Raw genomic sequence first — 54,845 nt, 5'->3', positions numbered from 1 at the left:
CGTCACAAGCTTGGATGGTCATCTCCTCAATCAGGCGAATGACGAGGCGTATCGCAAAAATGGAATTTTGAGTCGGGCTCTAACAGGCCGCACAAGAAAACAGAACTACCCCGTGGTTGCATGATTATGTTGTGGTTGTGCTTTTGCCGGCACAATTGACTTGGCACGTGTGGCGTGCCACCTCTCCACGGTGCCATTGCTTCGTCAGGTGGCGGCGTCCGGTGGCACTGGGAGAAGGATGTGAATACGATCAATGCAACTGGCTTGGAAAAGCCACGGCAAATGCTGGGCAGGCGTTTGCGTTCAGAAATGTGGGCCGCACTCAAGCTTGGCTGGCCCCTGATCCTGACCAATATTTCGCAGGCAGCCCTGACGACGACCGACGTCATCCTGATCGGCAGGCTTGGCGCAGATACACTTGCTGCCGCCCTGCTTGCGATCAGCTTCTATCATTCGATGATGATCTTCTCCATGGGGCTGGTCTCGGCTGTCATGCCGATGATCGCGATCGAGCTGGGCAAGAACCGCTTTTCCGTGCGCGATGTCCGCCGCACGGTGCGACAGGGGTTCTGGGCCGCCGTCATGGTGAGTCTGCCCATGTGGCTGTTGCTCTGGCATGCGGAAGATGTCTTCCTGCTGTTTGGACAGCGGCCGGATATTGCGGCCCATGCCGCGCAATTCATGCGCACGCTGCAATGGGCACTTCTGCCTTATCTTTGCTATATTGTGCTGCGCTCATTCTTCGCCGCAATGGAGCGACCCTTATGGACGCTTCTGGTCGCACTCATATCCATTGTGTTCAATGTGTTTGCAGCCTGGAGCCTGATTTTTGGCCATCTTGGTCTGCCGCGGCTTGAGCTGATGGGGGCAGGTATTGCCACGACGCTTTCAAGCCTCATGATGTTCCTTGGCCTGGCATTTGTCCTGTACAAGAACCGGAAATTCCGCCGCTATCACCTGTTTGGCCGCTTCTGGCGACCCGATTGGGCGCGGCTTGCCGAACTCTGGCGCATCGGCCTGCCAATGGCCTTCACCTTTGTGTTCGAAACCTCGATCTTCTATGCCGCCGTGCTGATGATGGGCCGCATCAGCCCGACCGCCATGGCCGCTCATGCGGTGGCGATACAGATTGCCTCACTCAGTTTCATGGTGCCGCTTGGCTTTGGTCAGGTAGCAACGGTGCGCGTGGGGCGCGCCTTTGGTGCGGCCAGAAGCGATGCAATCAGCCTTGCCGGATGGAGCGCCTATATGCTCGGTGTTGGTTTCATGGGTATCATGGGGCTTCTCATGGTCACCGTGCCAAGGCTTTTCATCGGCGCCTTTCTCAACCTTGACGATCCGGCCAATGATGCCGTGGTGGAACTTGCCGTCACCTTCCTTGCCTGTGCGGCACTGTTCCAGATTGTCGATGGCGCACAGGCGGTTGCCGCCGGCATGCTGCGCGGCCTGCGTGATACGCGCATCCCCATGTATCTCGCTCTTTTTGGCTATTGGGGCATTGGCCTGCCGCTTGGCGCCCTGCTTGCCTTTCCGCTCGGCATGGAAGGGGTTGGCATCTGGCTTGGCCTTGCTGCGGGGCTGGCAGCTGTTGCAACATTGATGACCTATCGCTGGATCAGGCACATCAGACATGTCGCAGCCGGGATGGCGTCAGGCGAGCCGGTAATTTACGGCTGATATTCACGGCCCGGGACGGCAAGAGGGTCTGCACATGAAAAAGCCGCAAGGGGCGCGCCCCTTGCGGCTTTCATGCAATAGAGCAATTCGGATTTTCGCTGAAACGCTGACTTGCCCTAACATTTTGTTTTCGCATTTCCGGACGGAAAACCGGTTTCCACTTTTCCTGGACTGCCCGGGGACCGGCTGGTTACTTGGTCAGCGCCGTGACACGGTCAAGGGCTGCGCCAAAACCATTGAGCGAAACCTTGAAATTGACCGGCTGGGCAGGGTTCAGCGCAGTTGCGGCAACATTGAGCGTGGTGCCGGCTTTCAGGGCTGCTGTCTGCTTGGCGTCAAAGCTGACGGGTGCAAGGCAGCCCTGTGGCAGGCAGGTGGAGAAGGCCAGGGAAGGGCCGCTCGCATCGTCGATTTTCAGCTGTGCCCCCTTGGCAAGGTCAAGGCCGAACGGCATCAGCAGAACGCCTTCTACCTTGCCGCCCGCAACATTGCGCAGTTCAACGGTCAGAACGCGCTGTCCCTCTTTCGTGCCCTGTACCTGCTGCAAGGCGCAAACAGTGGCGTCCTTCTGCGACTGGCAGGATACGGTCCAGTCCTGAAACGTCTCCTGCAATGAGCTTGCGCCACCCGGCAGCGGCGCGGCCTGTGCCCCAAACACCGTCAGCGCGGAAACGATGAACGAAAGACCATACACGCTTTGTTTCTTCATGTAATATCCCTAGCATAAATGTCGATGGTTGCAGTTGGACTGAAGTACAGTTACAGGATTTCAAACATAATTGCAGCAGATTTTCAATATAAAAAATTTTTTTTATATTGAAAATCTGCGAGAATCTTTGTGATTAATATTTAATAGCTGATATTTATTTATATAAAAAATAACATTTTAAAATTTCTTATCTGTATGTATGCATGTAATGGGTACATATTTATTTTAATTTTATTATATTTTATTTAAAATTAATAAAATAAGATGGTCTTTTTGCCGCAGCGCGGGGTGTGGATGCTGCTTCCCGGTGTGCGATATATTGTTGCTTGTGTTCTGCCGGTGGCGACATGAATATTGCTGGAGCTGCTTATGAAATTCTGGCAAAACCAGCATCAGGACGCGTCCGACAGCCTTTGTGAAAGGCGGCAGGAGACTGGCATGAACCTTCGATACCAGATTGTTGCACTGGCGATCATTCCGCTGATTGTCGCCATTTTGGCGGTGACTGCCTTCATCACCTGGCAGTCGACCAATCTTGTGCGCAGCTCCATTGCCACTTTCGAAAACAACATGCTGAAGGCCAAGGAGACCGAACTTCTCAATCTCACCAATCTGGCGTTGTCGGCCATACAGGATGTCTACGACAAGGCCGGGCCGGATGATGATGTCGCCAAGGACAAGGTCCGGCAAATTCTTTCCACACTCGATTATGGCCGCGATGGCTATTTTTTTGTCTATGATTATGGCGGCAACAATATTGTGCATCCGCGCCAGTCTTTTCGCCTTGGCCGCAACTGGCTCGATCTGGTTGATCCGGATGGTGATCATGTCATCGCCAATCTGATCGCCAAGGCAAAGGAAGGCGGTGGTCTGCACCGCTATAAATGGGAAAAGCCCTCGACAAGGCAGGTGGCGGACAAATTATCCTTCGCGGTTGGTCTGGACAAATGGCAGTGGATGCTGGGAACGGGCGTCTATCTCGATGATGTCTATGCCCAGACGGCCGCCGCCAATGCCGATCTGAAAGACAATATCCGCAATACGTTCCTGATTGTCAGCATGATTGCCGTACCGGCGGTCATGCTGGTTTTTGCCACCTGCATGGTGCTCAATCTGCGCGAAAGGCGCCTGGCCGACAGCAAGCTGAAGGAATTGGCGCAGCGCATCATCGATACGCAGGAGGAAGAGCGTAGCAGACTTGCGCGGGAACTGCATGACGGCATCTCGCAGGATCTGGTTGGTGTGCGTTATGCCATAGACCTGGCAAGCCGTCAGGTGCAATCAGGCTCGGACGGGGCGCCAAAGGCGATCGCCCGCGCTTCGGATGCGCTCAATGGCGCGATCAAGGAGGTGCGTCGGCTCTCCCATGATCTTCGTCCCCCAATTCTTGACGATCTTGGCTTGACGGTTGCGCTCAAGGCATTATGCGAACATTTCTCTGAGCGCACCGGCATAGAGACGCATTTCGAGGCAGGTTCATTCAAGGAAGCGATCAAGCCGGAGCCGAGCACGGCACTTTACCGTGTGGCACAGGAAGCGCTCACCAATATTGAGCGCCATGCTGGGGCGAGCCATGTCAGCATCAGCCTGCAGGGCCATAAGGGACTGGTAACGATGACGATTGTGGATGATGGTTGCGGCTTTGCCGAACGCGACATCAAGGCGCCGATGCTCGGTCTTGGCCTGCGCAACATGCAGGAGCGCATGGCGCATTTTGGCGGGGTTCTGATTGTTGAAACGGGTAGCGGTGGCACTGCCCTGACAGCGCGCCTGCCAGTATCTGCAACCATGGATCAGGACAAATTGCCGGAGGCAGTATGACACGCGATGGCAAAATCCGCGTTATGCTGGTCGACAATCACCAGATGGTGCTCGACGGCTTGCGGGCAGTGCTTGAAACCTATGATGAAATCGAGGTCGTGGCCGCTTCTTCAACGGCACGTGCCGCGCTGGAACTGGCGCCTTCCGTGCGCCCGGACATCGTGCTGATGGATATCAACATGCCCCATCTCAACGGCATTGATTGCATTGAACGCATGAAGCGGCAGGTGCCGTCGGCACGCATCCTGATGCTGTCCATGCATGACAGCCGGGAATATATCTCAACCTCGATCATGCGCGGCGCTTCAGGCTATATCCTGAAGGATGTCTCAACGGCTGAGATTGTAACAGCCATCCAGACCGTGGCGCAGGGCGGCACCTATTTTTCCTCTGGCGTCTCGGAGGCGCTGCTTGATGGCGGAGAGAAAAAGGCGCGCAATCTTTCCGCGCGGGAAAATGATGTGCTGGTCATGGTGGCAGATGGCAACAGCAACCGTGAAATTGCCGCCCGGCTCAATATTTCCGAGGCAACCGTGGAGACCCATCGCAAGAACATCAAGCGCAAGCTCGGCATTGCCACGACGGCGGGACTCACCCGTTACGCAATCGAAAACCAGTTGCACCTTTCCGATCAATGATTGATAATTTTGTTTGCGTTTTGCGCAATAAGATTTCGCAAACCCATTAGCGGCTTGTGACATCTACCCAGTATTGGGTAGCTGAATTGTCCTTATTTATTGCAGTCTTGCAGCCTGACCTTGCCACGCATATTCTTTTGCGCGAGGTGAGGAGGAACACCGGAAACTGTTTGGAAGGGAGGAGCGATGGCAGTTTTGCTGGCTTTGTCGCGTGCTATCGACGCAGCCAATAGTTTTATTGGTAAAGCAATATCCTGGTTCATTCTCGTGGCGGTGCTGATCAGTGCCGTCAATGCGGTGACAAGAAAGCTCTTCAGTCTCAGTTCCAATGCCTGGCTTGAGGCGCAGTGGTATCTGTTCTCTGCCGTGTTTCTGATTGCGGCTGGCTATACGCTGCTCAACAATGAACATGTCAAGGTGGACCTGCTTTACAGCCGCTATTCGCGCCGCACCCAGCTCTGGGTTGAAATTCTAGGCACGATTTTCTTCCTGATGCCGTTCTGCCTCATCACGATCTATCTTTCCTGGCCGGTGTTCGAGGCCAAATTCGCCAGCGGTGAGACGTCCAACAATACGGGCGGTCTGGTTCTGTGGCCGGTCTGGCTGATGATCCCGATCGGCTTTGGCCTGCTCGCCTTGCAGGGTGTCTCCGAAATCATCAAGCGCATCGCCATTCTTCAGGGGCGCATACCGGACAAGGTGGCCGGAGAAGACGCGGAAGCTGAAGCGCTCTGAGGGAGATGGTCATGCTTGCATTATTCACGGAAAATCTTGCGCCGCTGATGTTCCTGTCGCTGATTGTCGTGCTTCTGCTCGGCTATCCGGTGGCTTTTGGTCTGGCCTTTGTCGGCTTCGTCTATGGCTTTATCGGCATTGAACTGGGCCTTCTTCCGGCCAATCTGTTCGGCGCAATTCCCGACCGCATTTTCGGGCAGATGTCGAATGAAACACTGCTTGCCATTCCGTTCTTCACCTTCATGGGACTGATCCTGGAACGAAGTGGCATGGCGGAAGACCTGCTTGATACGATCGGCCAGCTATTTGGTCCGGTTCGTGGCGGTCTTGCCTTCGCCGTGATCATCGTCGGTGCGCTTCTGGCCGCAACCACAGGCGTTGTGGCGGCATCGGTCATTTCGATGGGCCTCATTTCGCTGCCGATCATGCTGCGCTATGGTTATGACCGCAGGGTTGCATCCGGCACCATAGCGGCTTCCGGCACGTTGGCCCAGATCATCCCGCCAAGCCTTGTTCTCATCGTTCTGGCCGATCAGCTCGGCCGTTCGGTGGGCGACATGTATAAGGGCGCGCTCGTGCCTGGCCTGCTTCTGGTCGGCATCTATATGGCCTTCATCATTGTCATGGCGATCCTGCGCCCCAACAGCGTGCCGGCGCTGCCACCCCAGGCCCGTTTGCTCAAGGGATGGAAACTGGCGCAGCGTGTCGTCATCTCGCTTGTGCCGCCGCTGGTGCTGATCTTCCTCGTGCTGGGCACGATCTTCATCGGCCTTGCAACGCCGACCGAAGGTGGCGCCATGGGGGCGGTGGGTGCGCTGGTCCTGGCGCTTCTCAACCGCCGCCTGAATATGAACATGATGAAATCGGCACTCTATGCCACGGCAAAGCTGTCGTCCTTTGTCATCTTCATCCTGCTTGGCGCGCGCGTTTTCTCGCTCACCTTCTATGGCGTCAACGGCCATTTGTGGGTTGAGCATCTGATGACATCGGTTCCGGGCGGCGAGATAGGCTTCCTGATCGTTGCCAACCTGCTGGTATTCTTCCTGGCCTTCTTCCTCGATTATTTCGAGCTGGCCTTCATCATCATTCCGCTTCTGGCACCCGTTGCTGATTCACTCGGCATCGACCTGATCTGGTTCGGCGTGATGTTGGCGATGAACATGCAGACATCCTTCATGCATCCGCCATTTGGCTTCTCGCTGTTCTATCTGCGTTCGGTCGCACCGTCGCGCGCCTATCGGGACAAGGTCACGGGCGAAACCATCCAGCCGGTCACTTCGGGCCAGATCTATCTGGGTTCGATCCCGTTCCTGCTGATCCAGCTTGTCATGGTTGCAGTCATCATCACGTTCCCTGGCCTGGTTACGCATTACAAGGGCAACCGTATTCAGGCCGATCCGGCTTCGATCCAGATCAATGTGCCAATGCCGGGTGCGGACGAAACCAATCCGTTTGGCACCGTTCCGGCACCGTTTGGCGCACCATCGGCTGAACCGTCAGCCGATCCGCTGCCCGCACCATCATTCGGCGTAACTCCGCCGCCAAGCTTCGGACAAGATACGCCACAACCGGAAAAGCCAGCACAATGAGTAAAGGTTTGCTGCTCAAAATCTGGCCAATGAAACAACAACAGTCTTGAGGAGGGAAAACATGAAACAGGATCTGAACCGTCGTAAGTTTTTGACCAAAAGTGCAGCCCTCGGTGTTGGCGCTGCCGCCGCTGGTGCAACCACACTGGCAACGCCAGCCATTGCCCAGAGCCTGCCACAGCTTCGCTGGCGCTTGACCTCTGGCTTCCCGAACAATCTGGATACCATCTATGGCGGTGCGGTCTACATGGCTGACAAGCTCAACAAGATCACCAATGGCCGTTTCCAGATCCAGGTTTTCCAGGCCGGTGAACTGGTTCCCGGTCCGCAGGCCATTGACGCCGTCCAGAACAAGACGGTCGAAATCGCCCATACCTGCGGCTACTATTTTACCGGCAAGAACCCGACCTTCGCCATCGGTACCGCCCTGCCATTCGGCCTCAATACCCGTCTGCAGAATGCATGGCTCTATCATGGCGGCGGCAACCAGCTTTATAATGAATTCCTGTCGGATTATGGCATTGTCGGCATTGTTGGCGGCAATACGGCAGCCCAGATGGGCGGCTGGTTCCGCAAGGAAATCAAGGGTCTTGATGACCTCAAGGGCCTGAAGATGCGTATTGCCGGCGTTGCAGGTGAAGTCATGTCGCGCCTTGGTGTGGTTCCGCAGCAGCTTCCGGGCGCTGAAATCTATCCGGCGCTCGAACGCGGCACGATCGATGCGGCTGAATGGGTCGGCCCATATGACGATGAAAAGCTCGGCTTCTACCAGATCGCGCCTTACTATTATTATCCGGCCTTCTGGGAAGGTGGCGCTGCCGTCCACTTCTTCGTCAACAAGGAGCTTTATGAAGGCCTGCCGGAAGACTACAAGGTTGCGCTCAACACGGCTGCCGAAGCTGCAACGCAGAACATGATCGCCTCTTACGACGTGAAGAACACCGCAGCCATCCGCTCGCTGGTTGGCAAGGGCATCAAGCTGCAGCCAATGCCGCGTGAAATTCTGGATGCCGCTTACAAGGCTGCTTTTGAACTCTATGAAGAGTACAACCAGAGCAACCCGGCCTGGGCCAAGATCTATCCGCAGTGGAAGAAGTTCCGCAGTGAAGCCTTTGAGTGGTTCCGCGTGGCTGAATTCACCTATGACAGCTATGTCTATGCGGCACAGGCCGCTGGCAAGTAAGCAGAAAGCGACAAAGGCCGGAAATTCCGGCCTTTTCCTGTCCGGGGTTGCACTGAAGCTCTCCCGTCAGGAAGGCAGGCGCAATGCTCCGGAGCCGGTTTCTTCTCCCGTATTGTTGCGGAAACGCATCCGCCTTGGGGTGTTCGAGAGCAGTTCCAGGAAAAGTGGGGACCGGTTTTCCGTCCGGAACTGCGACCAGCAATCAAGCAGTTCCAGGAAAAGTGGGGACCGGTTTTCCGTCTGGAGCTGCGGAAGAACAAGGGGGTGCGCGCAATTCAGCCTTCCCGTGAAAATCTGAATTGCTCTAGCGCGGCAGTTTCATGTGCCGGTTGACATCCTTGTAAAGCAGATAGCGGAACGGGCCTGGCCCCCCGGCATAGCAGGCCTGCGGGCAGAAGGCGCGCAGCCACATGAAGTCGCCTGCTTCAACCTCCACCCAGTCCTGGTTCAAGCGATAGACGGCCTTGCCCTCCAGTACATATAGACCATGTTCCATGACATGGGTTTCGGCAAAGGGAATGACCCCACCCGGCTGCAGGGTAACGATGGTCACATGCATGTCATGGCGCAGATCGGCTGGATCAACGAAACGGGTTGTCGCCCAGACGCCATTGGTGTCCGGCATGGGCGAGGGGAGGATATCCTTTTCATTGAGGAAGAGCGGCTCTGGAACGCCAAGTCCTTCAACAAACTGATAGATTTTTCTGATCCAGTGAAAGCGGGCGGTTTGGTCTGAATTGTTTTTAAGGCTCCAGCCGCTGGCGGGCGGCAGATAGGCATAGCCGCCCTCATCAAGGACATGATCCACGCCGCCAAGCGTGACGGTGATCTCGCCTTCCACCACGAACAGGACACCTTCTGCCCCGGCATCATCTTCCGGGCGTGTACTGCCGCCACCGGGCCCGACTTCCATGATATATTGCGAGAAGGTCTCGGCAAAACCGCTCATCGGCCGCGCAATCACCCAAAGCCGTGTCTTGTCCCAGAACGGCAGATAGCTCGTCACAATGTCGCTGAATGTGCCTTTCGGGATCACCGCATAGGCTTCAGTGAACATGGCGCGGTCGGTCAGCAATTGCGTTTGTGGCGGCAGACCGCCGGTTGGGGCGTAATAGTTCCGGCTCATCGTTGTTCCGTGGTCAGCAGGTCTTTCCAAAGGGGAAAGCGGTTCCGGGAAAAGGTCTGGCATGCAGGCATCGATCAGACCCCGTCTGGCAGAATGTCCTTCAGGCGCAACAGGGCGATGCGCTCCACCTGCGCCTGGGCTGTTTCGAATTCCGTCTCGGCATCATTGTCGAGACGGCGCCTGAAAATGTTGAGGATTTCTGTGCTGTTGCGGCCACGCACGGCAATGATGAACGGAAAGCCGAATTTCTCGACATAGGCTTCGTTCAGCTTGGTAAAGGCGCTTTTCTGTTCATCGGTCAGCGCATCAAGCCCGGCGGACGCTTGTTCGGCGGTTGATTCGGGCGTGAGCCGTCTGGCTGCGGCAAGTTTTCCGGCAAGATCAGGATGGGCGCGCAACACGCCAAGCCGCTCTGCGCGCGACGCAGCACGGAAAACCCTGGTCATTGCCTGCGCCAGACCGGATGCCGTATCCTGCTGTTCTGTCAGGCCGGCATCATAGGCGCGCTCGGCAATCCAGGGGGAGTGTTCAAAGATACCGCCATAACGGGCGACAAACTCTGCCTTGCTGGCGCGTGAGGGTACGACATCGGCCTTGCGCGGCTTGTGATGTTCATGCCAGTGGCGGGCAATGTCGATGCGCTTGGCAATCCACACCTTGTCATGGGAGAGCACATAATCAAGGAAACGCTCCAGTGCGGCAGCACGCCCCGGCCGCCCGACGAGACGGCAATGCAGGCCCACCGACATCATCTTTGGCGCGCCCTCCGCCCCTTCGCGATAAAGCACATCGAATGTGTCCTTGAGATAGGAGAAAAACTGGTCTCCTGAATTGAAGCCCTGTGCGGTGGCAAAACGCATGTCATTGGCATCGAGCGTATAGGGCACGATCAGATGCGGCCCCTTCGGCCCCTCGACCCAATAGGGCAGTTCGTCGGCATAGGAATCGGCCGAATAGACAAAACCACCTTCCTCCATCACCAGTTTCAGCGTGTTGATGGATGGCTTGCCCTGATAAATGCCAAGCGGGCGCGATCCGGTGATTTCAGTGTGCAGCCGCACTGCCTCGCTTATATGTTCGCGCTCAATCTCTTCAGGAACGTCCTTGTATTCCCACCAGCGAAGCCCGTGGCTGGCAATTTCCCAGTCAGCCTCCTTCATGGCGGCGACCGCTTCGGGGTTGCGCGCCATGGCAAGGGTCACGCCATAGACCGTAACCGGCATGTTGCGTCGCGTGAACATGCGCCACAGCCGCCAGAAGCCTGACCGCGCGCCATATTCATAGATCGATTCCATGTTGAGATTGCGCTGGCCGGGCCAGGGCTGGGCCCCTACGATTTCCGACAGCAGGCATTCAGAAGCCGGGTCGCCATCCAGAATGCAAGCTTCGCCGCCTTCCTCATAATTGATGACGAATTGCACCGCGATATTGGCCCCGCCCGGCCAGTTCGGATCTGGCGTATTACGGCCATAACCGATGAGATTGCGCGGATAAGACATGCGCTCTCCCTCCCCCAAAGTGCAGCCAGTTATCATTTTATATAAATTGCCACCAAATACATAGTCGCACCATTATCTGGCAGCATCACACCCTCATAGCGCATGTATCGCAGGGTGGCTTCCATGAAATATTTGAAAGAGCTCCAATATTTCGGGGCTTTTCTCGCGGCTGCATTCGGGAAATACTCCCGGCTGGGGAGAATTCCGAGCTTTTGGTCGGGATATGCAGCAGGGAGGAGAATGCATGAGGCAAGGCCTCAGGAGCAGGATTCAGTTTCTGTTGAATGATGAACTGGTTGAGCTGGACAAGGTTCAGCCGGGCGACAGCCTGCTTGATTATCTGCGCCTGTCACGCCGTCTGCGCGGTACCAAGGAAGGCTGTGCCGAGGGTGATTGCGGTGCCTGCACCGTGCTGGTGGGCAAGCTTTGCGGCGATGAACTGGTTTATGAAAGCGTCAATGCCTGCATCCGTTTTGTCGGATCGCTCGATGGTTGCCATGTCGTGACGATCGAGCATCTGAAAGGGGCAGATGGCGGCCTGCATCCGGTGCAGGCGGCCATGGTGGACCTTCACGGCTCGCAATGTGGTTTTTGTACACCGGGCTTTGTCATGTCGCTTTACGGGCTGTGGATGCGCGACCCGAAGCCTTCCGATGCAGCCATTGAAAAGGCCTTGCAGGGCAATCTTTGCCGGTGCACCGGCTATGAAGCCATCATGCGCGCTGCACGCGCCATATCCGATTATGGCAACCGGGCCGGTGATCCACTTCTTGCCGAGCGCGAGACCGTGCGGCAAAGGCTTCTCAAGCTGCGCGATGGCGCACGCGTTGAAATCGGCACGGGCAAGGATCGCCTGATCATTCCGGCAAGCCTTGATGACTTTGCCGACCTGCTCATGGCTGAGCCAAAGGCCACCATTGTCGCCGGCTCCACCGATGTGGGGCTGTGGGTGACAAAAATGATGCGCGATATTGCGCCGGCCATTTTCATCGGTCAGATCGAGGCATTGCGCACCATCCGTCTCGAGGGCAATGCCTTGCGCATCGGTGCAGGCGTGACCTATACGCAAGCCTTTGAAAAGATTAAACAACATATTCCACGACTGGCCGGCCTCATCAACCGCATTGGCGGTGAGCAGGTGCGCAATATGGGAACGATCGGCGGCAATATTGCCAATGGTTCGCCCATTGGTGACATGCCGCCACCCCTGATTGCGCTTGGCGCAACGCTGACATTGCGCAAGGGGGCTGAGCGGCGCAGCATGGCCTTGCAGGATTATTTTCTCGCCTATGGCAAACAGGATCGCCAGCCAGGTGAGTTCGTTGAATATATTGATGTGCCGCTGCCAAAGGCAGATGATCATTTTGCCGTCTACAAGGTCTCCAAGCGCTGGGACGAGGACATCACCGCCGTGCTTGGTGCGTTCAATCTCACACTGGATGGCAATGGCCATGTCGCGTCCATTCGCATTGCCTATGGCGGCATGGCTGCAACGCCAAAACGGGCAATGGCGGTTGAGGCAGTCTTGTTGGGCAAGCCGTGGAATGAGGCGACCATTGAGGCGGCAGTTGCAGCCTATGCGCAGGATTATCAGCCGTTGAGCGATATGCGCGCTTCGGCGGCCTATCGCCTGCTTGTGGCGCAGAACCTGTTGCGCCGTTTCTTTGCCGAGACAACCGGCGAGGCGCAGACAGGCATTGTGCGCGCGGCAGTGGCGTGAGGAGGTGCTGATGCATAAATCTGTCATCACCAGTGGCGCGCGCGGCAATGCCCGCATTCGCGGCGGTGTTGCCACAAGCCAGAAACATGATTCCGCCCACAAGCATGTCACGGGCACGGCCAGTTATATTGACGACATGCCGGAGCCGGAAGGCACGCTGCATTTAGGCGTGGGCTTTGCAACCGTGGCGCATGGCATCATCAAGTCGCTGGATTTGTCGGCCGTGCGCACTGCCCCCGGCGTGGTTGATGTGCTGACCTGGAAGGATGTGCCGGGGGAAAATGACATCTCACCCTCCGGCATGCACGATGATCCTATCTTTGCAGTCGACAGGGTACAGTTTCATGGTCAGCCGGTTTTTGCCGTTGTTGCCAAAACTCGCGATCAGGCGCGGCGTGCGGCACGGCTGGCAAAGATCGAATATGAGGAACTGCCGGGCATTTTCTCGATCGACAATCTCGATCCCGCAACGGCAAGACAGGTCACCACACCGCTGACGCTGAAACGTGGCGATGCCCGTGCGGCGATTGATGCCGCGCCGCGCCGCCTCAAGGGCCGGGTGAAGATTGGCGGTCAGGATCATTTCTATCTCGAAGGCCAGGTCTCGCTCGCAATCCCCGGCGAGGATGATGATATTCTCATCTATTGTTCCACGCAGGGGCCAAGCGAAACCCAGCATCTCATTGCCCATGTGTTGGGTGTGCCAAGCCATGCGGTGACGGTGGAAGTGCGCCGTATGGGCGGCGGTTTTGGCGGCAAGGAAACGCAGGCCAATCAATGGGCGGCCATGGCTGCAATTGCGGCAAAAAAGCAGAAACGGGCAGTCAAAATACGGCTGGACCGTGACGAAGACATGACATCAACAGGGAAAAGACATGACTTCATCGTCGATTACGAAGTCGGCTTTGACGATGAGGGCCATATTCTGGGTGTCGATTTTCTCTATGTGCTGAATGCCGGTTTTTCAGCTGATTTGTCTGGCCCGGTTGGTGACCGTGCGCTTTTCCATTGCGACAATGCCTATTTCTATCCTGCTGTACAGGCGAGATCCGCGCCGCTTTATACCAATACGGTGTCCAATACGGCTTTCCGTGGCTTTGGCGGCCCGCAGGGTATGGTTGGTGCAGAGCGGGTGATTGAGGAAGTGGCCTTTGCCACCGGCAAGGATCCGCTCGAAATCCGCAAGCTTAATTTCTATGACCCGATGGGGACGGATAACGGACGCAACATCACGCCCTATCACCAGAAGGTCGAAGACTGCATCATTCAGCGCATTGTTGCAGAACTGGAACAAAGCGCCAATTATGCCGCAAGGCGGGCGGAAATCCGGGCATTCAATGCAAAAAGCCGCTATGTCAAACGTGGCATTGCGCTGACACCGGTAAAATTCGGCATTTCCTTCACCAAGACAGAATCCAATCAGGCCGGCGCGCTGGTGCATGTCTATGGCGATGGTTCGGTACATCTGAATCATGGCGGAACGGAAATGGGGCAGGGGCTGCACATGAAGGTGGCGCAGGTCGTGGCCGAGGAATTCCAGATCGACATAGACTGCATCAAGATCACCGCAACCACCACCGGCAAGGTGCCCAATACCTCGCCGACGGCTGCCTCGTCCGGGGCTGACCTCAACGGCATGGCCGCACAGGATGCCGCGCGCCAGATCAAAAGGCGGCTGATCCGCTTTGCAGCGGAACAGTATCAGGTACCGGAAGACCAGATTGTCTTTTTGCCGAACCGAGTGCGTGTGGATAATCAGGAAATCAGTTTTGGTGAGCTGGTCAAACAGGCCTATATCGGCCGTGTGCAATTGTCGGCGGCAGGATTTTACAAGACGCCGAAGATCCATTGGGATCGCTCTAAGGGCCGCGGTCACGCATTCTATTATTTCGCCTATGGTGCGGCCTGCGCGGAAGTTTCCGTCGATGTGCTCACTGGCGAATATCAGGTGGAGCGGGCCGATATTCTGCATGATGCCGGACGGTCGCTCAATCCGGCCATTGATCTTGGACAGGTCGAGGGCGGTTTCGTGCAGGGCATGGGCTGGCTGACGACGGAAGAACTGGTCTGGGACGACAAGGGCAGGCTGCGCACCCATGCACCGTCTACCTACAAGATCCCGCTTGCCTCTGACCGGCCAAAAATCTTCAACGTGGCGCTGACCGACTGGTCGGAAGCCTATGAGCCGACGATCCACCGCTCGAAAGCCGTGGGTGAGCCGCCTTTTCCACTGGCAATCTCGGTTCTGCATGCGCTGTCGGATGCCGTTGCCAGCGTGGCGGATTACAGGATCTGCCCGCGTCTGGATGCGCCGGCAACGCCGGAGCGCGTGCTGATGGTGATGGAACGGCTACGCCGGCAGCGGGGTTGAACCATGCCGCTTGCTGGCGATGATATTCAGGCCTTTCTGCGACAGCATCCCCAGTCGGTGCTGGTCGAGGTTGTGGCGGTTCAGGGCTCTGCCCCCCGCGATGTCGGCACATGGATGCTGGTTGCGCGCGACAGGATCTTTCGCACCATTGGCGGCGGCCAGCTTGAATTTCTGGCGATTGACCATGCGCGCACAATGCTTGCCGGCGAAGTGGCGGGCGAAATGACCATTCTACTGGGCCCGGAAATCGGCCAGTGCTGTGGCGGCAAGGTGCGCCTGCAATTCAGCCATGTCGATGCGGAGAAAGCCGCGGCTTTGGCCGCGCGGATTGAACGTGAAATTGCAGCGCGTCCATGTGTTTATGTGTTTGGCGCCGGACATGTCGGCAATGCGCTGGCGAAGGCGCTGTCCCTGACGCCCATGCGCACCATACTGGTCGATACGCGCGAAGCAGAACTTGCGGCAGCAGAAATCGATGGCATCGATAAACATCATGTCGCCATGCCGGAAAATGTGGTGCGCCATGCGCCTGCCAACAGTAGCTTCATCGTGCTGACGCATGATCATGCGCTGGATTTTCTGATTGCCGCCGAAGCCTTGCGGCGAGGTGACGCGGCTTATGTCGGCATGATCGGTTCAAAGACCAAACGCGCAACCTTCAGACACTGGCTGCAACGCGAAATGGGGCTGGAACTGCCCGAGCATTTTGCCTGCCCCGTGGGAAGCGCGGTGGTGAAGGATAAACGGCCGGAGATCATTGCCGCTCTGGCCACGGCGGAGATCATCTCTGCGGTGTGCCGTTTTCAGTAAAAGCGGTGTCAGCCTGTCATTTTGAATCAAAACACTTTTCCATTCCGGTACGGGCTTGGCGGATGTCTGGCGATGGTTGGTTTCACCGGAATTTTCCGGGAGGGAAGACACCTGCAATTTGCCGTAAACCGTGCCGTGCTGATAAGAGATGAGCGGGAAAGAAGTCTTGTCCCTGACCGGAACGGCAAGCAGGCCGGTCGCCTGATCGGCTGGTTGTCCTTTTCCGGCACGATCGAGGAATAGGTGATGCGATAAAGCTTCACGTCATTGGTGGCTGGTGTGTAATCGACCTTGATGTCGAAAAATTCCGGCGCAGCCCCGGTTAGGATCGAATTGAGCTTGTCGCCATCCCATTCATCAATCAGCTCGTAGGAAACATCATCGGCGACGGTCGTTTCAGCGCGTGCATTGGACAGCAATGTCAATCCCGCCATGCCGAGAAGAAAACGGATGAATGCTCATCGTGCGGCTAATGGCATGATCACATAGCCCTCTGTGAAATCATTGAATTCACTTCCAATTTAAGCAACGCGCATCCGGATGAAAAGCTGCATTCCGGCTACGCGGCAAGGATGTCGCGGATCATTTTCTGGCAGCGCTCGGCCATGAAATCGATGATGAGACGCACCTTTGGATCCTGCAGCCGCTTGTGCGGATAAAGGGCGGCAAGCTGGATCGGCTCTGGCGGGAAGTCCTGCAGGATCGGCACAAGGCGTCCCTGTCTGATGAATTCCTGCACCTCGAAGCGCGGCTTGTTGATGATGCCGCGGCCAGCCAGCGCCCATTCGGTCAGCACATCGCCATCGTCGGAATCAAACGGGCCGCTCACCTCGATCTTGCGCGGGCCGTCGGGGGTCTGCAGCATCCAGTAATAGTCCTTGGAGCCGGGAAAGCGCAGCAGCAGGCAATCATGCTTGTCGCTGATCAGATCATCCGGCGTTTCCGGCACGCCGCGTCGGGCAAGATAGTCCGGTGCGGCACAGATCACGCGCTCACAGGTCATGATGCCGCGCATGTGAAGATTGGAATTTTCCAGTATTCCCAGTTTGAAGGCGACATCAACGCCTTCGTTGAGAATGTCGATCTCATGGTCTGACAGGCGCAGCCGCACCTCGATATCGGGATATTGATCGTGAAATTCCGGAATACCGGAAGCGATCATGCGCCGGCCAAGCCCCAGAGGGGCGGTGATGCGCAAGGATCCGCGTGGGCTTTTGGAAAGTTCAGCCACTGCCGCTTCTGCTTCGTCCACGGCTTCAAGTATTTTCAACGCCCCATTGTAGAATACGCGCCCATGCTCGGTCGGGATAAGTTTGCGTGTGGTGCGATTGAACAGGCGCACGCCAAGATGTTTTTCCAGTTCCTTGATCCGGTTGCTCGCAACAGCAGGTGAAGCGCGCTGGTCTCGGCCAGCCGCCGACAAATTCCCAAGTTCGACAACGCGCACGAATACACGCAGATTATCGAGATATGACATGCAGGCAGCCCATTATTGTTAAGCTTTTTTTGAAACTGATCGTTGTGAAGCCAAGTTTATTCTTGCCTGAAGGTTTGGCACATATTGAGGGAGTGGACAATGGGGAGGGAAAATGACGAATAAATGGGGAGGAGGCGCTGATGTATGACTTGGCCGTGGCTTGGGACTGGCTGGGCTTTGCAGCGCGATGGCTGCATGTTGTGACCGCAATCGCGTGGATCGGGTCGTCATTCTATTTCATAGCGCTCGATCTTGGTCTGCGTCAGCGTAACGGTCTTCCTGCCGGTGTTCATGGTGAAGAATGGCAGGTGCATGGCGGTGGCTTTTATCACATCCAGAAATATCTGGTCGCACCACCCGAAATGCCGGATCATCTGACCTGGTTCAAATGGGAATCCTATGCCACCTGGCTGTCTGGCTTTGCGTTGCTTTGCATCGTCTATTATGCTGGCGCTGATCTTTATCTGATCGACCCCAATGTGCTCGATATTTCGCGCCCGGTCGCCATCCTCATTTCCATTGCCTCGCTTGCCTTTGGCTGGCTTGTCTATAATGCGATCTGCAATCTCATGCTGGGCAAGAGCGACACGTTGCTGATGGTGCTGCTCTATTGCGTGCTGGTCGCGGTTGCCTGGGGCTATACGCATCTGTTCACCGGCCGCGCGGCATTCCTGCATCTTGGCGCCTTCACTGCGACAATCATGTCGGCCAATGTGTTCATGATCATCATTCCCAATCAGAAGATCGTGGTGGCCGACCTCATTGCTGGCCGCAAGCCTGATCCGAAATATGGCAAGATCGCCAAGCAGCGCTCGACGCATAACAATTATCTGACACTGCCGGTTCTGTTCCTGATGTTGTCAAACCATTATCCTCTGGCCTTTGGCACGGAGTATAATTGGGTCATTGCATCGCTGGTGTTCCTGATGGGCGTTACCATCCGCCACTGGTTCAATACGCGCCATGCCCGCAAGGGCAATCCGACCTGGACATGGCTTGTCACTGTTCTTCTCTTCATCATCATCATGTGGCTTTCGACCGTACCGAAAGTGCTGACGGGGGAGGCTGACGACACGAGGATTTCCGCCTTGCAACAAAGCTTCATCGCCAATCCACATTTCGACAAGGTGCGCGATACGGTGCTTGGGCGCTGCGCCATGTGCCATGCCGCAGAACCGGGCTGGGAGGGCATCATCGTGCCGCCCAAGGGTGTAGAGCTTGACACTGATCGCGCTATTGCGTCCCATGCGCGCGAGATCTATCTGCAGGCTGGGCGTTCCCATGCCATGCCGCCGGCCAATGTCACCGGCGTGACGGAGGAAGAACGCAGGCTGCTTGCCGCATGGTATGAATCCGCAATTGCATCGAACAGTTCAGAGAGCAAGGCGCAATGAAAAAGCTTCTTATCCGTGGTCGTGTTTTGTCATTCAGGGACGAACCTGCAAGCGCGGATGACCATGAAGCTTATTGCTATTATGAAGACGGCGCGGTGCTGGTTGAGGGCGGCCTGATCAGACAGTCTGGCGCTTATGCGGATGTCGTGGCGGCGGCTGGAAGTGATTTTGAAACGGTGGATCATCGCCCGCATCTGATCATGCCGGGTTTCATTGATACGCATATCCATTATCCGCAGACTCAAGTGGTCGCCTCCTATGCCGCCAATCTCCTGGAATGGCTCAATACCTATACCTTTGTCGCTGAACAGAAATTTGCCGATGAACAGCATGCGCAGTTCATTACGGAACGCTTTCTGGACGAGCTGATTCGCCACGGCACCACCACGGCGGTGGCCTATTGTTCGGTGCATCCGCAAAGTGCGGATGCCTATTTCCGTGCGTCGCAGTATCGCGGCATGCGCATGTTGGGCGGCAAGGTGATGATGGATCGCAATGCCCCGCCAGCGCTCTGCGATACGGCACAGTCTGGCTATGACGACAGCAAGGCGCTGATTGCGCGCTGGCATGGCGTGGACAGGCTCGAATATGTGATCACGCCGCGCTTTGCCATCACCTCAACGCCTGCCCAGATGGAGGCAAGCGGTGCGCTTGCGGCAGAATTTCCTGATATGTGCATCCAGACACATCTGTCGGAAAATCACGACGAAATCGCCTTTACCAAACAGCTTTATCCGGATGCGCCGGATTATCTCGGCATTTATGAACATTATGGCCTGCTTGGAAACAGAACCCTGCTTGGCCATTCCATTCACCTGGAGGCGCGCGAAGTGGCGGTCATGGCGGAAACAGGCGCAATTGCGGTTTTCTGTCCGACCTCGAATCTTTTCCTCGGCTCCGGCCTGTTTGACCGCGACCGGCTGAAGGCGAACGGCGTGCGCATGGCGGTGGCGACCGATATTGGCGGCGGCACCAGTTTTTCCATGCTGCGCACGTTGGATGAGGGCTACAAGGTGCTGCAATTGCGCGGCCAGCGCATGAACCCGTTCCAGTCTTTCTACATGATGACGCTAGGCAATGCCCGCGCCCTGTCGCTGGAAGACAGGATCGGCACGCTGGAGGCGGGCACGGAGGCGGATCTTGTCGTGCTGGATTCATGCGCCACGGCGCCGATGCGGCTTAGAATGGCGGCGGGCGCCACACTTGAGCAGGAGCTTTTCCTGCTGCAAACCATGGGTGATGACCGCGCCATTGTCGAAACCTATATTGCCGGCAAGCCGATGAAGAAGGCGCTTGCGTAAAACGGCGTTCCAGCCATAACCTCGGTATGGATGGAAATATGCGGATGGATTCATGGCCTTCATCACTGAGCCCAAGCGCTTTCTCGTGAGCCTGTTCGAGGCGGCGGTGAAGGCGGCTGATCCGGAACTAGTGATCCGCAATCATTTGCCGGAACGACCAAAGGGACGCACTATCGTCATTGGTGCAGGCAAAGGCTCGGCGCAGATGGCGGCAGCCTTTGAAAAAGCCTGGGATGGTCCGCTCGAAGGCGTGGTGGTGACACGTTACGGTTATGGCACGCCGTGCCAGCGTATTGAGATCATCGAAGCTGCTCATCCCGTGCCGGATGAGGCGGGGCTTGTGGCTTCCAGACGACTGTTTGATGCCGTCTCCAATCTTACCGAAGATGATCTGGTGGTGGCGCTCATTTCCGGCGGCGGCTCGGCACTTTTGCCTGCGCCGCCAGAAGGCATGACGCTGGCGGATGAGATTGCGGTCAACCGCGCCTTGCTTGCCTCTGGTGCGCCGATTTCGGCCATGAATGCGCTGCGCAAACATTTGTCGACCATCAAGGGCGGACGCCTTGCCAAGGCTGCTTTCCCAGCGCGGGTATTTTCTCTGATTGTATCCGATATTCCGGGGGATGATCCGGCTTTTGTCGCCTCTGGTCCGACAGTGCCTGATAAGACCAGCAGGCAGGAGGCGCTGGATATTATCGCACGTTACCGGCTTGATCTGCCGGAAGCAGCACTGGCGCATATCAGAAGCGAAAGGGCTGATGCGCCAAGGCCTGATGAGGCCTGCTTTGCCCGCAATGAAGTGCGCGTGATTGCTTCGGCCGCCGTTTCGCTGGAAGCTGCAGTAAGAGAAGCGCAGCGACAGGGGGTTGAGGCAGTCATTCTGTCGGATGCGATTGAGGGGGAGGCGCGCGAGGTGGCGCATGTTCATGCGGCAATCGCGCGTGAAGTTGCCACGCGCAACCGCCCTTTCCGCAAGCCGGTGGTGATTCTGTCTGGCGGCGAGACCACGGTAACGCTCAAAGGCAAAGGCAGGGGAGGGCGCAACAGCGAATTCCTTTTGTCCTTTGCGCTCGATATTGATGGCCTGCACGGCATTCACGCATTGGCGGCAGATACCGATGGCATTGACGGCTCGCAAGACAATGCGGGTGCCTTTGCCGATGGGGCAACGCGGCTGCGGCTGCGGCAGGCCGGGCTAGATGGCGCAGCCCTCCTTGCCAAGAACGATGCCTGGACGGCCTTTCATGTTCTTGATGATCTGTTCGTGCCCGGGCCAACCGGAACAAACGTCAATGATTTCAGGGCCATACTGGTCCAGGATGAAAGCGGGTCAGGGCACGGCCTTTAAGCGGTACTCCATCGGTTGCGGCTGAAATACAGGTAAAAACAGGAAGATGGCACGTCCGGATGAATCAGTTTGCGAACATGTGCCAGGGCAATTCAGATTTTCATGGAAACGCTGCTTGCCCTAACATGTTGTTTTTGCAGTTGCGGACGGAAAACCGTGCCCACTTTCCTGGAGTTGCTCTAGTTTTCCGGCGTTTTGTTATATTGATTCACCGTATCCTCTTCCGGTGACTCTATAACATTATCATCATCATCGATCAGAATGCGGTTGGCCGCGCCATCGAGATCGTCATACTGGCCGGTCTTGAGCGTCCACAGAAAGGCGAACAGCCCCAGCGCGCCGAGAAACAGCGCGATGGGAATGAGCAGCAGAAGACCCGTCATTTATGCGCTCCCTGCAGGCGCGTGGAAGCAACCTTCGAGCCGCTTTCAGCGCGCTTTTCGGGCTTGCCTGCCTTGAGGCGCAGGGCATTGCAGATCACGATGACCGAGGACAGCGACATGGAAAGGGCAGCCACCAGCGGCGTGACATAGCCCAGAACCGCAATCGGAACGGCAATGAAATTATAGCCGATGGACAACATGAAATTCTGCCGGATGAGCTTGCCGGCTTCCTTCGAGACGGCCAATGTCAATGGCACGGCCGAAAGGCTTTCGCGCAGGAACACGAAGTCGGCGGCATTGCGGCCAATATCGGCAGCCGTTGCCGGTGCCATCGAGACATAAGCCGCAACAAGGGCCGGCGCATCATTGAGCCCATCGCCAACCATCAGCACCTTATGGCCATCCTCGCCAAGTTTTCTGACGATTGCAGCCTTGTCGGCAGGCAGAACCTCGGCACGGTATTTTTCCACGCCAAGATGGTCGGCGAGCTTTTTCACCGCACCATTGCGGTCGCCCGAAATAATGCCAAGGTCGATACCATCGCGCTTCAGCGCGGCAAGAGCCGCTGCCGCATCATCACGCGGACGATCCTCAAAGCGGAAGGTTTCAACCAGTTTGCCATCGATGGAAAGGCAGGTTTCCGGGCCGGAAGGGGCTTCGGTCTGCGTTTCGCCACAGGCCCAGTCGCGTTTGCCCAGACGATAAACCGTGCCATCAAGCTCTGCCTCGATGCCGGATCCCGGAATTTCCTCGATACGGTCAAAGGCGGTGATCGGGCCGGCATGCGTGAGAACGGCCAGGGCGCGCGACAGCGGATGGCGCGAATAAAGCGACAGTTCAGCCGCGATTTCCAGATATTTGTGGTTGATTTCCGGCAGATTGGCAAGCCAAGGCTGACCGAGGGTGAGGGTTCCCGTCTTGTCGAACACGGCCATGTCGATTTCGGCCATGCGCTCCATTGCCGAGCCGTCCTTGATCATGATGCCATTTTCAAACAGGCGGCGTGCTGCGACCACCTGCACGATCGGCACGGCAAGGCCTAGCGCGCATGGGCAGGTGATGATCAGTGTCGCAATGGCGATATAAAGCGAGCGGTACCAGTCGCCGCCGGTATAGACCATCCAGCCGCAGAAGGCGAGGAAGGCGGTCAGATGCACGACGGGCGAATAAAGCTGCGAGGCGCGGTCGGCAAGACGGCGATAGCGTGCGCGTCCGCCTTCGGCCACATCCATCAGCCGTACCATTTCGGCAAGGAAGGAATCTTTGGCTGTAGCCGTGGCGCGGATGGTAAGTGGTGCTGCAACATTGAGCGTTCCGGCGCGAATCTCGGAGCCAGGGCCAACCGGTACGGCATCGCTTTCGCCAGAGGCAATGGAGCAGTCGAGTTCGGAGCGGCCTTCCTCCACCCGTGCATCGACCGGAATACGTTCACCCACCGCCACGATGATGCGCATGTTCGGCCGGATCTCGTTGACGGGGATATAGTTGCGTTCGCCGTCATCATTGATGACAACCGCTCCGCGCGGGGCAAGCTGGGCAAGCCCGCGCACGGCAGACCGGGCGCGTTCACGCATCATATAGTCAAGCGTGCGTCCGATCAGCAGGAAGAACAACAGCGAAACCGAGGCATCGAAATAGGCATGTTGGCCATGATGCATGGTTTCATAAAGGCTCATGAGGAAGGCAAGCGTGATGGCCAGCGCAATTGGCACGTCCATGTTCATGCGCCGCGAACGCAGCGCATTCCATGCCGACCGATAGAAAATGCGGCCTGAATAGACCATTGTCGGCAGGGCAATACAGGCGGAAATCCAGTGGAACAGGTCGCGCGTTGCAGAATCCGCCCCCGACCAGACCGAAACCGACAGGAGCATCACATTGCTGGTAGCAAAACCGGCCACGCCAAGCGCAATCAGCAGGCGGGAAAAGGTTTCATCCTTTTCCTGCATCATGTCGAAAATATGCGCCGGATAGCCAAGCCTGCGCAAGGGCTCGATAATGTCGGGCGGTGTCTCGTTTTCCTTCCAGCGTACCGTGACACGGCGTGCTGTCAGGTTCACACGGACATAGGCTACGCCCGGAATCTTGCTTAAGGTGCTTTCTATTGTCTGGATGCAGGCGGCACAATGAACGGCCGGCACAGACAGATCCAGCTGGCGATAGCCATTGCCGAGCACACGGCTGGCGATCTGCATTTCGTCAGCCGAAATAGTTTGCGCGACTGTCGCAAGCTGTGCATTTTCAACACAACAGGTCAATGGATTTTCCCATTTCTGACGAGAACACGACTGATGCGGCGATAGGGTTCATTAAGGCCGGCATCAGCATTGATTTCCATGATCCAGCTGCCATCCGCGAGGTCGATCGACGTGCCAAGGATACCTTCACCGCGAACTTCCAGCACGGCCCTGGTGTCGTGCACGTCGCCGACCGGATGCTTGAATTCGACCGTGCCGCCATTGACGCGCACCGGCGCGCCCATCTTGTCCGTGATGGTATAGACGAAATCACCATTGTCGAGCGCGGCATTTACCTGCCAGCCGAGGGCTGCCTGCTGTTTGCCGGCCTCGGCCTTTTCATTGAATTCCTGACTTGCGACATAGGAATTCTCAACGACCAGCCCGCTCCAGCTATGGGCGGCAAAATAAGCCATGGTGAAATTGGCGATGATGATCGTGCCAAAGAAGGCAATCATCGTGCCCAGCATGTGCCAGCCGGTGAAGCCGCGGGATGTTTTTGTCTCAACAGCCATTATTTTTTCTCCGGGGCAAGGAAGGTTGCCTTGTAACGCGCATGTTCTGCACCGTTTTCATCACGCACTTCGAATACAAAGTCTGTACGCGCTTCGTTCAGGCTATTATGCGGCATGGTGACAAAAACACGAAGCGTTTTCAGCCGGTCCGGCTCAACCGCTACAACATGCCGCCCCTGAGCGTCCGGTTCCACGTCCTGGATGGTCAGCGATGCGCCGGGCAGGCCATCAAGCGACAGGATGAAATTGCGTGGTTCCGGGATCATGTTGAGGATCTTGACCGTATAGCCATCGCGGATGGAGCCATCCGACAGCAGCACATATTGCGGATTGCGGTCATGCAGAACATTCAGGCCAATGCGGTCACGCAAGGTCAGCGAGATGATCAGGCTAAGGCCAATGGCGGCCCAGATGGTGAAATAGAACAGGCTGCGCGGACGCAACACATGTTGCCAGCTCAGATGCTTGATCTTGTCGGACAGTTTGCCAGGCGCGTCATAGACACGCGCCGGATTGATCGGCTTCGTGCCATTGTCGGTGGCAAGCGCCATATTGGCATTGTAATCGGCCAAGGTTGCATAGGAGATCAGCCCGCGCGGCTTGCCGATCTTGTCCATGACGGCATTGCAGGCATCAATACACAGCGCACAGGTGATACATTCAAGCTGCTGGCCGTCGCGGATGTCGATGCCCATCGGGCAGGCCACGACGCAGGCATTGCAGTCAACGCAATCGCCGACAATCTCACCTGCCGCCTGCGCCTTTTTGGCATGGCGCGAGCGCGGCTCGCCGCGCCAGTCATTATAGGTGACAGTCAGTGAATCCTCGTCCAGCATCGCGGCCTGGATGCGCGGCCATGGGCACATATAGGTGCAGACCTGTTCACGCATCAGACCGCCGAAAATATAGGTGGTGGCGGTCAGAATGGCGATGGTCGCATAGGCGATGCTTGCGGCCTGTCCGGTCAGGACGTCGTGCAGCAGGGTGGGTGCATCGGCGAAATAGAAAATCCATGCGCCGCCGGTGAGCACACCTATCAGCAGCCAGATCGAATGCTTGGCTGTGCGTTTCCAGATCTTGTCAAAGGTCCAGGGCGCCTTGTCGAGCTTCATGCGGGCGTTGCGGTCGCCTTCGATCGCGCGCTCGATCACCAGAAACAGATCAACCCAGACCGTCTGCGGGCAGGCATAGCCGCACCATGCGCGGCCTGCCGCCGAAGTGATGAGAAACAGGCCAAGGCCCGCCATGATCAGCAGGCCAGCCACATAATAGAATTCCTGCGGCCAGATCTCGATGAAGAAGAAATAGAAGCGCCGGTTCGGCAGATCGACCAGAACCGCTTGGTCAGGCGCATAGGGGCCACGATCCCAACGAATCCAGGGCGTCAGATAATAGATCGCCAGCGTGACGAACATGATGATCCATTTGAAACGGCGGAATTCACCATAAACGCGCTTGGGGAAGATCTTTTCCCGCTTGGCATAGAGCGTCTGGCGGGTTTTGGCGGAATTGACCGCTTTGACCTCAACACGTTCGACTTCGTCTGACATTACGCAATTCCTTCAGAAGCATTTCCTGCAAAGGGGGCGTTTGCATCACGAAATGCCGCAAACAGGGTGTGCAGTGATCATTGATGGGAACAGATCATTGCGCCCTATTTTGAAAGTGGTGCGCATAGCCAGACTTGTAGCCCGTCATCTGGAATGCGCCTTGGTCGTTCAATGGCCAGCCCCCTCGGGAAGAGGGGGCTGGGATTTGTCATTCACCACCGCCGAGCGAATGGACGAAGATGGCCAGCTGCTTGACGGTCGTATCGCCAAGGCGATTTTCCCATGCAGGCATCACGCCATGTTTCGGATGGCTGACCTGACGGATGATGGCGTCTTCATCATTGCCATAGAGCCAGATTGCATCGGTGAGGTTTGGTGCACCGAATTCACGGTTGCCCTTGGCATCCTCGCCATGGCAGACAGCGCAGTTGTCCACGAAGACCTGCCGGCCAGCTTCGACCAGCGACGGATCGCGCGGCTTGCCGGTGAGGCTTACGACATAGGCGGCAACTTCACGAATCTGCTGTGGCTCCAGAACATCGGCAAAAGCCGGCATCTGGGATTCGCGGGTTTCGCTGTCGTCAGGCGAGCGGACGCCGTGACGGATCGTCTGCAGGATGTCGTCAAGCGAACCGCCCCACAGCCAGTCGTCGTCGTTCAGGTTCGGATAGCCGGGAGCGCCCTGCGCACCCGAACCATGACACTGCACGCAGTTGACGCGGAATGCAGCCGCACCACCGGCAATCGCAAACTGGCGAAGATTTTCGTCTGCTGCGATTTCGTGAATGTCCTTGGCCTTGATCTGGTCAAGGATCGACTGACGTTCAGCCGTAACGCGGTTAACTTCCTGCCAGAATACTCCGCGGCTCGACCATTCACGCACGCCGCTGCTCGATGTGGTGATCAGGGGCAGGGATGGATAAAGGATCGCATAGATGATGGCGAAAACGATCGTTCCATAGAACGTCCAGAGCCACCAACGCGGCATGGGATTGTCAAGTTCCTTGATCCCGTCCCATTCATGGCCAGTCGTCGAAACGCCGCTGACTTTGTCAATTTCCTTTTGTGTCATTGTCGTCATCCTTGAACGGAATCGTTTTTATCTCGTCGGCCTTCTTCTTGCTGCCCGGTCGGAAGACATAGAGGACGACGAGGATAAAGAAGATCGTCATCCCAAGGAGTCCCCAGCTGTCGGCGAAATGACGCATGGTTTCGTAGTCCATATGCGCACCCCTCCTAACGGGCGTTTGGCGATTGATCGTAAGTCGAGAAGTCTACGAGAGTTCCAAGTACCTGCAGGTAGGCGATCAGGGCATCCATTTCGGTGATCTGATTTGGATTGCCGTCAAAATCGCCAGTCTTGGCCTTCGGATAACGTGACAGAAGGCCGGCAGTGTCAGCATCTGGCGTTGCCTGCGTCTTCAGGTCGTCCAGCGCATTGTCAATCATATCCTGCGTATAAGGCACGCCGACCAGGACATTGGTCTTTATGTCCTCGGCAATGGTCTTGGCATTCAATGGACGGTCCAGCAGGAAGCCATATTGCGGCATGATCGATTCCGGCACCACGTCACGTGGGCGGATCAGGTGCTGCACGTGCCATTCATTGGAGTAGCGGCCGCCAACGCGGGCAAGGTCAGGCCCTGTACGCTTGGACCCCCATTGGAATGGATGATCATACATCGATTCCGCAGCCAGGCTGTAATGGCCGTAACGTTCAACTTCGTCGCGGAACGGACGGATCATCTGGCTGTGGCAGACATAGCATCCTTCGCGGATGTAGATGTTACGCCCCGCCAGTTCCAGCGGGGAGTAAGGGCGTACACCTTCGACCTTTTCGATCGTGTTTTCCAGATAGAAAAGCGGTGCGATTTCAACAATGCCGCCTACCATGACCACTGCCAGCGAGCAGATGAGCAGCAGGGTGGCATTCTTTTCAAGAATTGAGTGTTTGCTCAGAAACGACATGTGTTCAATCCTTATTCCGCAGGCTGTACTGCCGGGCGATCTACAGTGAGATCAATTGGCTCGGCGCCGGGGATGGGAGCTTCATCGCGAAGCCGCCCACGAATGGTCTGATAGACGTTCCAGGCCATGAGAATGCCACCGCTCAGATAGAACAGGCCACCAACGGCACGGATGACATAGTATGGGAACATGGCAGCGACGGTTTCCGCGAAGGTGTATACGAGGAAGCCTTGGCTATCATATTCACGCCACATCAGGCCCTGCTGGATACCGGCCACCCACATCGAAGCTGCATAGAGCACGATGCCAAGGGTCGCCAGCCAGAAATGCCAGTTGACCATGCGGATGGAGTAGAGACGCTTACGGTTCCACAGGCGCGGCGCAAGATAGTAGACCGCACCGAAGGTGATCATGCCGTTCCAGCCAAGTGCGCCGGAATGAACGTGACCAATGGTCCAGTCGGTATAGTGCGACAGCGAGTTGACCGTCTTGATCGACATCAGCGGGCCTTCGAAGGTCGCCATGCCATAGAAGGCAATAGCGGCCACCATCATGCGGATGATCGGGTCGGTGCGGATCTTGTCCCATGCGCCGGACAGCGTCATCAGACCGTTGATCATGCCCCCCCAGGACGGCATCCACAGCATGACCGAGAAAACCATGCCGAGCGTCTGCGCCCAGTCAGGCAGGGCGGTGTAATGCAGATGGTGCGGGCCAGCCCAGATATAGAGGAAGATCAGCGACCAGAAGTGGATGATCGACAGACGGTAGGAGTAAACCGGACGGTTGGCCTGTTTTGGCACGAAATAGTACATCATGCCGAGGAAGGACGTGGTGAGGAAGAAGCCCACCGCATTATGTCCGTACCACCATTGGGTCAGGGCATCCTGGACGCCGGCAAAGGCCGAATAGCTCTTGGTGCCGAGGAAGGAGACCGGGATCGCAAGATTGTTGACGATGTGCAACATTGCGATCGTGATGATGAAGGCGAGGAAGAACCAGTTTGCCACATAGATATGTGGTTCCTTGCGCTTCAGGATCGTACCGAGGAAGACGGCCAGATAGGCGACCCAGACGATGGTGAGCCAGAGGTCAACATACCATTCCGGTTCCGCATATTCACGGCTCTGGGTGATGCCAAGCAGATAGCCGGTCGCTGCCATGATGATGAACAGCTGATAGCCCCAGAACACGAACCAGGCGAGATCGCCGCCAAACAGGCGCGCACGGCAGGTACGCTGAACGACATAGAAGGAGGTCGAAATCAGTGCCGTACCGCCAAAGGCGAAAATAACGGCAGACGTGTGCAGCGGACGAACGCGGCCAAAATTCAGATAAGGCTCAAAATTAAGGTCCGGGAATGCGAGCTGCAGCGCGATCACGACGCCGACCAGGAACCCGACGACGCCCCAGAAGACGGTAGCGATCACGCCATAGCGGGTCGGGCCATCCATATAGGTGGACTGATCAGCTTTCTTTGCGCTACCGCTGTAATCGCTGTTGCGCATCAGAAGAATGGTGAAAATGGCTAGGACGGCAAAAAGAATCCACATATGGGTTCTAAATAGCGCGTCATGTGAAAATCCAGCCAGAAGCATTGCAAACAATGCTCCCAGACCGGATATGACGGTTCCAGCGGCGTAGTTCATAAAACCCCTCGCAGCACATGAAAAGCTGCTCCACGATGGAACAGCGTAGTGATAATTTTGCTATCCGCGCTCTACCTGCGCATGTCATTGATTAGGATCAAACCTGATCCTGCCCAATTCCATGCAGGCAAACTCCTTGCGATGAGTGGCAAAAAAGGCACGCTCATCACCCGGTTGTGCAGACGTGAATTCAAAAGCAAGCAATGGAGTGTCCCCTCCCTCTCTTGCTGTTACTTTGTTATGTCTCATATTGATCATGGCGAAGGAACCCAAATTTTATGGTCAGGCCAGCCGAGACGAGTGAAACCCGCTGGAACAAGGTGTTGAATCGGGATGCAAAAGCGGATGGCCAGTTCGTTTTTGCGGTCGTAACCACGGGAATTTACTGCCGCCCATCCTGTCCGGCCCGGCATGCAAAACGGCAGAATGTGCGCTTTTTTGACACTGCCGAGCAGGCGGAACAGGCAGGCTTCCGTCCCTGCCTGCGCTGCCGGCCGGATGATAAAAAAACACTGTTAGAATAATATGATGAACGATATTCTCAACTGGTTCTGGAAGCGTGCCGTTATATCGATTCAGCACAAGGCGTTCCGTCGCTTGCAGAAATTGCCAGAGCGGTCGGCACCGGCCCGTCGCATCTGCATCGACTGTTCAAATCCGTCCTTGGGATCAGCCCCAAGAACTATGCCGACCAGCAAAGGGCGACAAAAATGCGCACCATCGTGGAAAATGCGGATACAAGCATCACCGAGGCCATTTATGAGGCTGGCTACAGTTCATCCAGTCGATTCTATGACCGGTCAAAAGCCATGTTCGGCATGACGGCCACGGCCTATCGCGCAGGCGGCAATGGCCTGGAAATTCGTTATGCCACGGGCCAGTCCGCGCTTGGCGCTGTTCTGGTTGCGGCAAGCGACAAGGGTATTGTTGCCATTCTGCTTGGCGATGATGGGCAGGCGCTTGTCCAGGATCTTGAACGGCGTTTTCCACGCGCTCGTCTGATGGCGGCTGACAATGCTTTTGCATCTGTCGTGGCGGACGTCATCCGGCTGGTCGAAAAACCGGCACGGCAGGTGGATCTGCCGCTTGATCTGCAGGGAACGGCCTTTCAGCAGCGCGTCTGGCAGGCCTTGCGGACAATTCCTGCCGGCGAAACGATCAGCTATTCGGAACTGGCTGAACGCATTGGAGCGCCGAAATCCGCTCGCGCGGTGGCGCAGGCCTGTGCTGCCAACAAGATTGCGGTCGCGGTGCCCTGTCACCGGGTGGTGCGCAATGATGGCGGCATTTCCGGCTATCGCTGGGGTGTCGAACGCAAGCAGGAACTATTGCAGCGCGAGCGGGACGATTGATCCGTATTCCCCAGGCTTTGTCTTTTGCCTGCTTGCATCCTGATGCGGCTTGGCCTTTCATCCCGGCGCAATCAGAGGAGCTGGCCATGAGCGTTACGATTTACGGCATCAGGAACTGCGACACGATGAAGAAGGCCTGTCGCTGGCTGGAAGAGCATGGCATTGAATATGCCTTCCATGACTACAAGAAGGATGGGCTCGACGCAGAAACACTGGATCGTTTTCTGGAAAGCCTGTCTTGGGAAAAGCTGTTGAACCGTGCGGGCACAACTTTTCGCAAATTGCCGGAAGCAGAACGTGCCAATGTGGATGCGGCCAAGGCGCGTGCCTTGATGCTCGAACAGCCATCCATGGTGAAACGTCCGGTGCTGGTCGCAGACGGCAAATATTGTGTTGGCTTCAAGCCGGATGAATATGCTGCCTTCTTCAAGGCGTAGATGCCATCCCCGCTGATGCGGATCAGAAAAATTCAATTGTCTCCATCATGATGGGCACTATTGTGCCTGCATGACAACTGCTTCGCGCCAGCATTCCCGCACGATTCCCGGCCTTGGTTATGCCATTGGCGGTTTTCTGTGCATGGCCTCGGTCATGGGGATCGGGCGGTTCATCTATACGCCCATTCTGCCCGGCATGCTCGCCGATACAGGCATCAATACTGCCGATGCGGGCTTCATCGCCTCGGCGAATTTCGTCGGTTATCTGCTGGGGGCATTGGCTGCCGGTTATGGCTGGTCGGCTGGCCGTGAACGCGCCGTGGTGATTGCCGGGCTTGTTGCAAGCGCGCTTCTGTGTCTGGCCATGGCGCTGGCGGGCGATGTCTGGTCTTTTGCGGTCATTCGTTTTGCCGCTGGCTTTGTCAGTGCCATCACGATGATTATCGGCACGACCATTGTGCTGAGCCATATCTTGCTGCTTGGTCGGCCACAGCTTGGTGCGGTGCATTTTGGCGGTGTTGGCTTTGGCATAGCCGCTTCCGCCCTGCTGGTTGCCGCCATTCACTTCGCGGGATCAGGCTGGCGGGCCGACTGGATCGGCGCGGCCCTTCTCAGTGCTGTTTTTGCCGCAGCGTTCGTGTTGCTCGTCGATGAGGGGCCGGCTGGTGGCGCCAATGGCGGGCGCGAGCCTGCTGTTCCTGCATCCTTTGCCTATCATGCACTGACATTCGCTTACACCCTGTGCGGCTTTGGTTATGTCATCACGGCTACGTTCATCATCGCCATCGTGCGCAATTCGGGTGGCGATGCGGTGATGGAAGCATTCGTCTGGGTTCTTGCGGGCGTTTGTGCCGGCCTGTCGAACTGGATCTGGTCGCCAATTCTTGGACGTATCGGGGTATTTTTCGCCTTTGCCGTGGCGAGCATTCTGGAAGCAATCGGCGTGGCGGCAAGCGTGATGCTGGCAGCCCCTATCGGCCCGATTATCGGCAGTATCCTGCTTGGCCTGACCTTCATGGCGCTGACCGCCTTTGCCATCCAGGGCGCGCGGCTTCTGGCCCCCCTGTCACCCAAACGCGCGATTGCGCGCCTTACACTCGGTTTCAGTCTTGGCCAGATCGTAGGGCCATGGGTGGCGGGCATCATGGCGCAAGTCTCTGGCTCCTTTACCGCCCCCAGTCTCATCGCCGCCCTTGTTCTTGTGGTGGCAGCGACTGCTGCCTGTTCAGCCGGAAAATATGCCAGTAAAACAGTTCAGTAAGAATTGCTCGCAATTCTTACAATAATTTAACTGGTAAAGATTGAGCTTCCAGCATTTATTCCGCTTTGAAAGCCAGATTAGAGGTCGTCTGACTCGTGTTCGTATCCTTCTTCCCCCGGCCAAAACTGTTCTTTGTCTCTGCTGTCTTATGGAGCCTGCTTGCCATTCTTGGATGGTATATGGGCGGGGCGCAACTGGGCAGCCTGTTTGGCATGCCGCCCGCAGCACCGGATGCCGCTCCCATCATTGGCGCCAGCCTGTTCTGGTCGCCGCCATTTCTCTGGTTCTATGTTTATTTCGCCGTCGTGACCTTTGCCTTTTATGGCTTCTGGGCGTTGCTATCGCCCCATCCCTGGCAGCGCTGGTCGATTCTGGGTTCGGCCTTGATCCTGTTTGCGACCTATTTCAACGTGCAGGTCAGCGTGGCGGTCAATGCATGGTACGGGCCATTCTATGACAAGGTGCAGCAGGGGCTGTCCACGCCGGGTTCGGTGCCAGCTTCCGAATTTTACTGGAGCATGCTGGATTTTGCCGGCATTGCCTTTATCGGTGTGACGGTTGGCGTGTTGAGCGCCTTCTTTATCAGCCATTACATCTTCCGCTGGCGTACGGCGATGAACGATTATTACATGGCGCACTGGCCGAAGTTGCGCACCATCGAAGGGGCGGCACAGCGTGTGCAGGAAGATACGATGCGCTTTTCCACCACGCTTGAGCAACTGGGCGTCAGCCTTGTGCGTTCGATCATGACGCTGATCGCCTTCCTGCCGGTGCTGTTCACCTTTTCCGAAAAGGTCAGTGATCTGCCGATCATCGGCCATGTGCCGCATGCACTGGTCTGGGCGGCTATCATCTGGGCGCTGTTTGGCACGGGTTTTCTGGCGTTGGTCGGCATAAAGCTGCCGGGGTTGGAATTCAACAATCAGCGCGTGGAGGCAGCCTATCGTAAGGAACTGGTTTATGGCGAGGATTTCGCCGAGCGGGCCGAGCCTGCAACGGTGCGCGAACTGTTCCAGGCCGTGCGCCACAATTATTTCCGGCTCTATTTCCACTATGTCTATTTCAATGTCGCGCGCATTTTCTACATTCAGGCCGACAATATTTTCCCGACGCTCATTCTCGTGCCGTCCATCGTTGCGGGCAAGCTGACACTTGGTCTGATGAACCAGATCCTGAATGTGTTCGATCAGGTGCGCAATTCGTTCCAGTATCTCGTCAATTCCTGGACGACGATCATCGAGCTCCTGTCAATTTACAAGCGCCTGCGCTCGTTTGAGGCCAAGATTGGCGGCGAACCGCTGCCAAAGTTTGACCAGCAGGGTGCAGAAGCTGTGTAAGGCTTTGAATGAAAACACTCCCCGTCTGAATGCCGGGGAGGTTCCAATTCAGGATTTGCTGTCAGTAGCTCGCGAAGACGTTTTGCCGAGACTGTCGAGATAATCATTATAGGTAGTGCATTTCACATCCGGTTTGCTGCAGACTTCACCGACAAGACGCTCCATCGCGCGCCAGTAGGCTCCATCATTCATCAGCACGAAATGCAGGCCGATCTGCAATGGCTGCCGCTTGCCCTGATATTGTTGCTCGAAGGCTGCGCGGAAGGCCTGATAGGCACGTTCTTCAAACTGCGCGCTCTGTCGCGGCTCTTCCTTGCCGCGGGAATGGCGCACATAAAGATTATAGTCCATGGCGACAATTGGCCTGCCAGATGGGCCTTCAGGGATGAGCGGCAGGCCGAAAGAGGCAAAACCAGCCTCCATTGCAGGTGCTTGCGGGGCGCGGGTGACGGCAGAGGCCTGATAACGGAAACCATTGGCCTTCAGCGCATCCTGCACCGGTTTGGCCGAGGCAAGATAGGGCGCGCGAAAACCGTTGATGCCGGTTTCAGCCAGGGCTTTCCAGCCGTCCGGCTCGCCGTCGATGTCATTGTCTTGATAGGCATTGGCTACCACCCGGCGAAATGACTTGATCTCGCTGTCCCAGTCCACGCTTGACCAGTTCGTGCCGTCGAAATGGCCGCAGCCATGGCTTGCGATTTCATGACCTTCAAGATGTGCCTGCCAGACATGGCCAAGACGTATCCTCACCTCATCACGGGTTTGCGCAAAACCGACATTGGATGCGCCGGCGTGCCTGTGCGGCGGATGATAGGTCTTGCGGTTTTCTTTCTGGATCAGGAAAACGCAGGACAGAAAATAGGTAAAACGCGCATTGGACCTTTGTGCGATCGCACGGCTTCTTTCCCACAGCGCATTGTCATGCGCACCATCAAACGACACAAGAACATATTGCGGCTGTTTCTGGCTTGCTTCCTCTGCGCAGGCGGGTGAAACAAGGGCACAAAATGCCAGTGCCGAAACGGCGCGTGTGGTTGCGGAAATTTTATGCATGACTACATATGGATGCCGTTGGGGGAAATTTGGGCGGATGGCTTCATTGCCAATAATTGTGGCCTTTGTCGGACGCAGGCTTCTGATAAAGGTACGGGATTGGTCGAAATTCGCCAACAGGCCTTACATCTGGCGTGAATTCCGACTAAAAGCGCCAGAATATGCGTTTACACCTGCGGCCATTCCGGTTCAGGTGAAATGGTTCAACAGATCAACGGGTTTATTGGCAGGCTCATGTCAGACGACAGTTTCATTCGCGAGGTAAATGAGGAACTCCGCTCGGAACAGATGAAAACCATCTGGCGGCGTTTTGGCCCATTTCTGATTGGCGGTGCGGTGGCAGTCGTCCTGGGTACGGCTGCCTATATGGGCTATCAGCATTGGGTAAACAGCAATGCCAATGCCTCAGGTGACAAGTTCCTGGCAGCCCTTGATCTGGCGGAAGCCGGCAAGAATGATGAGGCGCTGGCAGCTCTTGCCGATCTGGAAAAGAACGGCTTTGGGGCTTACCCGGTGCTGGCACGGATGCGCGCTGCCGCCGTTCTTGCCGACAAGGGCGATACGGCCGCAGCCGTGAATGCCTTTGACGATATTGCTGCCGACACGGCGGTGCCATCGCCCCTGCGTGATGTCGCGCGTCTGCGGGCTGGCTATATTCTGGTCGATACCGGCTCTTATGATGATGTTGCCAAACGTGTTGAGCCGCTTTCGGCCGATGGCAATCCGATGCGCTCCAGCGCGCGCGAGTTGCTCGGTCTCGCCGCATGGAAAGCGGGCAGGTTCGATGATGCGGTCAAGCTGTTCCGGCAGCTTGCCGATGATCCGACAGCCGTTGCCAATATCCGTCAGCGCGCCAACACCATGCTGGAGCTGATGCGCAGCGCCGGTATTTCGGTGCAAGGTTAATTCTCGGAGACATTTTCTGTCATGGGTTTCACTCTCGCCATCGTCGGGCGTCCAAATGTGGGCAAGTCCACGCTGTTCAACCGCCTTGTTGGCCGCAAGCTGGCGCTGGTGGATGATCTGCCGGGCGTCACGCGCGACCGGCGCATCCATGATGCCAGGCTTTATGATCTGAAGTTCAAGGTGATCGATACGGCAGGTCTTGAGGAAGCGGCCAATGATTCGCTGGAAGCGCGCATGCGCGCCCAGACCGAGGCCGCCATTCAGGAAGCTGATGCCGTCCTGTTCGTGATCGATGCCAAGACTGGCGTTACCCCTGCCGACAAGACCTTTGCCGAAGCGGTGCGCCGTTCCGGCAAGCCGGTGGTTCTGGTTGCCAACAAGGCGGAAGCGCGCGGCTCCGAATCGGGCATGTATGATGCCTTCCAGCTTGGCCTTGGCGAGCCATGCCCGATTTCTGCCGAACATGGTCAGGGCATGCCTGACCTGCGCGATGCGATTGTGGATGTGCTTGGCGAGGATCGCGTCTTTGCCGATGAGAAGGAAGAAGAGGCCGAGAGCGAGGCTTTCACGCCAAAGGCTGTCGGTGAGCTGATCGGTGATGACATTGAAGACCCGGATGACGAAGCTATCCCGGCCTATGACGCCACCAAGCCATTGCGCATTGCCATTGTCGGGCGTCCGAATGCGGGCAAATCGACGCTGATCAATACGATGCTGGGCGAGGATCGCCTGCTGACCGGCCCGGAAGCGGGCATTACCCGTGATTCGATCTCGGTCGACTGGGAATGGCGTGGCCGCAAGATCAAGCTTTATGATACGGCCGGCATGCGCCGCAAATCGCGCGTGCAGGAAAAGCTTGAAAAACTGTCGGTGGCCGATGGTCTGCGTGCCATTCGTTTTGCGGAAGTGGTCATCATCGTGCTGGATGCGACGATTCCGTTTGAAAAGCAGGACCTGCAGATCGCCGATCTGATCATACGCGAGGGCCGTGCGCCGGTGATTGCCTTCAACAAATGGGATCTGATCGAGGATCGCCAGACAGTTCTGGCAGATCTTTATGAAAAGACGGCGCGTCTTCTGCCGCAGGTACGCGGTATTCGCGCCGTGCCGATTTCGGGCGAACGTGGGCAGGGCATCGACAGGCTCATGGAAAATGTCGTCAAGACACATGAGATCTGGAACCGCCGCATCTCGACCGGCCGGCTTAATCGCTGGCTTGAAGGCGTGATTGCGCATCAGCCGCCACCAGCCGTTTCCGGTCGCCGTCTGAAGGTGAAATATATGACGCAGGTCAAGACCCGTCCGCCGGGCTTTGTGGTATCCTGCTCAAGGCCGGATGCAATGCCGCAATCCTATGTGCGCTATCTGATCAATGGTCTGCGTGAAACCTTTGATATGCCAGGCGTGCCGATCAGGCTGGCGCTGCGCACATCCGACAACCCATTTGCCGGACGCGCCAGGAAAAGGAAATAAAGACAAGAAAGAAATACCCAAAGCCCGGAGCAATCCGGGCTTTGCATTTTGGCGATGGTGCGCAGGCGCAAGGCGGCGCGTCTCGCTGGCGTTTCCCCAATGAATGAAGCAGAAAGCGCGACAATGGCACATTGCGACGCAAGCCGTTTTGACGGCGTTACCCTTGGCATCGATTTTGGCACCACCAATACGGTGCTGTCGTTGGCCACCACCGATGGCGCGACGGCAGTTCTGAGCACTGAAAAGGATGGTGTGGAGATTGCCGGCTATCGCTCGATCCTGTGTTTCTGGCAGGATCGGGAGACCGGCAAGCGCGTGGTGGAAAGCGGGCCATGGGCCATGAATGCTTTCGTCAATGCACCGCATTCAACGCGCATGCTGCAATCCTTCAAGACCTTCGCCGCCAGCCGATCCTTCACCGATACGCCGGTCTTTGGCCATCGCTTCAGGTTCGAGGATATTCTCCAGACCTTTCTGGATACGATCGCAGCCAAACTCGGTGATCGCCTCCCGCCAAGAGGCAATCGCGTCGTGATCGGTCGTCCAGTTGTGTTTGCCGGCAGTTCTCCGGACGATGCGTTGGCGATGGAGCGCTATGAAAAGGCTTTCCGTGCCTTTGGTTTTACCGACCTGCATTATGCCTATGAGCCGGTTGCGGCAGCCTATTTCTATGCGCAGGAACTGAAAAACGAATCGACCGTTCTGGTTGCCGACTTTGGCGGCGGCACCAGCGATTTTTCCATCGTGCGCTTTGAAGTCGGTGCCAATGGGCTGACATTCGCACCCTTGAGCCAGACGGGTCTTGGCATTGCCGGTGATACGTTTGACTATCGCATCATCGACCATGCCATCTCGCCGCTGCTTGGCAAGGGTGGGCAATATCGCTCATTCGGCAAGAAACTGACCGTGCCGAATCACTATTACGCAAGCTTCGCCCGCTGGAACACGCTGTTTCTGATGAATACACCCGCGACGATCCGTGAACTGACCGAACTTGCCAGACAGGCGGTTGAGCCGGAGCCGCTGGAACATTTCATCAACCTGATCGAAAATGATTATGGTTATGAGATCTACCGCGCGGTGTCCGATCTGAAGGTGCGGCTGTCGTCAGAGATGGTCTCGGACTTCCGCTTCAAGGCGGATGATTTCGAGATTCGCACCGAAATTGCGCGCAGCGATTTTGAAAGCTGGATTGCCGATGATGTGCACCAGATCGAGCAGTCGGTTGGTCAGGCCGTTTTCAGGGCCGGGCTGCAATCCGGTGACATCGATCATGTGTTTCTGACCGGCGGCACCTCCTTCGTGCCTGCCATTCGCAGAAGCTTCGAGCAACTTTTCCCGACGGCGAGCGTTTCAAGCTCCAACCAGTTTGATTCCATTGCCAATGGTCTGGCGCTGATTGGCCAGACGGATGATCTCGCCCGCTGGACGGTGGCACTTTAACCGCCATCTGCAACAGCGAACCTGCAGGGCCTGATTGCATTCGTGGCCGAAGAACGCTTCTGCAATGATGATCAGGCAGGAAGGCTGCGTTTGTCATGATTCAACAATGCCTTGGTGCACGAAATCCGATAGTTCTGGATTGGGTGCATCATGGCCAGGTTTTGTGTGGTCATGTGAAAACAGAAATGGTTCTGCTTTGGCGGAGTGAATTTCATGCCTGTAAAATGTGCAGCGAGGGCTCAACAAATACTTGAAAATTATTGTTCATTTTTCTGGTTTACGGAAAATTAACAATGGTTTTCAAAAGGTAAACAGGGATTTGTTAACCATACATCAAGGTTAATACTTCATTGTCTGCAACATAAGGTTTGAGTTGCGAGTGGAGTATTCCGGTGCGTTTTGTGTCACTGCGAGCACTTTTCGGCCGTTCGAGGGCCGCTGCTGAGCCAGTCTGGCACTATCCAGTCACGGGCTATTGCCCGGAAGACGGGCGCTATTATGCCGTGCGCGCAAAGCCGCGTCAGGTTGCGCGCAAACCACATCGTGCAGCGCCTTTGGTGCTTGCCATGGCTGCCTTTCTGTTCAATTCCAATGTGATCGCGCTTCAGGATGTTGCAAGCATCGTGCCTGCGGCCGCACTGAAGCAGCAACGCTGGACGGCCTATGTTACCAAGGCACCCGTCGGATCATTGCATCAGGCCGAGGCGCCATTTGTGGACGCTGCAGCCATCACGGGCAGCATTACGGATAATGGTGTTGAACTTCCGGGCATTGGCCGTGTTGCGCTGGCGGGTGGCAGGAAATCGGTCAAGCTGGGTGTTGATGATCCCGATCCGGACGAAAACCGCATCAGCCGCGCCGACAAGACCGATCGCATCATTTCCGTCAGGCTGAAGGCGCCGGCCAAGGCCTTTACTGCTGGCAGCATGTTCGAGCGGGTCAGCATGATCACGCTGCCGCAGGAAAAGGCCAGCAAGAGAATGAAGCTTGCCAAATCGCGGATCGAGGGCAAGGAAGTCAGCATAGCCATGGCCTTCCATCGTGTTGAGCCACCGAAGCCGAAGAATGATTTGCCGGTGCAGCTGGCCAAGCTGATCAATAATGACCGGCCCGATATTCTGGCCCTTGGCTATGCGGCGGCAAAGCCCGACTATGGCAGGACGTCGCCTTTCGACAGCATCCTGACCCCGCAGGCCGGGGAGGGTCGGTTCGTGCCACCCATCAGCGCGGATGACCATGATTGGGCGGCAACACCATTGCCGCCTTCGGTCTTTTCCAAGGCAGAGCAGAAATGCCTCGCCGAAGCCGTCTATTTTGAGGCGCGCGGTGAAAGCGTGAAGGGGCAGGTTGCCGTGGCGCAGGTGGTGCTCAACCGCGTGCGCAATCCGGCCTATCCCGATACGATCTGCAAGGTGGTCTATCAGAATCGTGACTGGCTCAATGCCTGCCAGTTCTCGTTTGCCTGTGACGGGCAGAAGCACCGCGTCACGGAAATGGCGCAATGGCGCCTGGCGCAACAGGTGGCAAAAACCGTTACGGCCGGACAGATCTGGCTGCCGGAAGTGGGTTCGGCAACGCATTATCATGCCACTTATGTGAAGCCATTCTGGGCGCCGACAATGAAGAAAGTTACCAGGATCGGCCTGCATGTTTTCTATCGAACTTATGGCGGCGGATGGAGCTGATTGGGCGCGGATTCGCCCTTCAGCGGCAGCCTTTGGTTGGAAAATGAGTCGCACCACGGGTTAAGTTTCTGATTTTTTTTGAAAAAAAACCTTTTGGAGCACCTGCACGACTGCCTTGACTAGCGCGCGACGTGTCAATATGTTGCGCGCAACTTGGAAATGGGGTTGAAAACTCCGTATTTCTTGCAAAAAGGAGCTGCGAATGGCACGCGGGGCAGAACCCGGAAAGCCATCCGGTGCGGTCAAGGATGCGGGGGGTAAGCCCAATTCCGGGGAGCTGGAACAGCGTTTGAGCCGTCTTGAGGTCGAACTGACCAGGAAGGGGGCCTTGAGGCAGCCGGTTCCCGAGGGTGAGCGGTCTGAAAGATCCGGCTCGGTTGCACAGGCCATGAAGCTGTCGAGCGAATTTATCGCCGGCGTCGTGGTTGGTGGCGTGATCGGTTGGTCGTTGGATCGTTTTGCCGGCACATCGCCCTGGGGGATGATTGTCTTTCTCCTGCTGGGCTTTGCGGCTGGCACGCTCAACGTTCTTCGTGCGGCAGGATATGTTGCTGAAAGTGGCAACATTAAGTCTGCGACGAAAGAGGACGAAAAGAATTGATATTGACGGGCTTCACAAGTTGTTGTTGTCCGTCTAGTGAATGCAGCGAGCTCTGGCTCGATATGGAAACGCCTTTGGGCAGGGAAGACAGGCGAGGTTAAGGTGTCGAACGATCCGATCCATCAGTTCCAGGTTTCCCGGTGGATTCCCATCGATGTTGGTGGTGTGGACCTCTCGTTCACGAACGTATCCGCCTTCATGGTTGCAACCGTTGTTGCGGCGTCGGGTTTTCTTTATCTGACCTCCTCCAGCCGTGGTCTGATCCCAAGCCGGCTGCAGTCGGTTTCGGAAATGGCCTATGAATTTGTAGCGACAAGCCTGCGAGATTCGGCCGGGTCGAAGGGTATGAAGTTCTTCCCCTTCGTCTTCTCTCTGTTCATGTTCGTTCTGGTTGCCAATTTCCTTGGCCTGTTCCCGTATTTCTATACGGTAACAAGCCAGATCATCGTGACTTTCGCGCTGGCGGTTCTCGTCATTGGTACGGTTATCGTCTATGGCTTCTACAAGCACGGTTTTGGTTTCCTGAAACTGTTCGTGCCGAGTGGTGTGCCGGGCATCATCGTGCCGCTGGTTGTTGCGATTGAAGTTATCTCGTTCCTGTCGCGTCCGATCAGCCTGTCGGTTCGTCTTTTTGCGAACATGCTTGCAGGCCACATCACGCTCAAGGTTTTCGCTGGCTTCGTTGTGTCGTTGGCCGCGCTCGGTCCGATCGGTGTTGGTGGTGCAGTTCTGCCGCTGATCATGACGGTCGCGATCACCGCACTCGAATTCCTGGTGGCTTTCCTCCAGGCTTATGTTTTCACCGTTCTAACCTGCATGTACATTAACGACGCAGTACATCCGGGTCACTAAAGGTTCTCGCCGGCGGGTTTCCGCCAGAACAGAAATCCGCACAAATTCAATCCAAAAGGAGCTTAACATGGAAGCGGAAGCAGCAAAGTTCATCGGCGCCGGTCTCGCCTGTTTCGGTATGGCCGGTACGGCTCTTGGCCTCGGTAACATCTTCGGTAACTACCTCTCTGGCGCACTGCGCAACCCGTCTGCTGCAGACAGCCAGTTTGGCCGTCTGGTGTTCGGTTTCGCTGTTACGGAAGCTCTGGGCATTTTCTCTCTGCTCATCGCGCTTCTGCTCCTCTTCGCTGTTTAATCGACAGCTTTGGGAATCTGGCCCGCCGCCAAGCGCTGATTGAACCTGTCGCCAGAAGCGACAGGTTCAGGTCAAACAAGGTGCTGGAGCGGCTGGCCTTTGCATGTGACGCCTGAGTCAAAGGGGAAACTGGATGTTCGTGTCCACGGCTTTTGCCCAAACCGCCACCGAATCGCATCCGACGAATGAGGCGAGCCCAGAATCGGCTCCATCAGCGGGCGAGCACGGCGCTACCGGTACTGCCGGTGCAGTGCACACCGAAACCGGAGTTGCACATGACGCCGGACACGGCGGCGTGTTTCCTCCGTTCGATTCCACCCACTTCGCTTCGCAGCTTCTGTGGTTGGCTATCACCTTCGGGCTTTTCTATCTATTCATGTCGCGCGTGGTTCTGCCGCGTATCGGTGGTGTGATCGAAACCCGCCGTGATCGCATTGCGCAGGATCTTGAGCAGGCTGCCCGTCTCAAGCAGGATGCAGACAATGCCATCGCTGCCTATGAGCAGGAGCTTGCCCAGGCCCGTATCAAGGCTGCTTCGATTGCCGGGGCTGCCCGTGACAAGGCCAAGGGCGAAGCCGATGCTGAACGTGCGGCTGCCGAAGCTGCTCTTGAGAAGAAGCTCAAGGAAGCTGAAGAACGTATTGCCGCCATCAAGGCCAAGGCCATGAACGACGTTGGCAATATTGCTGAAGACACGACTGCTGCAATCGTTGAGCAGCTGCTCGGCGGCAAGGCTGACAAGGCCGCAGTTGTCGAGGCCGTAAAGGCCGTCAAGGCAGCGAACGCCTGAGGAGAGGAAAATGGACGCAACATTTTGGGCTCTCGTAAGCCTTATCATCTTCCTGGCGATTGTCGTTTATCTGAAGGTTCCATCCATGGTCGCCCGCGCGCTCGATGAACGCGCCGAACGCATCAAGAAGGAACTGGAAGAAGCTCGTTCGCTGCGCGAGGAAGCTCAGCAGCTTCTTGCTGAATATCATCGCAAGCGCAAGGAAGCCGAAAAGGAAGCAAGCGACATCGTTGCTGCTGCCGAGCGTGAAGCCAAGAGCCTGCTTGAAGAAGCAAAGCGTGCGACGGAAGAATACGTTGCCCGCCGCAACAAGCTGGCTGAAGAGAAGATTGCAACCGCTGAAGCCGATGCTGTCAATGCCGTCCGTGCGACGGCTGTTGATCTGGCTGTTGCCGCTGCAGGCAAGGTCATCGCCGAAAAGGTCGATGGTGCAGCCGCCGGCAAGCTGTTCAAGGATGCCCTGGCACAGGTCAAGACCAATCTGAACTGAGCCGCAGAAGCAGAAATGGAATTCATGAAAACGCTGCCCTTTTGGGCAGCGTTTTTGTTTAGGGTATCACGAGCAGTTCCAGGAAAGGTGGGAACGAGTTTCCCGCCCGCAACTGCGGAAAACTGGCAGTTAGAGCAATCGCCGTTTCCGTGAAAATCTGAATTGCTGTGGCCTGTCCAGGGCTTGTAAACGGCACAGGCTGAAACTGGATCGCGTGCGGAATCAGGAAGCACACTGAGGCAAGCGCGCTTGAAATGTGCATATGACTGGCAGCGCTATTGCTTATGCCGGGTGAAGCGGCCCTTGATTGGTGCGAAACTATAGCGGTGCAAAGCTTCGACGGGACCATTCGTTTCAATCGCCTTGCGATGGCGGGCTGTGCCATAGCCGGCATGAACTTCAAAGCCATAGGCTGGATGAACCGCTCCTGCCTGTTCCATCATGCGATCACGGCTGACCTTGGCAATGATGGAGGCGGCGGCGATGGACAAAGAGCGTTGATCGCCCTTGACGAGCGCAAGGCCCGGGCAGGGAAGGTGGGGCGGCATATCACGCCCGTCAATCAGGGCATGATCCGGGAGCAGGGGCAACCCTGTTGCGGCACGGCGCATTGCCTCAAGTGCGGCCTTGCGAATGTCTGACGCATCAATGCCACGTGCGCAAACAGAGGCAACCGATACCGCCAAGGCTGATGTCAGGATCGTGTCAAACAGCTGATTGCGTCGGGCTGCACTCAGCCGTTTGGAATCATCAAGCCCGCTTGGCAGGTTGTCAGGATCAAGGATCACGGCAGCGGCAACCACCGGGCCTGCCAGTGGTCCTCGTCCTGCTTCATCAATGCCTGCGACGAGACGAAAGCCGCGCATGTTGAGCCGTTTTTCTTCCGAAAAATCGGGCGCAAGGGTGAGTTCAAAAAGAAGCGGAGAATCAGAAGCAGGACTGGTCATGAGGTGGCGATGCTGTCACTGCTTCCAATTCTCCGCAAGGCCCCGGCAAGAGGTGTGGCGGGTAAACGGGGCCTTATTCAGTGTTCATTGCATATTCCGAAACAAAACGGTTCGCAGTCATGACCGGAAAGCTCAGAAAAGCGAAAGCTGTTTTCCACCCTTTTCAATCGGCGCAAACAGATCGGTCCGCAGGCGTAGTCGTTGACGGTTGAAGCCCAGCTTGCGCGCGGCCATTTCAAAACGGCGGCCGATGGCCCAGGCATAGGGGCCGGTGCCGCGCATGCGCTTGCCCCATTCGGCGTCATAATCCTTGCCATCGCGCATGGAACGCACCAGGGACATGACATGACGATAGCGGTCGGGGTAATTGCGCAAAAGCCAGTCCTTGAACAGCGGGGCGACCTCGTAGGGCAGGCGCAACAGCACATAGCCGGCCTCACGCGCGCCCTGTGCATAGGCTGCATCCAGAATGCGTTCTATCTCATGGTCATTGATGGCCGGGATAACTGGCCCCATCATGACGGATGTGGGAATGCCGGCCTCGGAAAGCTTGCGAATCGCCTGCAGCCGCAAGGTGGGGGTAGAGGCCCGGGGCTCCATGGATCGCGCCAGATGTGCATCCAGCGTCGTGACAGAAAGCGCCACCTTGGCAAGGCCCTTTTCGGCCATGCGGGACAGGATGTCGATGTCGCGCGTCACCAGTGCCGATTTGGTGACGATGACAACCGGATGGTTGGCTGCTGCCAGCACGTCCAGAATGTCGCGCATGATGCGCCATTTGCGTTCGATCGGCTGATAAGGATCGGTATTGGTGCCGATGGCTATTGGCTTGGGCTGGTAGCCCGGTTTTGCCAGCTCACGTTCAAGCAGGCGCGGGGCATCCGGCTTGGCAAAGAGCCTGGCTTCAAAATCAAGCCCCGCCGACAGGCCCATATAGCTGTGCGTGGGCCGTGCGAAGCAATAGATGCAGCCATGTTCGCAGCCGCGATAAGGATTGATCGAACGGTCGAAATTGATATCAGGCGAGTCGTTGCGCGTGATGATGGTGCGTGGCTTTTCAATCTGGACTTCAGTCTTGAACGGCTCAAGCTCCTCAAGCGTCATCCAGCCATCATCAAAGACGTGGCGTGTTTCGGTTTCAAACCGGCCAGATGGGTTGAGACCCGCTCCCCGACCACGCCGCCTTGAATGATCAATGCGCAATCCCGCTTCAGTGACGAGCGCATTGGCAAGGCTGGCGCGATCAGTACCCGCACCATTGGCAAAAGCGATCTTGTCTGCCTGAAGTATCACGTCCATCGTCATCTCCTGAGGCGATCATTCGACTCACATCCGATAAAACAAAATAGGCCAAGAACGAGAACAAAGCAAGAACATATGCTGCTTGGCGATCGGGACGGATTGTTATAAGAAAAGCATATGCTCGCTGTGATTTTCCCCACCGATAATTCTGAAAGGCTCTTGGCCCATAGTCTGGCGACGCTGGTGCCGGCAGTGGTTGATGGCTTGGTGCGGCGCGTTGCCGTCATTGATTCTGGTTCAACGGATGATACGGCACTTGTTGCGGAAGGGGCGGGCTGTTCGTTTCACCCTGCAGCAGAGATCGAGTGCGCGGTTACAGGTCTGAATGCGCCTTGGTTGCTCATTCTGCAGCCGGGCGCACTGTTGCCGGATGGCTGGGTAGACAGGGTGCGCATGCATGTCGAAAAGCATAAAGGGCCGGCGCAATTCATGACATCCCATGACGGGAGGCTGGGCGGATTGCTGCAATTGTTCGGCACGAAGCGAAAGCTTGATGCTGGCCTGCTCATCGAGCGCCAGCAATTCGTGTCCCTGTTGCGGGATGGCGTGAAGCTTGAGGATATGCCGCAACGGCTGAAGCCAATCCGCCTGAAGCAGGTCGTTTTGGCAGTACCTTGATATTCATCTTTTGTCTGAAGCAATGGTCATTGTTGCGGCGATGAACCAGTCCGGCTTTTGCGCGGCAAGCTTTTCTGCCGCCTGCCTTGCAGCCTGCGGATCACGAAACAGCGCAAAGCAGGTCGCGCCTGATCCAGACATCTGGGCATGATCAGCCCCTATATCGCGCAACAGTGCGAGCACATCGGCAATATGCGGTGCGATTGTCAGGGCTGCGGGCAGCAGGTCGTTGCGTGTATTGGCAAGATAGCGAAACAGCGCGTCAGTGCTGTCGAGGCGTGGCGGTTCGAGCGCGGGATTGTCGCGCTTGTTGAGCGTGCGGAAGACGTCAGGCGTGGCAAGTGGCGTGCCGTCATTGACCAGAAGCATGGACAGGGCTGGCAATGCATCCACATGGCTTAAATCCTCGCCAATGCCGCGCGCCAGAACTGGAGTGCCCCTGGCCGCGCCGTGCAGGCACATGGGCAGATCTGCCCCAAGCGTCAGGCCGATTGCAAGCAAGGTGTCGAATGACAGGCCAAGCTGCCAATATGCATTCAGCGCCAGCATGGTTGCGGCCGCATCGCTGGAGCCGCCGCCAATGCCGGCTGCAATGGGCAGGTTTTTCTCAAGGTGAATGGCAACGGGTGTTGCTGTGCCGGGCGCTTGCGCGCGTAATGCATCGCGCGCACGGATGACCAGATTGCGCTCATCGGTTGGAACAGCCGCAGCAAAACGGCCAGAGACAGTGAAACTGTCGTGATCCGCTGGCGAGACGATGATGCGGTCGCCATCACAGGCGAAGACCACCAGCATGTCGAGCAGATGATAGCCATCCGCGCGCTGCCCGGTAACATGCAGTGCAAGATTGATCTTGGCGGGCGCAAGCCATTCCATGCGTGGGCTTAACGGGCACAGTTTTCCGGGGCGCGGGTTTGCCGTCGCAGGGCTTGCGCAACGGGTGGTGTTCATGGGTATGTTCAACCCCTATCCGCTGTCGAAGGGTCAGTCTTTGCTGACGTAATATTCGCCGGTTTTGGGGTCCTGCACCAAGGTTCCATGCGCACGGTTCTGTGCTTCCTTTTCAGCCCGGCGTACACGCTGTGATACGCGTGCAGCCTCCCGCTTGAAGGAGCGGTAGCCGTACCATGCGGCAATGGCGATCAGCAGCAGGAAGATAAGCTGTGGCATGGCCTTTATCCTTCGGCGGCATGCTCCGGAAACGTTTCCCGGACGCAATTGTTGTCCTGATGAGACTGAAGAGGCAGAAATCCGCCTCTTCTCTTTCAGCATATCATGGCGGAAGGATGGAATTCAAAGCCCATAACGGGCCCAAAGCGTTTTTTCTTCCGCAACCGCGGCCAGCCCGTGGCCAAGCTGGGCGGCAATATCTGCCGCGTTGCTTTCATCGAGCTTCAGGCTGACGCCCGGCAGTTTCTGTCCAAGCAGACCGCGCTGGGCATGAATGAGCTTGAGCTTGACCTTGGGGCCATATTGTTTGCGCAGGACCGAGCGCATGTCACCCAGTCCATCGATCAGGCCAAGCTGCAGGGATCTGACGCCTGTCCAGAACTGACCGGTGAAGAGGTCGGGATTATCGGCCAGTCTTGAGCCGCGACGTTCCTTGACGAGATTGATGAAGGTCTGATGCACATCCTGCTGCAGCGCCTTCAGTCGTTCCACATCATCCTGCTTTTCCGGCAGGAAGGGATCAAGCGTCACCTTGTTGTCGCCGGCCGTATAGACACGACGCTCGACGCCGATCTTCTTCATCAGTTCCGTAAAGCCGAAGGTGGCGGAAACAACACCGATCGAGCCGACAATGGAAGAAGGATCGGCATGGATTTCATCGCCTGCGGTTGCAATCATATAGCCGCCAGATGCGGCGATATCTTCGACAAAGACATAGACCTTCTTGTTGTTCTCGACCGCGAGATCACGAATGCGCCGGTAAATCAGATGCGACTGCACCGGTGATCCGCCGGGCGAATTCAGCGATATGGCAATGGCGGGTGCCTCCTTGTCGCTGAAAGCCTTTTCCAGAACCGATGCCACGGATGCGAGCGACAATACCGGCCGCATTGGCGTGCCGCCTGACATGATCATGCCATGCAGGCGAACGACAGGGATTTCAAGCGATTGAGAACGAAAGCGGCGAGGAACAAAACGCGTCAGCAATCCCAACAAGATCAACTCCAGAATTTTCCGAAAAATATGATGACAATGTAAGGATTGCTGTTTGGTGGTGTAAAGTGTTGCGCCACAATTATTGGTGGTTTTATGCTTTCCTGGTTGTCGTAATCAGCCGTAGCATGAGATAGCCGATGACCGCCGACAGGGCCGAGCCGGACAGAACGCCGATCTTGGTTTCAGTCTGCAGGAATTCGGACGGAAACGATAGAAGGCCGATGAAGATACTCATCGTAAAGCCGATGCCGCACAGGATCGCCACGCCATAAAGCTGCGCCCAGCTGACGCCTGCCGGCTTTTCTGCAAAGCCGGTCTTGATCGCAAGCCATGCCGCGCCAAAGACACCAAGTTGTTTGCCGACAAACAGGCCGATCATGACGCCAAGGGTGAGCATGTCGCCGAAGACCGAGGCGTTAAGACCGGAAAAGGAAATGCCGGCATTGGCAAAACCGAATAGCGGCACGATGATGAAGGAAACGGGCTTGGCCAGGGCATGTTCCAGCCTGTGCAGCGGCGATGTCATGTCATCCGGCTTGCCCGGGGCAGGGTTGAGCGGGATCGTCAGGGCTGTCACCACGCCTGCAACCGTGGCATGCACGCCGGAATTCAGCACAAAGAACCACAGCACCGCACCGCCGATGAGATAGGGCAGAAGTTTCATTACGCCCATGCGGTTCATGGCAAGCAGCACGATGAATGTCGCAAAGGCTGCCGCCAGATAGGGCATGGAAAGCTCTGACGTATAGAAGATCGCAATGATCACCACGGCGGCGAGATCATCGAGAATGGCAAGGGTCGCAAGAAAGACCTTCAGGCTGGCCGGCACGCGCGTGCCAAGCAGGGATAGAACCCCAAGCGCAAAGGCGATATCGGTTGCCGAAGGCACGGCCCAGCCGCGTGCCTTGACCGGATCATGGTAGTTGAAAGCGGTATAGATCAGTGCAGGCAGGATCACCCCGCCTGCCGCGGCAATGCCGGGCAGGATGCGGTTCGGCCAGCTTGCCAGCTGGCCGTCGAGAATTTCGCGTTTGATCTCAAGACCGACCAGCAGGAAAAACACCGCCATCAGCGCGTCATTGATCCAGTGCGACAGGCTGAGCGGCCCAAGCATGATGTGCAGGGCTTCGAAATAGGCATGAGACAGCGGCGAATTGGTCACGATCAATGCAAGAGCGGCAGCCGCCATCAACATGATGCCGCCAGAGGTCTCGCTGTCGAGGAAACGCCGCATGATGGAAACAGGACGTGCTGAAGTCGCGTTGTGTGTCATGAAATACCAATCAATGTGGGATGAGGGCAGATCCGGCACTGCCCGAAGATTGCCTCCTTGCGAACTGAAGTATCACAGTCTTATTGTCTGAAAGACGGTGTTTCAATCAAAATCGACTGTTCATTGCCAAAATTGGTCAGAACAGGCTTGCCAGACCATTGTTGATGGCGTCTGCCCGCGGGGTGAAGCCATGGCCATCCTCGCCATGCAGTACGAGGGGTGGCGTGATAGACAATCCGGCTCTGCTGCCGCGTATGCCGGAAATGACAATGCGGATCGCATCCTTTTCAGGCCGGGGATGGACGGCCAGGATTTTCAGCCCCCCGAAGCGGCCGGCGACGGCGGCCAGGATGTCCTGCAGCGAGGCCGGACGGGCGATGATGGCAAGCCCGCCGCCGGGGCGCACAATGGCGGCTGCAGTCCGCACCCATTTTTCAAACATGCCTTCCGGCATGACATGGGCTTCCGCCTTCAGCGCATCCGGCGTGCGCCGGTCGGCGGCATCGTTGAATGGCGGGTTCATGATGGCGAAATCGAAATCATTGTCTTTCAGCCCCGCTGCAATGCGCGCCTTGCCTGCCAGGGAGACATCAGCCTCCAGCACATCGATTCGGGGCTGCAATGCTGCATTGAGCGGATGGTTCACGCTTTTGCGCGCAAAGCGTGCCATCAGTTCCGACCGTTCCACCAGGAGAACCCGGCTCTTCTTGCAGCGTGCAGCAACCGCAAGCCCGGCAGCGCCGGCACCGCTGCCGAGATCCACCACCCGGCCGGCAAAATCGGTCGGTACGACACTTGCCAGAATCATCGCATCAACGCCGGAGCGGTGGCCTTTCAGTGCCGGCTGGACGAGATGAAACGCGCCGCGATGAAAAACATCCAGCGTTTCCGGTATATTGTCTTCGTGCAGATCGGATTGTGGTGTCGTCATGGATTGTGCAATTCGTGCCCGAGCCCTGCCTCGGTCAAAATGCGCCGCGCCTTGTCGCCCTGTTCTTCCTCCACCAGAAGCCTGCGTGGCAGGATGCCAAGAGAGCCCTCGATGATGCTCATATTGCTGTCGGCAATGAAACAGGGGATACCACCTTCTTTCATCAAGGCTTCGGCAAAGGACAGCAGGACAGAATCGTTGGTGCGCATAAGTTCGATCATGCCATAGTGTGAAGCGATTGAGCCGCATTGACAACCGCTTCCTGGAATGGTGAACAGGCATTCAATCATCAGGTATGGCCTGCTTTTGCCTTGGATGAGGTATGGCAATGATGCTAAATGGCCGTTAACTGCGTTGTTTGGCGCTTAATCGACTGCGGAGAATGACATTGGGTGTGGTTCTGAATCTGGACGGAAAGAAAAATCAGCAAGGTTCGGTGCAGCCTTTGATCAATCTCACCAAGGCCGATATGGCGCGGGTCAATGAATTGATTCTGGCGCGCGCAGGCTCCGATGTCGAAATGATCCCGGAAGTGGCCAACCACCTCATCTCATCGGGCGGCAAACGTCTGCGTCCAATGATGACCATCGCTTCTGCCCGCATGTTCGATTATGCCGGCGACGGCCATATCCGGCTGGCGACGGCGGTTGAATTCATGCACACGGCGACGCTGCTGCATGATGATGTGGTGGATGAGAGCGACCTGCGTCGCGGCAAGAGCACGGCGCGCATGATCTGGGGCAATCAGGCCAGTGTTCTGGTTGGCGACTTCCTGCTGGGCCAGGCCTTCAAGATGATGGTCGATGTAGGCTCGCTTGAGGCGCTCGACGTGCTGGCGACTTCCGCATCCATCATTGCGGAAGGCGAGGTCATGCAGCTTGCCGCCGCCAAGAACATGGAAACCACGGAAGACGAATATCTGGCCGTCATCAAGGCCAAGACGGCGGCTCTCTTTTCGGCTGCTGCCGAAGTGGGCCCGATCATTGCCGGGGCCACGCGCGCTGACCGGGTGGCGCTGCGCTCCTATGGTCTCAATCTCGGCCTTGCCTTCCAGCTTGTCGATGATGCGCTGGATTATGGTGGCTCGGCGGCTGATCTCGGCAAGAATGTCGGTGATGATTTCCGCGAAGGCAAGATCACCCTGCCGGTCATTCTGAGCTATCGCCGCGGCAGTGATGATGAGCGTGCCTTCTGGAAAAAGGCGATTGAAGGGGGCGAGAATGACGATGCCGCGCTGCAGAAGGCGCAGGCACTGATGGTGCGTCATGGCGCTATTGCCGATACGGTGCAGCGTGCGCGCCATTTCGGCGAAATTGCCCGCGATGCCTTGGCTCCCCTGAAGGCAAGCGCAGAAAAGGATGCGCTGATTGAGGTGATCGATTTCTGTATCAGCCGTGTCAATTAACCGGGCAGGATGACGGATTTCTGGCAACAGATCCCCAAAAAGGCCATGCTTTACATGCAGATCCAGAAAATGGCTCGCGATTCCCAGGGGGTATGCGGGCGGGAGCAGCTCCGGGAAATGTGGAAACCGGTTTTCTGCCCGGAACTGCGATGAAACAACATGTCAGGGCAATTCAGCGTTTATGGAAACCTGGATTGCCCCATAGGACAAGGACAGGCTTCATGCGGCAAGGATCGAAATATCGTCCGCTTTATGCATTGCTTCTCTCGCTTCTGGCGGGCATTGCAGTGCCGCACACCATGGCTTCTGCCAGAACGGCGCAGACGCCGCAGCAGGAGGCAAAACCTGTCGTGTCGGCTGCGGGCTCCTTTGCTGGCGCCTATCTTGCCGGTCGTCTTGCCGAATCAGACAATGATCTCGGCACTGCAGTTGAATATTTTCTGCAGGCCCTGGCCTTTGATCCGGAAAATGAACAGCTCAAGCAGGATCTGCTGCTGGTTCTCCTGACCGAAGGGCGCTTCAGGGAAGCTAAACCCATTGCGGAAGACCTGAAAGACACCCCCAATATCGATCGTGTTGCCCGTACGGCATTGGCCATTGATGCGCTTGCCCGCAAGCAATATCGCAAGGTTGCCCCATTGCTGATCATGCCGGTGCAAACCGATATGGATCGGCTTGCCAGCAGCCTGCTGATGGCCTGGGCGAAGGTTGGTCAGGGCAAGCCAAAACAGGCGCTGGAGGATGTGCGCCGGATCAGCGGCCCGGAATGGTATGGCCTGTTTCGTGCCTATAATGCGGCGCTGATTGCCGATATTGCCGGGCTCAACAAGGAAGCTGACGAGTTTTACCGGCAGGCGGTGGAAGATCGCGCAGGTGGAAGCGTTGCGCCCGATACCTATGAACGTGCGGTCATGTCCTATGCCGCGTTCAAATTGCGTCAGGGCGACAAGGCAGGTGCCATTGCCCTGCTGAAGGAGGCCGAGGAATTGCTCAATGGCCGCCTGGCCATTACGGAACTGCGCGAAAACATAGAAGCCGGCAAGAAGATGAAGCGCCTTGTCGAAACGGCACAGCAGGGCGCGGCTGAAATGCTCTATGCGCTGGGAACGGCAGTCAATCGCGGCGGTGCTGAAGCGGTTGCCAAGCTCTATCTGCAGATATCACTGCCGCTGCGGCCGGGGCATGACGCAACGCTTTATCAGCTAGGCGATATTTCGGCCAAGCTGCGCCAGCCAGACAAGGCGATCGATTTCTATGCGCGTGTACCGGAAAATTCGCCTTATCGCCGCGATGCGGAGATGCAGCGCGCCCTCAATCTGGCTGACAATGGCAGGACGGAAGAGGCAATCGCGCAGCTCAAAACCCTGCTTGAACGCGACAGGACCGACATCCGCACCTATCTTGCGCTTGGCGGTGTCTATGCGCAGGACAAGAATTTTGCCGAAGCGGCAAAGATCTATGATGCGGCTGTCGAGCAGATCAGGAAGCCTGAACGCAAGGACTGGCCGGTATTTTATCAGCGCGGCATTGCTTATGAACGGCTGAAACAATGGGACAAGGCTGAGCCGAATTTCAGAAAGGCGCTGGAACTTTATCCCGATCAGCCGCAGGTGCTGAATTATCTTGGCTATTCATGGGTTGACCGCAATGAAAACCTGCATGAAGCGCTGGAGATGATCAAGAAAGCGGTCGAGCTGCGCCCGCAGGATGGCTATATCGTGGATTCGCTGGGTTGGGCCTATTATCAGCTTGGACGCTATGATGAGGCGGTGGTCGAGCTTGAAAAGGCGGTCAAGCTGCGACCGGAGGATCCCACCATCAATGATCATCTGGGCGACGCCTATTGGCGTACTGGTCGTCTGCGTGATGCGGTGTTCCAGTGGAACCACGCCATTGCCGGAAATCCGGAACCGGAAGAACTGGCAAAGATCCAGGAAAAGCTGAAGAAAGGGCTGCCGGATTTCCAGCCTGCCGGGCAGAGACCTGCCCAGAAAACGGAGAATACCGGCAGTAGTATGCCTTCCGAATGAGGCCATGGAACTTGCCGGATATCGTCTGCTCTCCATGCATTTGGGGCAGTATGTCATGGATATTTGCGATACGCTCAAAAGAAGTGCGTGGAATTTTCCAGCACTTCCGGGACTCAGGCGTTGCCGTATTTTCCATGATGGCCTCTTTCCGTCTGCACGGGCAGCAGATTTGAGTGTTGAGTGGGTGGGCGTTGCCTCTGATTTGGGCTCGTAGCGGCTCCAGCTTTCAGGATCGCTCTCCCATGGCACTACCATTGGCCTGCTGTTTTCCAGAAGATAACGCTGTTCATGATCTTGGCGTTGTTACGGCTTCTGGAAAGCTGGCGAAGATCTTTTTAAGTAACGGTCGTTCCGTTTGAAGCTGTATTAAATTCATCAATTATGTGAATTTTGTCGACGGCGTAATTCATGTTTATGCCATCAAGTATAAAATGAATTCTTAGAGCCCGACCGAAAATTAAGTTGAGCGATTTCAGTAGTTTATGATTCTCTATGTTT

General features: G+C 56.6%; 49 protein-coding genes and 1 pseudogene. 28 read left to right on the top strand and 22 right to left on the bottom strand.

Features of this window, described 5'->3' with window-relative positions; all coding sequences use genetic code 11:
- The first annotated feature begins 282 nt into the window (after positions 1-282).
- Positions 283-1,677: an MATE family efflux transporter gene (locus ACFO1V_RS12705; RefSeq protein WP_374833187.1), complete on the top strand. Its 1,395-nt coding sequence runs from the start codon at positions 283-285 to the stop codon at positions 1,675-1,677.
- A 190-nt stretch (positions 1,678-1,867) separates the two neighbouring features.
- Here ACFO1V_RS12705 and ACFO1V_RS12700 read toward each other — a convergent pair whose 3' ends face one another.
- Positions 1,868-2,386: an invasion associated locus B family protein gene (locus ACFO1V_RS12700; protein ID WP_374833185.1), complete on the bottom strand. Its 519-nt coding sequence runs from the start codon at positions 2,384-2,386 to the stop codon at positions 1,868-1,870.
- Positions 2,387-2,824: 438 nt separating this feature from the next.
- Between ACFO1V_RS12700 and mctS the strand changes: the two genes are divergently transcribed.
- From mctS to ACFO1V_RS12675, 5 genes are all read left to right on the top strand, one after another.
- Complete coding sequence (gene mctS / locus ACFO1V_RS12695; RefSeq protein ID WP_374833183.1) at positions 2,825-4,207, top strand: two-component system sensor histidine kinase MctS; 1,383 nt, start codon at positions 2,825-2,827, stop codon at positions 4,205-4,207.
- On the top strand, positions 4,204-4,845 hold the full coding sequence (gene mctR, locus ACFO1V_RS12690; RefSeq protein WP_374833181.1) for a two-component system response regulator MctR: 642 nt from the start codon (positions 4,204-4,206) through the stop codon (positions 4,843-4,845). Before mctS ends, mctR begins: the two co-directional genes overlap by 4 nt.
- Positions 4,846-5,031: 186 nt before the next feature.
- Positions 5,032-5,580: a TRAP transporter small permease subunit gene (locus ACFO1V_RS12685; RefSeq protein ID WP_374833179.1), complete on the top strand. Its 549-nt coding sequence runs from the start codon at positions 5,032-5,034 to the stop codon at positions 5,578-5,580.
- Between the two features lie 11 nt (positions 5,581-5,591).
- On the top strand, positions 5,592-7,169 hold the full coding sequence (locus tag ACFO1V_RS12680) for a TRAP transporter large permease (RefSeq protein WP_374833177.1): 1,578 nt from the start codon (positions 5,592-5,594) through the stop codon (positions 7,167-7,169).
- 61 nt (positions 7,170-7,230) lie between these two features.
- Positions 7,231-8,352 (top strand): TRAP transporter substrate-binding protein, encoded by a 1,122-nt coding sequence (locus tag ACFO1V_RS12675; protein ID WP_374833175.1) that lies wholly within the window; start codon positions 7,231-7,233, stop codon positions 8,350-8,352.
- A 304-nt stretch (positions 8,353-8,656) separates the two neighbouring features.
- Here the strand turns inward: ACFO1V_RS12675 and ACFO1V_RS12670 are convergent, their stop codons facing one another.
- Complete coding sequence (locus ACFO1V_RS12670; protein WP_374833173.1) at positions 8,657-9,478, bottom strand: bifunctional allantoicase/(S)-ureidoglycine aminohydrolase; 822 nt, start codon at positions 9,476-9,478, stop codon at positions 8,657-8,659.
- Positions 9,479-9,552: 74 nt separating this feature from the next.
- Positions 9,553-10,977 carry an allantoinase PuuE gene (puuE, locus tag ACFO1V_RS12665; protein WP_374833171.1) on the bottom strand — a complete coding sequence of 475 codons (1,425 nt, stop codon included), beginning with the start codon at positions 10,975-10,977 and terminating at the stop codon, positions 9,553-9,555.
- A 244-nt stretch (positions 10,978-11,221) separates the two neighbouring features.
- On the opposite strand from puuE, the gene xdhA reads away from it, so the two are divergent.
- Genes xdhA through xdhC form a run of 3 tightly spaced genes read left to right on the top strand, consistent with a single transcriptional unit; the run spans position 11,222 to position 15,878 of the window.
- On the top strand, positions 11,222-12,697 hold the full coding sequence (xdhA, locus tag ACFO1V_RS12660; RefSeq protein ID WP_374833169.1) for a xanthine dehydrogenase small subunit: 1,476 nt from the start codon (positions 11,222-11,224) through the stop codon (positions 12,695-12,697).
- Positions 12,698-12,707: 10 nt separating this feature from the next.
- Positions 12,708-15,068: a xanthine dehydrogenase molybdopterin binding subunit gene (gene xdhB, locus ACFO1V_RS12655; protein ID WP_374833167.1), complete on the top strand. Its 2,361-nt coding sequence runs from the start codon at positions 12,708-12,710 to the stop codon at positions 15,066-15,068.
- 3 nt (positions 15,069-15,071) lie between these two features.
- Complete coding sequence (gene xdhC / locus ACFO1V_RS12650; protein WP_374833165.1) at positions 15,072-15,878, top strand: xanthine dehydrogenase accessory protein XdhC; 807 nt, start codon at positions 15,072-15,074, stop codon at positions 15,876-15,878.
- A gap of 26 nt (positions 15,879-15,904) precedes the next feature.
- Here xdhC and ACFO1V_RS12645 read toward each other — a convergent pair whose 3' ends face one another.
- Positions 15,905-16,303 (bottom strand): hypothetical protein, encoded by a 399-nt coding sequence (locus ACFO1V_RS12645; RefSeq protein ID WP_374833163.1) that lies wholly within the window; start codon positions 16,301-16,303, stop codon positions 15,905-15,907.
- Between the two features lie 134 nt (positions 16,304-16,437).
- A complete protein-coding gene (locus ACFO1V_RS12640; RefSeq protein WP_374833161.1) occupies positions 16,438-17,355 on the bottom strand; it encodes a LysR family transcriptional regulator in 918 nt (305 codons plus the stop codon).
- A 140-nt stretch (positions 17,356-17,495) separates the two neighbouring features.
- Here ACFO1V_RS12640 and ACFO1V_RS12635 point away from each other — a divergent pair, with 140 nt between their 5' ends.
- Genes ACFO1V_RS12635 through ACFO1V_RS12625 form a run of 3 tightly spaced genes read left to right on the top strand, consistent with a single transcriptional unit; the run spans position 17,496 to position 21,398 of the window.
- Positions 17,496-18,749 carry a urate hydroxylase PuuD gene (locus tag ACFO1V_RS12635; protein ID WP_374833159.1) on the top strand — a complete coding sequence of 418 codons (1,254 nt, stop codon included), beginning with the start codon at positions 17,496-17,498 and terminating at the stop codon, positions 18,747-18,749.
- Entirely contained in the window at positions 18,746-20,050 is a 1,305-nt protein-coding gene (gene guaD, locus ACFO1V_RS12630; protein ID WP_374833157.1) for a guanine deaminase, read from the top strand. Before ACFO1V_RS12635 ends, guaD begins: the two co-directional genes overlap by 4 nt.
- Positions 20,051-20,102: 52 nt before the next feature.
- Positions 20,103-21,398: a glycerate kinase type-2 family protein gene (locus tag ACFO1V_RS12625; RefSeq protein ID WP_374833155.1), complete on the top strand. Its 1,296-nt coding sequence runs from the start codon at positions 20,103-20,105 to the stop codon at positions 21,396-21,398.
- Positions 21,399-21,577: 179 nt separating this feature from the next.
- Here the strand turns inward: ACFO1V_RS12625 and ccoS are convergent, their stop codons facing one another.
- The 8 genes from ccoS to ccoN all read right to left on the bottom strand — a co-directional run bounded on the left by ccoS (position 21,578) and on the right by ccoN (position 29,700).
- Entirely contained in the window at positions 21,578-21,781 is a 204-nt protein-coding gene (ccoS, locus tag ACFO1V_RS12620; protein WP_374833153.1) for a cbb3-type cytochrome oxidase assembly protein CcoS, read from the bottom strand.
- Entirely contained in the window at positions 21,778-24,039 is a 2,262-nt protein-coding gene (locus tag ACFO1V_RS12615; protein ID WP_374833151.1) for a cation-translocating P-type ATPase, read from the bottom strand. Before ACFO1V_RS12615 ends, ccoS begins: the two co-directional genes overlap by 4 nt.
- Complete coding sequence (locus ACFO1V_RS12610) at positions 24,036-24,533, bottom strand: FixH family protein (RefSeq protein ID WP_374833149.1); 498 nt, start codon at positions 24,531-24,533, stop codon at positions 24,036-24,038. The genes ACFO1V_RS12615 and ACFO1V_RS12610 overlap by 4 nt, the downstream gene beginning before the upstream one ends.
- Positions 24,533-26,083 carry a cytochrome c oxidase accessory protein CcoG gene (gene ccoG, locus ACFO1V_RS12605; RefSeq protein WP_374833147.1) on the bottom strand — a complete coding sequence of 517 codons (1,551 nt, stop codon included), beginning with the start codon at positions 26,081-26,083 and terminating at the stop codon, positions 24,533-24,535. Before ccoG ends, ACFO1V_RS12610 begins: the two co-directional genes overlap by 1 nt.
- Positions 26,084-26,291: 208 nt before the next feature.
- Positions 26,292-27,155 carry a cytochrome-c oxidase, cbb3-type subunit III gene (gene ccoP, locus ACFO1V_RS12600; protein ID WP_374833145.1) on the bottom strand — a complete coding sequence of 288 codons (864 nt, stop codon included), beginning with the start codon at positions 27,153-27,155 and terminating at the stop codon, positions 26,292-26,294.
- Complete coding sequence (locus ACFO1V_RS12595) at positions 27,136-27,306, bottom strand: cbb3-type cytochrome oxidase subunit 3 (RefSeq protein ID WP_374833143.1); 171 nt, start codon at positions 27,304-27,306, stop codon at positions 27,136-27,138. Before ACFO1V_RS12595 ends, ccoP begins: the two co-directional genes overlap by 20 nt.
- A 13-nt stretch (positions 27,307-27,319) precedes the next feature.
- Positions 27,320-28,051: a cytochrome-c oxidase, cbb3-type subunit II gene (gene ccoO / locus ACFO1V_RS12590; protein WP_374833141.1), complete on the bottom strand. Its 732-nt coding sequence runs from the start codon at positions 28,049-28,051 to the stop codon at positions 27,320-27,322.
- Positions 28,052-28,062: 11 nt separating this feature from the next.
- Complete coding sequence (gene ccoN / locus ACFO1V_RS12585; protein WP_374833139.1) at positions 28,063-29,700, bottom strand: cytochrome-c oxidase, cbb3-type subunit I; 1,638 nt, start codon at positions 29,698-29,700, stop codon at positions 28,063-28,065.
- A 278-nt stretch (positions 29,701-29,978) separates the two neighbouring features.
- Here ccoN and ada point away from each other — a divergent pair.
- The 4 genes and pseudogenes from ada (at position 29,979) to sbmA (ending at position 34,087) form a co-directional block, all read left to right on the top strand.
- Positions 29,979-31,052 (top strand): annotated as a pseudogene (gene ada, locus ACFO1V_RS12580) (bifunctional DNA-binding transcriptional regulator/O6-methylguanine-DNA methyltransferase Ada).
- Between the two features lie 86 nt (positions 31,053-31,138).
- Complete coding sequence (locus ACFO1V_RS12575; protein ID WP_374833137.1) at positions 31,139-31,489, top strand: ArsC family reductase; 351 nt, start codon at positions 31,139-31,141, stop codon at positions 31,487-31,489.
- A 70-nt stretch (positions 31,490-31,559) separates the two neighbouring features.
- Positions 31,560-32,750: a YbfB/YjiJ family MFS transporter gene (locus tag ACFO1V_RS12570; protein ID WP_374833135.1), complete on the top strand. Its 1,191-nt coding sequence runs from the start codon at positions 31,560-31,562 to the stop codon at positions 32,748-32,750.
- Between the two features lie 95 nt (positions 32,751-32,845).
- Positions 32,846-34,087, top strand: a complete 1,242-nt coding sequence (gene sbmA, locus ACFO1V_RS12565; RefSeq protein WP_374833133.1) for a peptide antibiotic transporter SbmA — start codon at positions 32,846-32,848, stop codon at positions 34,085-34,087.
- A 48-nt stretch (positions 34,088-34,135) separates the two neighbouring features.
- Here the strand turns inward: sbmA and ACFO1V_RS12560 are convergent, their stop codons facing one another.
- Entirely contained in the window at positions 34,136-35,140 is a 1,005-nt protein-coding gene (locus ACFO1V_RS12560) for a polysaccharide deacetylase family protein (protein ID WP_374833131.1), read from the bottom strand.
- A 234-nt stretch (positions 35,141-35,374) separates the two neighbouring features.
- Here ACFO1V_RS12560 and ACFO1V_RS12555 point away from each other — a divergent pair, with 234 nt between their 5' ends.
- The 9 genes from ACFO1V_RS12555 to ACFO1V_RS12515 all read left to right on the top strand — a co-directional run bounded on the left by ACFO1V_RS12555 (position 35,375) and on the right by ACFO1V_RS12515 (position 43,675).
- Complete coding sequence (locus tag ACFO1V_RS12555; protein WP_374833129.1) at positions 35,375-36,046, top strand: tetratricopeptide repeat protein; 672 nt, start codon at positions 35,375-35,377, stop codon at positions 36,044-36,046.
- Positions 36,047-36,067: 21 nt separating this feature from the next.
- Complete coding sequence (gene der, locus ACFO1V_RS12550) at positions 36,068-37,519, top strand: ribosome biogenesis GTPase Der (RefSeq protein ID WP_374833127.1); 1,452 nt, start codon at positions 36,068-36,070, stop codon at positions 37,517-37,519.
- Positions 37,520-37,642: 123 nt separating this feature from the next.
- On the top strand, positions 37,643-38,962 hold the full coding sequence (locus ACFO1V_RS12545; protein WP_374833193.1) for an Hsp70 family protein: 1,320 nt from the start codon (positions 37,643-37,645) through the stop codon (positions 38,960-38,962).
- Positions 38,963-39,354: 392 nt separating this feature from the next.
- Positions 39,355-40,647 (top strand): cell wall hydrolase, encoded by a 1,293-nt coding sequence (locus ACFO1V_RS12540; RefSeq protein WP_374833125.1) that lies wholly within the window; start codon positions 39,355-39,357, stop codon positions 40,645-40,647.
- Positions 40,648-40,849: 202 nt separating this feature from the next.
- Entirely contained in the window at positions 40,850-41,248 is a 399-nt protein-coding gene (locus ACFO1V_RS12535; RefSeq protein WP_374833123.1) for an AtpZ/AtpI family protein, read from the top strand.
- 102 nt (positions 41,249-41,350) lie between these two features.
- Positions 41,351-42,100 carry a F0F1 ATP synthase subunit A gene (locus ACFO1V_RS12530; RefSeq protein ID WP_374833121.1) on the top strand — a complete coding sequence of 250 codons (750 nt, stop codon included), beginning with the start codon at positions 41,351-41,353 and terminating at the stop codon, positions 42,098-42,100.
- A 67-nt stretch (positions 42,101-42,167) separates the two neighbouring features.
- A complete protein-coding gene (locus ACFO1V_RS12525) occupies positions 42,168-42,395 on the top strand; it encodes a F0F1 ATP synthase subunit C (RefSeq protein WP_046796018.1) in 228 nt (75 codons plus the stop codon).
- 133 nt (positions 42,396-42,528) lie between these two features.
- The gene (locus ACFO1V_RS12520; protein ID WP_374833118.1) at positions 42,529-43,185 is read left to right on the top strand and encodes a F0F1 ATP synthase subunit B; all 657 of its coding nucleotides are present in this window, start codon (positions 42,529-42,531) and stop codon (positions 43,183-43,185) included.
- A gap of 10 nt (positions 43,186-43,195) precedes the next feature.
- Positions 43,196-43,675: a F0F1 ATP synthase subunit B gene (locus ACFO1V_RS12515; protein WP_374833116.1), complete on the top strand. Its 480-nt coding sequence runs from the start codon at positions 43,196-43,198 to the stop codon at positions 43,673-43,675.
- Positions 43,676-43,950: 275 nt separating this feature from the next.
- On the opposite strand, the gene ACFO1V_RS12510 is transcribed toward ACFO1V_RS12515, so the two are convergent.
- Complete coding sequence (locus tag ACFO1V_RS12510; RefSeq protein WP_374833114.1) at positions 43,951-44,622, bottom strand: ribonuclease HII; 672 nt, start codon at positions 44,620-44,622, stop codon at positions 43,951-43,953.
- Positions 44,623-44,754: 132 nt separating this feature from the next.
- A complete protein-coding gene (locus ACFO1V_RS12505; protein WP_374833112.1) occupies positions 44,755-45,921 on the bottom strand; it encodes a PA0069 family radical SAM protein in 1,167 nt (388 codons plus the stop codon).
- Between the two features lie 120 nt (positions 45,922-46,041).
- Between ACFO1V_RS12505 and ACFO1V_RS12500 the strand changes: the two genes are divergently transcribed.
- Positions 46,042-46,542, top strand: coding sequence for a glycosyl transferase (locus ACFO1V_RS12500; protein WP_374833110.1), 501 nt, complete (start codon positions 46,042-46,044; stop codon positions 46,540-46,542).
- 3 nt (positions 46,543-46,545) lie between these two features.
- On the opposite strand, the gene ACFO1V_RS12495 is transcribed toward ACFO1V_RS12500, so the two are convergent.
- The 6 genes from ACFO1V_RS12495 to ACFO1V_RS12470 form a co-directional block, all read right to left on the bottom strand.
- The gene (locus tag ACFO1V_RS12495) at positions 46,546-47,418 is read right to left on the bottom strand and encodes a 4-(cytidine 5'-diphospho)-2-C-methyl-D-erythritol kinase (protein WP_374833191.1); all 873 of its coding nucleotides are present in this window, start codon (positions 47,416-47,418) and stop codon (positions 46,546-46,548) included.
- Between the two features lie 108 nt (positions 47,419-47,526).
- On the bottom strand, positions 47,527-47,712 hold the full coding sequence (locus ACFO1V_RS12490; protein WP_374833108.1) for a hypothetical protein: 186 nt from the start codon (positions 47,710-47,712) through the stop codon (positions 47,527-47,529).
- Positions 47,713-47,835: 123 nt separating this feature from the next.
- Positions 47,836-48,708 (bottom strand): S49 family peptidase, encoded by an 873-nt coding sequence (locus ACFO1V_RS12485; RefSeq protein WP_374833106.1) that lies wholly within the window; start codon positions 48,706-48,708, stop codon positions 47,836-47,838.
- A gap of 91 nt (positions 48,709-48,799) precedes the next feature.
- The gene (gene nhaA / locus ACFO1V_RS12480; protein ID WP_374833104.1) at positions 48,800-49,981 is read right to left on the bottom strand and encodes a Na+/H+ antiporter NhaA; all 1,182 of its coding nucleotides are present in this window, start codon (positions 49,979-49,981) and stop codon (positions 48,800-48,802) included.
- A 136-nt stretch (positions 49,982-50,117) separates the two neighbouring features.
- Complete coding sequence (locus ACFO1V_RS12475; RefSeq protein ID WP_374833102.1) at positions 50,118-50,912, bottom strand: tRNA1(Val) (adenine(37)-N6)-methyltransferase; 795 nt, start codon at positions 50,910-50,912, stop codon at positions 50,118-50,120.
- On the bottom strand, positions 50,909-51,133 hold the full coding sequence (locus ACFO1V_RS12470) for a putative signal transducing protein (protein WP_374833100.1): 225 nt from the start codon (positions 51,131-51,133) through the stop codon (positions 50,909-50,911). The genes ACFO1V_RS12475 and ACFO1V_RS12470 overlap by 4 nt, the downstream gene beginning before the upstream one ends.
- Before the next feature lie 167 nt (positions 51,134-51,300).
- Between ACFO1V_RS12470 and ACFO1V_RS12465 the strand changes: the two genes are divergently transcribed.
- Complete coding sequence (locus tag ACFO1V_RS12465) at positions 51,301-52,317, top strand: polyprenyl synthetase family protein (protein ID WP_374833098.1); 1,017 nt, start codon at positions 51,301-51,303, stop codon at positions 52,315-52,317.
- A gap of 299 nt (positions 52,318-52,616) precedes the next feature.
- A complete protein-coding gene (locus ACFO1V_RS12460; RefSeq protein ID WP_374833189.1) occupies positions 52,617-54,347 on the top strand; it encodes a tetratricopeptide repeat protein in 1,731 nt (576 codons plus the stop codon).
- Positions 54,348-54,845: the final 498 nt, after the last annotated feature.

The sequence above is a fragment of the Daeguia caeni genome (assembly GCF_042653845.1).
Lineage (GTDB): Bacteria > Pseudomonadota > Alphaproteobacteria > Rhizobiales > Rhizobiaceae > Brucella > Brucella caeni.
The sequence above is the reverse complement of the archived record's forward strand: the minus strand, read 5'-3'. Positions and strand labels throughout refer to the sequence as shown.

Bases quoted from the DNA above. Each gene is read 5' to 3' on its own strand.
- ACFO1V_RS12520 (WP_374833118.1), top strand. From the start codon at position 42,529: ATGTTCGTGTCCACGGCTTTTGCCCAAACCGCCACCGAATCGCATCCG.
- guaD (WP_374833157.1), top strand. From the start codon at position 18,746: ATGAAAAAGCTTCTTATCCGTGGTCGTGTTTTGTCATTCAGGGACGAA.
- ACFO1V_RS12495 (WP_374833191.1), bottom strand. From the start codon at position 47,418: ATGGAATGGCTTGCGCCCGCCAAGATCAATCTTGCACTGCATGTTACC.
- ACFO1V_RS12625 (WP_374833155.1), top strand. From the start codon at position 20,103: ATGGCCTTCATCACTGAGCCCAAGCGCTTTCTCGTGAGCCTGTTCGAG.
- ACFO1V_RS12700 (WP_374833185.1), bottom strand. From the start codon at position 2,386: ATGAAGAAACAAAGCGTGTATGGTCTTTCGTTCATCGTTTCCGCGCTG.
- ACFO1V_RS12525 (WP_046796018.1), top strand. From the start codon at position 42,168: ATGGAAGCGGAAGCAGCAAAGTTCATCGGCGCCGGTCTCGCCTGTTTC.
- mctS (WP_374833183.1), top strand. From the start codon at position 2,825: ATGAACCTTCGATACCAGATTGTTGCACTGGCGATCATTCCGCTGATT.
- xdhC (WP_374833165.1), top strand. From the start codon at position 15,072: ATGCCGCTTGCTGGCGATGATATTCAGGCCTTTCTGCGACAGCATCCC.
- xdhA (WP_374833169.1), top strand. From the start codon at position 11,222: ATGAGGCAAGGCCTCAGGAGCAGGATTCAGTTTCTGTTGAATGATGAA.
- ACFO1V_RS12680 (WP_374833177.1), top strand. From the start codon at position 5,592: ATGCTTGCATTATTCACGGAAAATCTTGCGCCGCTGATGTTCCTGTCG.
- xdhB (WP_374833167.1), top strand. From the start codon at position 12,708: ATGCATAAATCTGTCATCACCAGTGGCGCGCGCGGCAATGCCCGCATT.
- ACFO1V_RS12475 (WP_374833102.1), bottom strand. From the start codon at position 50,912: ATGACGACACCACAATCCGATCTGCACGAAGACAATATACCGGAAACG.
- mctR (WP_374833181.1), top strand. From the start codon at position 4,204: ATGACACGCGATGGCAAAATCCGCGTTATGCTGGTCGACAATCACCAG.
- ACFO1V_RS12705 (WP_374833187.1), top strand. From the start codon at position 283: ATGCTGGGCAGGCGTTTGCGTTCAGAAATGTGGGCCGCACTCAAGCTT.
- ACFO1V_RS12470 (WP_374833100.1), bottom strand. From the start codon at position 51,133: ATGATCGAACTTATGCGCACCAACGATTCTGTCCTGCTGTCCTTTGCC.
- ACFO1V_RS12505 (WP_374833112.1), bottom strand. From the start codon at position 45,921: ATGGACGTGATACTTCAGGCAGACAAGATCGCTTTTGCCAATGGTGCG.
- ACFO1V_RS12685 (WP_374833179.1), top strand. From the start codon at position 5,032: ATGGCAGTTTTGCTGGCTTTGTCGCGTGCTATCGACGCAGCCAATAGT.
- ACFO1V_RS12460 (WP_374833189.1), top strand. From the start codon at position 52,617: ATGGCTTCTGCCAGAACGGCGCAGACGCCGCAGCAGGAGGCAAAACCT.
- ACFO1V_RS12515 (WP_374833116.1), top strand. From the start codon at position 43,196: ATGGACGCAACATTTTGGGCTCTCGTAAGCCTTATCATCTTCCTGGCG.
- ccoN (WP_374833139.1), bottom strand. From the start codon at position 29,700: ATGAACTACGCCGCTGGAACCGTCATATCCGGTCTGGGAGCATTGTTT.
- ACFO1V_RS12640 (WP_374833161.1), bottom strand. From the start codon at position 17,355: ATGTCATATCTCGATAATCTGCGTGTATTCGTGCGCGTTGTCGAACTT.
- ACFO1V_RS12555 (WP_374833129.1), top strand. From the start codon at position 35,375: ATGTCAGACGACAGTTTCATTCGCGAGGTAAATGAGGAACTCCGCTCG.
- ccoS (WP_374833153.1), bottom strand. From the start codon at position 21,781: ATGACGGGTCTTCTGCTGCTCATTCCCATCGCGCTGTTTCTCGGCGCG.
- ACFO1V_RS12670 (WP_374833173.1), bottom strand. From the start codon at position 9,478: ATGAGCCGGAACTATTACGCCCCAACCGGCGGTCTGCCGCCACAAACG.
- ACFO1V_RS12610 (WP_374833149.1), bottom strand. From the start codon at position 24,533: ATGGCTGTTGAGACAAAAACATCCCGCGGCTTCACCGGCTGGCACATG.
- ACFO1V_RS12560 (WP_374833131.1), bottom strand. From the start codon at position 35,140: ATGCATAAAATTTCCGCAACCACACGCGCCGTTTCGGCACTGGCATTT.
- ACFO1V_RS12545 (WP_374833193.1), top strand. From the start codon at position 37,643: ATGGCACATTGCGACGCAAGCCGTTTTGACGGCGTTACCCTTGGCATC.
- ACFO1V_RS12535 (WP_374833123.1), top strand. From the start codon at position 40,850: ATGGCACGCGGGGCAGAACCCGGAAAGCCATCCGGTGCGGTCAAGGAT.
- puuE (WP_374833171.1), bottom strand. From the start codon at position 10,977: ATGTCTTATCCGCGCAATCTCATCGGTTATGGCCGTAATACGCCAGAT.
- ACFO1V_RS12575 (WP_374833137.1), top strand. From the start codon at position 31,139: ATGAGCGTTACGATTTACGGCATCAGGAACTGCGACACGATGAAGAAG.
- nhaA (WP_374833104.1), bottom strand. From the start codon at position 49,981: ATGACACACAACGCGACTTCAGCACGTCCTGTTTCCATCATGCGGCGT.
- ACFO1V_RS12500 (WP_374833110.1), top strand. From the start codon at position 46,042: ATGCTCGCTGTGATTTTCCCCACCGATAATTCTGAAAGGCTCTTGGCC.
- ccoP (WP_374833145.1), bottom strand. From the start codon at position 27,155: ATGACACAAAAGGAAATTGACAAAGTCAGCGGCGTTTCGACGACTGGC.
- ACFO1V_RS12570 (WP_374833135.1), top strand. From the start codon at position 31,560: ATGACAACTGCTTCGCGCCAGCATTCCCGCACGATTCCCGGCCTTGGT.
- ACFO1V_RS12595 (WP_374833143.1), bottom strand. From the start codon at position 27,306: ATGGACTACGAAACCATGCGTCATTTCGCCGACAGCTGGGGACTCCTT.
- ACFO1V_RS12635 (WP_374833159.1), top strand. From the start codon at position 17,496: ATGTATGACTTGGCCGTGGCTTGGGACTGGCTGGGCTTTGCAGCGCGA.
- ACFO1V_RS12490 (WP_374833108.1), bottom strand. From the start codon at position 47,712: ATGCCACAGCTTATCTTCCTGCTGCTGATCGCCATTGCCGCATGGTAC.
- der (WP_374833127.1), top strand. From the start codon at position 36,068: ATGGGTTTCACTCTCGCCATCGTCGGGCGTCCAAATGTGGGCAAGTCC.
- ACFO1V_RS12510 (WP_374833114.1), bottom strand. From the start codon at position 44,622: ATGACCAGTCCTGCTTCTGATTCTCCGCTTCTTTTTGAACTCACCCTT.
- ACFO1V_RS12675 (WP_374833175.1), top strand. From the start codon at position 7,231: ATGAAACAGGATCTGAACCGTCGTAAGTTTTTGACCAAAAGTGCAGCC.
- ccoO (WP_374833141.1), bottom strand. From the start codon at position 28,051: ATGTCGTTTCTGAGCAAACACTCAATTCTTGAAAAGAATGCCACCCTG.
- ccoG (WP_374833147.1), bottom strand. From the start codon at position 26,083: ATGTCAGACGAAGTCGAACGTGTTGAGGTCAAAGCGGTCAATTCCGCC.